General features: G+C 37.5%; 54 protein-coding genes (2 of these 54 cut by a window edge). 5 read left to right on the forward strand and 49 right to left on the reverse strand.

Annotation, left to right across the window (positions count from 1 at the left end):
- The 6 genes from EL171_RS05840 to EL171_RS05865 all read right to left on the reverse strand — a co-directional run.
- Positions 1 to 3269, reverse strand: partial view of a pyruvate carboxylase gene (locus EL171_RS05840; protein ID WP_005386902.1) — the 5' portion only. 178 nt of this gene lie to the left of the window's left edge; 3269 of the gene's 3447 nt are visible here — the first part of the coding sequence; its start codon is at positions 3267 to 3269; the stop codon falls past the left edge of the window.
- A 285-nt stretch (positions 3270 to 3554) separates the two neighbouring features.
- On the reverse strand, positions 3555 to 4901 hold the full coding sequence (locus EL171_RS05845; protein ID WP_005386903.1) for a M18 family aminopeptidase: 1347 nt from the start codon (positions 4899 to 4901) through the stop codon (positions 3555 to 3557).
- A 232-nt stretch (positions 4902 to 5133) separates the two neighbouring features.
- On the reverse strand, positions 5134 to 6534 hold the full coding sequence (locus EL171_RS05850) for an anion permease (protein WP_005386905.1): 1401 nt from the start codon (positions 6532 to 6534) through the stop codon (positions 5134 to 5136).
- Positions 6535 to 6779: 245 nt separating this feature from the next.
- The gene (locus EL171_RS05855; RefSeq protein ID WP_005386907.1) at positions 6780 to 7613 is read right to left on the reverse strand and encodes an Mrp/NBP35 family ATP-binding protein; all 834 of its coding nucleotides are present in this window, start codon (positions 7611 to 7613) and stop codon (positions 6780 to 6782) included.
- 123 nt (positions 7614 to 7736) lie between these two features.
- The gene (locus tag EL171_RS05860) at positions 7737 to 8930 is read right to left on the reverse strand and encodes an aminotransferase-like domain-containing protein (protein ID WP_005386909.1); all 1194 of its coding nucleotides are present in this window, start codon (positions 8928 to 8930) and stop codon (positions 7737 to 7739) included.
- 56 nt (positions 8931 to 8986) lie between these two features.
- Positions 8987 to 9724: a TVP38/TMEM64 family protein gene (locus EL171_RS05865; RefSeq protein WP_005386912.1), complete on the reverse strand. Its 738-nt coding sequence runs from the start codon at positions 9722 to 9724 to the stop codon at positions 8987 to 8989.
- A gap of 225 nt (positions 9725 to 9949) precedes the next feature.
- On the opposite strand from EL171_RS05865, the gene EL171_RS05870 reads away from it, so the two are divergent.
- The gene (locus EL171_RS05870) at positions 9950 to 10342 is read left to right on the forward strand and encodes a thioesterase family protein (protein ID WP_005386914.1); all 393 of its coding nucleotides are present in this window, start codon (positions 9950 to 9952) and stop codon (positions 10340 to 10342) included.
- A 156-nt stretch (positions 10343 to 10498) separates the two neighbouring features.
- On the opposite strand, the gene EL171_RS05875 is transcribed toward EL171_RS05870, so the two are convergent.
- Positions 10499 to 11521, reverse strand: coding sequence for a branched-chain amino acid aminotransferase (locus tag EL171_RS05875; RefSeq protein WP_039969240.1), 1023 nt, complete (start codon positions 11519 to 11521; stop codon positions 10499 to 10501).
- 329 nt (positions 11522 to 11850) lie between these two features.
- Here EL171_RS05875 and EL171_RS05880 point away from each other — a divergent pair, with 329 nt between their 5' ends.
- Positions 11851 to 12516, forward strand: coding sequence for a fumarylacetoacetate hydrolase family protein (locus tag EL171_RS05880; RefSeq protein ID WP_005386918.1), 666 nt, complete (start codon positions 11851 to 11853; stop codon positions 12514 to 12516).
- A gap of 114 nt (positions 12517 to 12630) precedes the next feature.
- Here EL171_RS05880 and EL171_RS05885 read toward each other — a convergent pair whose 3' ends face one another.
- From EL171_RS05885 to EL171_RS05980, 21 genes are all read right to left on the reverse strand, one after another.
- The gene (locus tag EL171_RS05885; RefSeq protein ID WP_005386920.1) at positions 12631 to 13128 is read right to left on the reverse strand and encodes a methylated-DNA--[protein]-cysteine S-methyltransferase; all 498 of its coding nucleotides are present in this window, start codon (positions 13126 to 13128) and stop codon (positions 12631 to 12633) included.
- A gap of 102 nt (positions 13129 to 13230) precedes the next feature.
- The gene (locus tag EL171_RS05890) at positions 13231 to 14010 is read right to left on the reverse strand and encodes a protein-ADP-ribose hydrolase (RefSeq protein ID WP_005386922.1); all 780 of its coding nucleotides are present in this window, start codon (positions 14008 to 14010) and stop codon (positions 13231 to 13233) included.
- A 121-nt stretch (positions 14011 to 14131) separates the two neighbouring features.
- Positions 14132 to 14899 (reverse strand): antibiotic biosynthesis monooxygenase, encoded by a 768-nt coding sequence (locus EL171_RS05895; RefSeq protein WP_039969244.1) that lies wholly within the window; start codon positions 14897 to 14899, stop codon positions 14132 to 14134.
- Positions 14900 to 14909: 10 nt separating this feature from the next.
- Positions 14910 to 16250 carry a B12-binding domain-containing radical SAM protein gene (locus EL171_RS05900; protein WP_005386925.1) on the reverse strand — a complete coding sequence of 447 codons (1341 nt, stop codon included), beginning with the start codon at positions 16248 to 16250 and terminating at the stop codon, positions 14910 to 14912.
- Positions 16251 to 16379: 129 nt separating this feature from the next.
- Positions 16380 to 16865, reverse strand: coding sequence for a prolyl-tRNA synthetase associated domain-containing protein (locus EL171_RS05905; protein WP_005386926.1), 486 nt, complete (start codon positions 16863 to 16865; stop codon positions 16380 to 16382).
- 87 nt (positions 16866 to 16952) lie between these two features.
- On the reverse strand, positions 16953 to 17975 hold the full coding sequence (locus tag EL171_RS05910) for a DMP19 family protein (RefSeq protein WP_005386927.1): 1023 nt from the start codon (positions 17973 to 17975) through the stop codon (positions 16953 to 16955).
- Between the two features lie 125 nt (positions 17976 to 18100).
- A complete protein-coding gene (locus EL171_RS05915; RefSeq protein ID WP_005386928.1) occupies positions 18101 to 18679 on the reverse strand; it encodes a hypothetical protein in 579 nt (192 codons plus the stop codon).
- 115 nt (positions 18680 to 18794) lie between these two features.
- The gene (locus EL171_RS05920; protein ID WP_039969399.1) at positions 18795 to 19160 is read right to left on the reverse strand and encodes a hypothetical protein; all 366 of its coding nucleotides are present in this window, start codon (positions 19158 to 19160) and stop codon (positions 18795 to 18797) included.
- Positions 19161 to 19337: 177 nt separating this feature from the next.
- On the reverse strand, positions 19338 to 20864 hold the full coding sequence (locus EL171_RS05925; RefSeq protein ID WP_005386931.1) for an SMI1/KNR4 family protein: 1527 nt from the start codon (positions 20862 to 20864) through the stop codon (positions 19338 to 19340).
- A gap of 30 nt (positions 20865 to 20894) precedes the next feature.
- Positions 20895 to 21365 carry a hypothetical protein gene (locus tag EL171_RS05930; RefSeq protein WP_039969246.1) on the reverse strand — a complete coding sequence of 157 codons (471 nt, stop codon included), beginning with the start codon at positions 21363 to 21365 and terminating at the stop codon, positions 20895 to 20897.
- A gap of 109 nt (positions 21366 to 21474) precedes the next feature.
- Positions 21475 to 21894, reverse strand: coding sequence for a hypothetical protein (locus tag EL171_RS05935; RefSeq protein ID WP_005386940.1), 420 nt, complete (start codon positions 21892 to 21894; stop codon positions 21475 to 21477).
- Positions 21895 to 21922: 28 nt separating this feature from the next.
- Entirely contained in the window at positions 21923 to 22984 is a 1062-nt protein-coding gene (locus EL171_RS05940; protein ID WP_005386941.1) for an ankyrin repeat domain-containing protein, read from the reverse strand.
- Between the two features lie 112 nt (positions 22985 to 23096).
- Positions 23097 to 23576: a pyridoxamine 5'-phosphate oxidase family protein gene (locus EL171_RS05945; protein ID WP_005386942.1), complete on the reverse strand. Its 480-nt coding sequence runs from the start codon at positions 23574 to 23576 to the stop codon at positions 23097 to 23099.
- Between the two features lie 16 nt (positions 23577 to 23592).
- The gene (locus EL171_RS05950) at positions 23593 to 24231 is read right to left on the reverse strand and encodes a hypothetical protein (RefSeq protein ID WP_039969249.1); all 639 of its coding nucleotides are present in this window, start codon (positions 24229 to 24231) and stop codon (positions 23593 to 23595) included.
- 136 nt (positions 24232 to 24367) lie between these two features.
- On the reverse strand, positions 24368 to 24793 hold the full coding sequence (locus EL171_RS05955) for a hypothetical protein (protein WP_005386944.1): 426 nt from the start codon (positions 24791 to 24793) through the stop codon (positions 24368 to 24370).
- A gap of 76 nt (positions 24794 to 24869) precedes the next feature.
- Positions 24870 to 25625, reverse strand: a complete 756-nt coding sequence (locus tag EL171_RS05960; RefSeq protein ID WP_005386945.1) for a hypothetical protein — start codon at positions 25623 to 25625, stop codon at positions 24870 to 24872.
- Positions 25626 to 26012: 387 nt separating this feature from the next.
- Positions 26013 to 26540 (reverse strand): hypothetical protein, encoded by a 528-nt coding sequence (locus EL171_RS05965; RefSeq protein ID WP_005386946.1) that lies wholly within the window; start codon positions 26538 to 26540, stop codon positions 26013 to 26015.
- Position 26541: 1 nt separating this feature from the next.
- On the reverse strand, positions 26542 to 26721 hold the full coding sequence (locus EL171_RS09995) for a hypothetical protein (protein ID WP_005386947.1): 180 nt from the start codon (positions 26719 to 26721) through the stop codon (positions 26542 to 26544).
- Between the two features lie 146 nt (positions 26722 to 26867).
- A complete protein-coding gene (rlmD, locus tag EL171_RS05970; RefSeq protein ID WP_005386948.1) occupies positions 26868 to 28355 on the reverse strand; it encodes a 23S rRNA (uracil(1939)-C(5))-methyltransferase RlmD in 1488 nt (495 codons plus the stop codon).
- On the reverse strand, positions 28355 to 29023 hold the full coding sequence (locus tag EL171_RS05975) for a TerC family protein (protein WP_005386950.1): 669 nt from the start codon (positions 29021 to 29023) through the stop codon (positions 28355 to 28357). The genes rlmD and EL171_RS05975 overlap by 1 nt, the downstream gene beginning before the upstream one ends.
- Before the next feature lie 146 nt (positions 29024 to 29169).
- A complete protein-coding gene (locus EL171_RS05980) occupies positions 29170 to 29829 on the reverse strand; it encodes a TerC family protein (protein WP_024066711.1) in 660 nt (219 codons plus the stop codon).
- 290 nt (positions 29830 to 30119) lie between these two features.
- On the opposite strand from EL171_RS05980, the gene EL171_RS05985 reads away from it, so the two are divergent.
- Complete coding sequence (locus EL171_RS05985) at positions 30120 to 31463, forward strand: MATE family efflux transporter (RefSeq protein ID WP_005386954.1); 1344 nt, start codon at positions 30120 to 30122, stop codon at positions 31461 to 31463.
- A 47-nt stretch (positions 31464 to 31510) separates the two neighbouring features.
- Here EL171_RS05985 and uvrC read toward each other — a convergent pair whose 3' ends face one another.
- From uvrC to EL171_RS06085, 20 genes are all read right to left on the reverse strand, one after another.
- Positions 31511 to 33337 carry an excinuclease ABC subunit UvrC gene (gene uvrC, locus EL171_RS05990; RefSeq protein ID WP_039969252.1) on the reverse strand — a complete coding sequence of 609 codons (1827 nt, stop codon included), beginning with the start codon at positions 33335 to 33337 and terminating at the stop codon, positions 31511 to 31513.
- Positions 33338 to 33470: 133 nt separating this feature from the next.
- A complete protein-coding gene (gene uvrA / locus EL171_RS05995) occupies positions 33471 to 36323 on the reverse strand; it encodes an excinuclease ABC subunit UvrA (protein ID WP_005386957.1) in 2853 nt (950 codons plus the stop codon).
- A gap of 119 nt (positions 36324 to 36442) precedes the next feature.
- Positions 36443 to 38617 (reverse strand): excinuclease ABC subunit UvrB, encoded by a 2175-nt coding sequence (gene uvrB, locus EL171_RS06000; protein ID WP_005386959.1) that lies wholly within the window; start codon positions 38615 to 38617, stop codon positions 36443 to 36445.
- The gene (locus EL171_RS06005) at positions 38617 to 38913 is read right to left on the reverse strand and encodes a hypothetical protein (RefSeq protein WP_232013606.1); all 297 of its coding nucleotides are present in this window, start codon (positions 38911 to 38913) and stop codon (positions 38617 to 38619) included. Before EL171_RS06005 ends, uvrB begins: the two co-directional genes overlap by 1 nt.
- 76 nt (positions 38914 to 38989) lie before the next feature.
- Entirely contained in the window at positions 38990 to 39925 is a 936-nt protein-coding gene (gene ftsY / locus EL171_RS06010) for a signal recognition particle-docking protein FtsY (RefSeq protein ID WP_005386963.1), read from the reverse strand.
- The gene (smc, locus tag EL171_RS06015) at positions 39925 to 43479 is read right to left on the reverse strand and encodes a chromosome segregation protein SMC (protein WP_005386965.1); all 3555 of its coding nucleotides are present in this window, start codon (positions 43477 to 43479) and stop codon (positions 39925 to 39927) included. The genes ftsY and smc overlap by 1 nt, the downstream gene beginning before the upstream one ends.
- 45 nt (positions 43480 to 43524) lie before the next feature.
- Positions 43525 to 44667 carry an elongator complex protein 3 gene (locus EL171_RS06020; RefSeq protein ID WP_005386967.1) on the reverse strand — a complete coding sequence of 381 codons (1143 nt, stop codon included), beginning with the start codon at positions 44665 to 44667 and terminating at the stop codon, positions 43525 to 43527.
- 195 nt (positions 44668 to 44862) lie between these two features.
- On the reverse strand, positions 44863 to 45600 hold the full coding sequence (gene rnc / locus EL171_RS06025) for a ribonuclease III (RefSeq protein ID WP_005386968.1): 738 nt from the start codon (positions 45598 to 45600) through the stop codon (positions 44863 to 44865).
- The gene (fabF, locus tag EL171_RS06030) at positions 45600 to 46844 is read right to left on the reverse strand and encodes a beta-ketoacyl-ACP synthase II (protein ID WP_005386970.1); all 1245 of its coding nucleotides are present in this window, start codon (positions 46842 to 46844) and stop codon (positions 45600 to 45602) included. The genes rnc and fabF overlap by 1 nt, the downstream gene beginning before the upstream one ends.
- A gap of 36 nt (positions 46845 to 46880) precedes the next feature.
- Positions 46881 to 47837 (reverse strand): NAD(P)H-dependent flavin oxidoreductase, encoded by a 957-nt coding sequence (locus EL171_RS06035; protein ID WP_005386972.1) that lies wholly within the window; start codon positions 47835 to 47837, stop codon positions 46881 to 46883.
- Positions 47838 to 47914: 77 nt separating this feature from the next.
- The gene (locus EL171_RS06040) at positions 47915 to 48145 is read right to left on the reverse strand and encodes an acyl carrier protein (protein WP_004693441.1); all 231 of its coding nucleotides are present in this window, start codon (positions 48143 to 48145) and stop codon (positions 47915 to 47917) included.
- A gap of 51 nt (positions 48146 to 48196) precedes the next feature.
- Complete coding sequence (gene fabG / locus EL171_RS06045; protein ID WP_005386974.1) at positions 48197 to 48940, reverse strand: 3-oxoacyl-[acyl-carrier-protein] reductase; 744 nt, start codon at positions 48938 to 48940, stop codon at positions 48197 to 48199.
- Position 48941: 1 nt separating this feature from the next.
- Complete coding sequence (gene fabD, locus EL171_RS06050) at positions 48942 to 49883, reverse strand: ACP S-malonyltransferase (RefSeq protein ID WP_039969254.1); 942 nt, start codon at positions 49881 to 49883, stop codon at positions 48942 to 48944.
- Positions 49884 to 49893: 10 nt separating this feature from the next.
- Positions 49894 to 50838 carry an enoyl-[acyl-carrier-protein] reductase FabK gene (fabK, locus tag EL171_RS06055; protein WP_005386977.1) on the reverse strand — a complete coding sequence of 315 codons (945 nt, stop codon included), beginning with the start codon at positions 50836 to 50838 and terminating at the stop codon, positions 49894 to 49896.
- A gap of 15 nt (positions 50839 to 50853) precedes the next feature.
- The gene (locus tag EL171_RS06060; RefSeq protein ID WP_005386978.1) at positions 50854 to 51849 is read right to left on the reverse strand and encodes a beta-ketoacyl-ACP synthase III; all 996 of its coding nucleotides are present in this window, start codon (positions 51847 to 51849) and stop codon (positions 50854 to 50856) included.
- Positions 51833 to 52861, reverse strand: coding sequence for a phosphate acyltransferase PlsX (plsX, locus tag EL171_RS06065; RefSeq protein WP_005386979.1), 1029 nt, complete (start codon positions 52859 to 52861; stop codon positions 51833 to 51835). Before plsX ends, EL171_RS06060 begins: the two co-directional genes overlap by 17 nt.
- A gap of 3 nt (positions 52862 to 52864) precedes the next feature.
- A complete protein-coding gene (gene fapR / locus EL171_RS06070; protein WP_005386980.1) occupies positions 52865 to 53425 on the reverse strand; it encodes a transcription factor FapR in 561 nt (186 codons plus the stop codon).
- 319 nt (positions 53426 to 53744) lie between these two features.
- A complete protein-coding gene (gene rpmF / locus EL171_RS06075; RefSeq protein ID WP_004693428.1) occupies positions 53745 to 53921 on the reverse strand; it encodes a 50S ribosomal protein L32 in 177 nt (58 codons plus the stop codon).
- Between the two features lie 25 nt (positions 53922 to 53946).
- Complete coding sequence (locus EL171_RS06080) at positions 53947 to 54459, reverse strand: YceD family protein (RefSeq protein WP_039969256.1); 513 nt, start codon at positions 54457 to 54459, stop codon at positions 53947 to 53949.
- 101 nt (positions 54460 to 54560) lie between these two features.
- Complete coding sequence (locus EL171_RS06085) at positions 54561 to 54695, reverse strand: rubredoxin (protein WP_004693422.1); 135 nt, start codon at positions 54693 to 54695, stop codon at positions 54561 to 54563.
- Between the two features lie 548 nt (positions 54696 to 55243).
- On the opposite strand from EL171_RS06085, the gene EL171_RS06090 reads away from it, so the two are divergent.
- Both EL171_RS06090 and EL171_RS06095 read left to right on the forward strand, forming a co-directional pair.
- Positions 55244 to 56197: a nitronate monooxygenase gene (locus tag EL171_RS06090; RefSeq protein WP_005386983.1), complete on the forward strand. Its 954-nt coding sequence runs from the start codon at positions 55244 to 55246 to the stop codon at positions 56195 to 56197.
- A gap of 17 nt (positions 56198 to 56214) precedes the next feature.
- Entirely contained in the window at positions 56215 to 56763 is a 549-nt protein-coding gene (locus EL171_RS06095; RefSeq protein ID WP_005386984.1) for a gamma carbonic anhydrase family protein, read from the forward strand.
- 165 nt (positions 56764 to 56928) lie between these two features.
- Here EL171_RS06095 and EL171_RS06100 read toward each other — a convergent pair whose 3' ends face one another.
- Positions 56929 to 57671: the 3' portion of a chloride channel protein gene (locus EL171_RS06100; protein ID WP_005386986.1), read on the reverse strand. Its footprint extends 496 nt past the window's final position; 743 of the gene's 1239 nt are visible here — the last part of the coding sequence; the start codon falls outside the window, past its right edge — the gene reads right to left on this strand; its stop codon occupies positions 56929 to 56931.

The raw sequence follows: 57671 nt of genomic DNA on the forward strand, positions 1-57671 counted from the left end.
ACGAGGATCTTAACAACAGAACCAGACAATGTAGCACCGATTTCGCCAGGGTTGGATTCGTCTGCTTTACGACGAACAACACCAGTAGTCTTAGCATGTTTATCATGAACTTTAATGCCACGAGGTTGACCGTTGAACTCGAACAATACGATACGGTTACCATCTTCATCAGGATCAGATACACCATTCATCTTAATGATCAATGTTTTACCTTTTTCGATAGTTACTTGGATTTCTTCGCCCCGTTTCATACCGAAGAAGAATGTTGGAGTATCAAGTACAGATACATCACCAAAATCTTTTACAAATTTATTGTAATCTTGGTACACCTTAGGATATAAGCAGTATGCACTAATATCTTCATCAGTTGTATTAGCACCCATTTCACTTAATTCATGACGAACATGTTCGAAGTCTGTTGGAGGTAATACTGCACCAGGACGAACTGTAATAGGTTTAGCTCCTTTTAAGATGATTTTTTGTAACTCTTCAGGGAAACCTTGGTATGGAGTGCCAAGACGACCTTCAAAGAATTCTACTACAGATTGAGGGAAGTCTAATACATCGCCTTTTTCGTAAATATCTTTTTCAGTCAAGTTGTTTTGTACCATGTACAATGTCATGTCACCTACAACTTTAGAGGATGGTGTTACTTTAATGATATCGCCAAACATCATATTTACTTGATGATATACTTTCTTGATATCATTCCAACGATCACCAAGGCCTACCATCTTAGCTTGTTGTTGCAAGTTGGAGTATTGGCCACCTGGCATTTCATGTTGATATACTTCAGTATTAGGATATGCTTCTGCTTTATCCACACCTTTGTAGTATGGACGAATGCTGCCAAAGTAATGAGACATTTCTTCCATGTAGTCAATGTTCATGTCAGGTTGACGGTCATGGCCACTCAAAGCATAGTACATAGAGTTCATGCTAGGTTGAGATGTGCCATTAGCAAATGCAGAGTATGCCAAGTCGATAACGTCTACACCAGCATCTACAGCGCGACCATATGAATAGATAGCATTACCAGAACCTTCATGAGTGTGCAAATGAATTGGTACTGTAACAGCATCTTTTAATGCAGATACAAGGTTATAAGCTGCTTGAGGTTTTAAAAGGCCAGCCATATCTTTAATAGCAATGATATTAGCACCCGCTTTTTCAAGCTCTTTAGCCATATTTACATAGTAACCTAAATTGTATTTAGGACGGCTACTATCAAGAATATCCCCTGTATAGCACAATGCTACTTCAGCAATTTTGTTTTGTGCACGTACTTCATCAATAGCTACATGCATATTATCAAGGCTATTTAAGCTATCAAATACACGGAATACATCAATGCCATTTGTAGCAGCTCGTTGGATAAATTGACGAACCACATTATCTGGATAGGATGTGTAACCAACTGCATTGGCACCGCGAATCAACATTTGAAGCAATGTATTTGGTACTTCGCGACGGAACATGCGTAAGCGTTCCCATGGATCTTCATGTAAGAAACGATAGGATACGTCGAATGTAGCACCGCCCCAGCACTCTAAGGAGAATAAGTTAGGAACACCTTTCGCAGCATGACCAGCTACGCGTGCCATATCAATTGTACGTAGACGTGTAGCAAACAAGGATTGATGAGCATCACGCCATGTAGTATCTGTAAAGAATACTTGTTTTTGGTCAGATAACCATTTACTGAAGCCTTCTGGACCTAATTCATCAAATTTTTGTTTTGTACCAGCTGCAGGAGATACATCTAAATTAGATGGCATTTGAATTGGTTCAAAATCAGGTACTTCTTGAGGGCCCGCACCAGAGTAACCATTGATTGTTACGTCTGCAATGTAACGCAATAATTTAGTACCGCGGTCACGGTCAGGTTTCAATTCGAATAATTCTGGATGATCTTCGATGAAGTTAACAGTGTAGTTACCGCTTTGGAATTCAGGATGTTCAAGAACGTTAATCAAGAAGTGAATATTTGTTTTAACGCCACGAATACGGAATTCTTTCAAGCAACGAAGCATTTTACGAATAGTTTCTTCATTGTTAGGACCAAATGCAGTTGCTTTTACAAGTAAGGAATCATAGTAAGGTGTTACTACGGCACCTGTGAAAGCATTACCAGAGTCTAAGCGGATACCAAAGCCACCGGAGCTACGATATGCCAAGATTTTACCTGTATCAGGCATGAAGTTATTTTTAGGATTTTCTGTAGTGATACGACATTGAATTGCAGTACCTTTACAAGGAACTTCATCTTGTGCAGGAATGCCTACTTCTGGGCTATGTAAGTCATAACCTTCAGCAATACGGATTTGAGAATGAACAATATCAATATCTGTAATCATTTCTGTTACAGTATGTTCTACTTGGATACGAGGGTTAACTTCGATGAAATAGAAGGAACCATCAGCAGTTACCAAGAACTCTACAGTACCAGCATTAACGTAGCCTACATTTTTCATGATTTTAACGGCTGCATCACATACGGCTTTACGAGTTTCTAATGGCAATGCAAAAGCTGGCGCCATTTCAACAACTTTTTGGTGACGACGTTGTACAGAGCAATCACGTTCATGTAAATGAACTACATTACCATGTTCATCACCAAGGATTTGTACTTCAATATGTTTAGGTTCAACGATAAGTTTTTCTACATATACATCATCATCGCCAAAAGCAGCTTTTGCTTCAGATTTAGCGCGATCATATGCATCACGAAGATCTTCTTTGCGATGAACCTCACGCATACCACGGCCGCCACCGCCATTTACGGCTTTAATCATCAATGGGAAACCATGAGTATTTGCAAATTCTTCTAATTGTTCAAAATCACGCAAAGCCCCATCTGAACCAGGGATCATTGGGATATCTGCCAATTTAGCTTGTGCACGAGCATTAACCTTATCACCGAACATATTCAAATGTTCTACATGAGGTCCAATGAAAATGATACCTTCTTCACCACAACGACGAGCGAACTCTTCGTTTTCAGATAAGAACCCATAACCTGGATGGATAGCATCAATATCATGTTCTTTTGCAATACGGATAATATCTTCAATATCAAGATATGCTTCAACTGGTTTTTTACCTTCCCCTACGAGATAGGCTTCGTCAGCTTGGTTACGGTGCAAGGATAATGTATCCTCTTTGGAATAAATGGCTACAGTTTTAATACCCATTTCATTACATGCACGGAACACGCGGATCGCAATTTCACCACGGTTGGCAACCAATACGGATTTAATTTTTCTCATGTATTGCCTCCTACTAGCTTCCACTAATGTGAACTATCAGCTTTCATTTTTATTAATATATGAATATTTCCTATACTTATAGTCAAAACAATATATTTGGAAAACTCATCAAAATTTATGATGAGTATAATATTCATAATTACATATAACTATTATACAATATTTTCCACATATTTAAAGGATTATATTAATTACGAAATCATAAAATACATTATCCGCTGTTCATGAGTAAAACTCATATGTCTTTTATCGATGTACATCGAACTAGTTCTATATACTATATAATTAATCACCTAAGAAATGATTCATTAATCGGTTGAGTTGTTCTTGGTCATTGGCCCCCATCAACTCACGTGCAGAATGCATTGCCAACAATGGTAAGCCTACATCCATGGTTCTCATCGGCAACATAGCAGATGAAATAGATCCAACTGTAGACCCTCCTGGTATATCAGAACGATTTACATAAATTTGGTAGTTTGCCTCAGCTTCATCACACAAACCTTTAACAATGGCAATTGCTCTGGCATCACCTGCATAAGATTGGCTACATGCGATTTTTAGGGCTACCCCTTTATTAAGTGTAGGAATATTAGTGATATCATTTTTCTCAGGATAATTTGGATGTAAACCATGGGCTACATCAGAGGAAATCATAAATCCTTTTGAAATGAAACTTTCCATTTCTTGATTAGAATATCCCAATGCATCATATACACGTTTAATAAGGTTTGGTAAAAGCATACCTGCCCCACCCTGTTTTGTACGACTCCCTACCTCTTCATTATCAAAGAGAATGGCACAGCGTACACCATTAGCATTATGTTTACGAGCTTGAATAATCCCTGAAAGTACACCAAAGCAAGATGTTAGATTATCAAGGCGAGGTGCGCTAATGAAATCACCTTCTGTGCCAAGTACACAGCCTTGTTCTGTTGGGTATAATGTCATTTCATAGGACAAAATTTCAGATGGATCACAATTGACTTCATCAGCTAAGAACATAGTCCACTCATCATATTGAGTATCAGACTCTGGAAATAAACTTGGATTATTACTATCATGTAAAGATTTTGTTGATTGTTCCTTATCTTTACGATCCATCATTAATATAGGAAGCATTTCCTTTTGGCGATTTAATTTAACGCCATCATTAACGGTGCGATTCATATGTATAGCTAAGTTTGGAACGATTGCAATAGGACGTTTTGTATCAACCAATACAGAATCAACATCAAAGGCATTATCACCTTTTAATACTACGGTACCAGCCGCTCCTAGAGGACGATCAAGCCATGTATTTTCAATGAGACCACCATACATTTCTACATTCAGTTTTGTGTACCCTTTTACAGAGGTAATAGGATTAGGTTTAACACGGATCGCAGGAAAATCCGTATGCGCCGAAGCAATACGTAATGTATCTTCTGGTTTTTTCCCTATATGAAAGGCAAACAATGTAGTACCAAATACATTAACAACATAAGAACCAGAGTCTAATTGCCACTCATCATCTAAATTAAGTTCTGTAAATCCTGAGTCCAATAACATTTGCAAGCTTGTATCAACCGTATGGTATGGAGATGTGCAAGCACCAATATATTTCAATAACTGTTCATTATCAAATTTCATAGTTTCCTCCTATGTAAAATAATGATGCAATTCTTTTATTCACTAGGAATAGTTCATATATGTATAATATTACAACATATACATTAATAATATATTAACTACACTTATTTTATCACAAAAAAGCCGTCCCAAACGGGACGGCTTTCCGTATATTTTGTAACTACATATCAAAACAACTCTAAAATCTAAAGTTTTATGTATTACAAGTATATTATTTTATCATTTTCAGTTTTTACCACATACCGATTGCTTTCATCCATACGGAACCAAGTCCCATAAAGATAATCAAGTTGATTACGGATGCGAAGAAACCAAGTTTCCACCATGTATTTTGAGGAACATAACCAGTATTGAAGATTACTGGAGATGGACCTGCTGCATAGTGAGTTAAAGACATACACAAGTTAGATGTGAATGCAATCATCAACAATGTTAACATTGGTGGTGCACCTGCAGAAATAGCAATTGCAGAGAATGCTACGAACATTGCAGAAATATGTGCAGTTAAAGATGCGAATACATAGTGGGAATATGTATTAATAAGTACAGCTATAACGAAGGCAATAATCCAAGATCCTTCTGGAATATAACCGCCTACAAGTACTGTTGCCCATTTAATGAAGTCCAATTTGGACAAGAAACCGGCAAAGCCCATTAATGTACCCATCCAAACTAATGTATCCCAAGCGCCTTTTTCGCTTTTAACATCGTCCCATACAAGAACGCTAGTAGCAAGCAAAATAGAAATACCTAAGAATGCAACAGTTGTAGCATCAATTTTTGTGAATTGAGAGGTAGCCCATAACACTAAAGCTAAAACGAATACGCCTAGCATAACCCATTCTTGGAAAGACATTTTACCAAGGCCTTTTAACTCTTCTTTAATCATTTGTTGTGCTTCGCGAGCATCTGTAATTTCAGGTGGATATACTTTGTAAATAAAGTACGGCATAATGATCAATGCAATAATTCCTGGCACGATAGCAGCCATAGCCCAATCACCCCATGTGATACCAATACCAAAAGATTGAAGCGCCAATGCTGCAACCAATGTGTTACCAGCCATGGATGTTTGGAACATAGCAGATGTAATTGTATTAACTTGATAAATAGATTGCATCAAGAAGGAACCAATTTTACGAGGACCATCTTGAGGTTCAGAACCGAACGCTTTTGCCAAGCTTGTAGTAATTGGCATGATAACACCACCTACACGAGCTGTATTAGATGGAGTTGCTGGAGCCAAAATTAAATCAGATAATGCTAATGCATAAGCCAAACGTAAGGAGCTACTACCAAAAGCAGCAATCAAATTATAAGCAATACGTTTCCCCAAACCAGTTTTAATAAAGCCACGAGAGAATAAGAACGCACCTACGATTAACCAAATAGCAGAGTTAGCAAAACCAGAGATAGCTTCGCCGATTTTCAAAGTACCAGTCAAAGCCGCCACAGTAATTACAATGATAGATACGCCACCAATCGGTAATGGCTGAGTAATAAAGCCTACGATAGTAGCAACAAAGATGGCGAATAAATGCCAAGATTGAGGTGTTAAACCCTCAGGCGTTGGAATAAACCATAGGCCTATACCAAAGACCGCTGGAATAATCCAGTTTAACAGTTTTTTCATACACATACCTCCTACATAGGAAAAAACTAAAATATATAACCGCTGAAATACCAAGGCATCGCAAGGTGACTATAAACACACAGTAGCCCCCTATCCTACGGTGTCTTCAGTATATATCAGTAGTATGTGAAGTGAGATATATAATTATTTCTTCTTATAATAAATATAATATATTACATCATAAAAAGAAATGAAAAAAAGCTGTGCATCACGAGGTATGCACAGCTTTCATTAACATATAAATCCTATTCTGGTAAAGATACGTTTTCTAAGTTTGTTTTCTCGATAGCTTCAATATCACCTTTATCACAAAGATTTGCAATAGTTGGATCAATTGGCAAACGATTCAACAATAATAGACCGTATTTTTGAAGGATTTCTTCAATGTGGCTTTCACCAAAGATTTGATAATCCTTACCATTATCTGGGCAATGGAAGTAAGAGTAGTTTTCCACTACACCAATAATAGGCACTTGCATTAAATCAGCCATCTTAACTGCTTTTTCAACAATCATGGATACCAAGTCTTGAGGAGATGTAACAATGATGATACCATCCAATTTCAAAGATTGATATACAGTAATTGCTACGTCACCTGTTCCTGGCGGCATATCAACGAATAAATAATCGATGTCTTTCCAAATAACATCACTATAGAATTGTTTTACCACATTGCCTAAAATAGGACCACGCCATAAAACAGGATCTGTATCGTTTTCCAAAAGGAGGTTAACAGACATAACGTCAATGCCGCCTTTAGATTTTACAGGATACATACCAATTTCGTCAGCATATGCTTTTTCCTTGATACCAAACATTTTAGGAATAGAAGGACCTGTAATATCTGCATCGAGGATACCAACTTTGTAACCTTTACGCGCCATAGTAATAGCCATTAAGCTTGTAACGGAGGATTTACCTACGCCACCTTTACCGGATACTACGCCAATTACATGTTTAACAGAACTAAGCTCGTGTAAAGGAGCTGTAAGGTCTTGAGGTTGTTGAGGAGCGCCGCCACCGCAACCAGAAGATTTAGATGGGCATCCGCCACAATCACTGCTGCTACCGCAACCCATAGTAAACACCTACTTTCTTTGAGGAACTACCTCACATCTATATGTAAAACTTTTTCTCTATATGGTAGATACAATGTATCTACTGTTACATTGTATCATGTCATATCAAACTTTATCAATATATTACTCGCCACAGAACTCTTTAGTTAAGGCACCGAGAATTTCCATGCCCTTTGTGATTTCTTCTACTGTTGGTACTGTATAGCTTAAGCGGAATGCATCTCCTTCCCCTGCACCATCAGCAGCAAAAGCACCACACTTAATGATCCCTACATTGCGATTCATACACGTTTCGAAGAATTCGTCACAATCTACATCCTCAGGCATCGTCATCCATGCGAACATACCACCTGTAGGCTGAGTTAACTTAACCTTAGAACTTGCATACTTATTAAATGCATCAAGCAAAGCATCACATTTAGTCTTATATACTTTACGTACATTTTCTAAATGTGCATCATAATCGATTGTATCAAGAACTTTAGCTACCACCTTTTGTGTAACTAATGGCATTTGACCAGCTGTATTATTCTTTAAAGCTTGGATAGCTTCGATTACCTTCTCTGGGCCAAATAGGAAACCTACACGTAAACCTGCAGATAATGTCTTCGAATAAGAACCAGCATAGAGAACACGATTTTCGGTATCAAAGGATTTAAATGTTGGAATGTACTCACCAGCAAAGCGAATCTCACCGTATGGATCATCTTCATATATAAACAAATCATATTTAGAGGCAATAGCATAAATTTCTTTACGGCGTTCCAACGGCATTGTAATACCTGTTGGATTTTGGAAGTTAGGAATGAGATAAATATATTTACCTTTACCAGATTGAGCAGCTTTTTCTAATTCACTAGGAATCATGCCATACTCATCAGTCTGAATACCTAATGCTTTACCACCCATATTGCGTACAGAATTGATAGCACTAGTAAAAGTAAATTCATCCATGTATACTTCATCGCCAGGTTCCAATACAGTAATTGGTACAAGGCCTAATAGCTGACCAGCACCATTGGAGATTATAAGACCTTGTCCTTCTGGATTCATCTTATGTGTTTTTACAAGACGCTCTAATGTCAATTCTGCTAAACGTGCATCCCCTTGCATTGGTCCATATTGTAAAAGACTCATTGGATTAGAGTGAACCACTTCATCAAAAGCCTTTTCGATGATTTCCACAGGAATCGCTTCTGGTGCAGGATTGCCAATACCAAAGCTAATAAAACCTTCTACCCCTACACCACGTTCAAATACTTCACGAATAAAATTAGGACCTTTTAGGGTCACCCGTTCAGGAAGAGAAAAGCTCATACTATCGCCTCTTTCATATATACTAAATTGAATAACATTTAATTAATTAGAGATTGTTAAGCATTAGGATCGTGCTCTTGTTCAGCATTTTTCTTATTGATGTAGTTCTTATATACCTTCCAAAGAATGAAGTATACAATACCTGCAACAACTACGATGATTCCTAATCGCCCCATATTCTCTTGGAAATTTACAATATCTGTACCGATAGCTACTTCAAGAGCTGTAGATGGGAATTTCCCGATTAAATTCGCTAAGATATAGTCTCTCGGTTTGATTTTACTGATGGCGCCAAGTGCTGTGATAACACCAGACGGAAAATATGGTAAGGATCTGGCAAATAACATGACCACAAAACCATTTTTACCGGAAAAATCATCTACTTTCATCAATACTGTACTCTTAGCAATGAGCTTATCTGCTGTATCACGTAAAAAGTAACGCATAATATAAAAGCTAATGACTACGCCAATCGTTTCTGCAAGCCAGGAAATTATTATGCCTGGCCACATACCAAATACTAGGCCGTTTGCAGTAGATATAAAGATGGACGGTAAGAAACCAACAGCATTAACAAAAATATCAAGAAGCATACTAACGACCATGGCCATAGGACCAAAGCCTTGAATATACTCTGCTATCTCATCCATAGATCCACTCGTCGCTAAATGCCACATAGTAGGATAAAATGTAGGATCTACTATATTGATGGCAATTAATAGAATGACAAAACCAATGCCTGCTATTAACTGTACCCAACCTTCACCAGAAGGCTTTAATTTTTTTGTACTCATATATACCTCGTTTTATAAAAAACTAGTTCTATTATATCACGGATTCTATAGAACTGTTATATGTAAGAACTTAAACATTCTATTTATCTAATTACTACCAGTTAAAAATAATTACTTTTAACTGGTAGTATCTATAAAATATGTATAATAGCATTAGCATAAAAATTATCGAAAGATGTATAATACTATTATAACGAGAATATTCTTAATGAAAGAAGGTATATTATGGTATCAGCAGGTCAAACAGCTACGGCGACTGTAACAGTTACAGAATCTAATATTGCTAAAACAATGAAATCCGGTTCTTTAGAAGTCTTTGCCACACCAGCTATGTGTGCTTTAATGGAAGAAGCAGCTCAAGCAGCAGTACAGCCATATTTAGAAGATGGCGAAGGTACTGTAGGTATCGCTCTATCCATTACTCATGAGGCCCCTACTCCACTTGGTGCAACAGTAACTGCTAAAGCTACAGTTAGTGCTGTAGAGGGACGTAAAATAACCTTTGATATTGAAGCATCTGACGGCGTTGGTATCATTGGTCGAGGAACTCATGAACGATTTGTTATTAATAACGAAAAATTCATGGCTAAAGTTACAAGTCGTGCAAAATCTAACTAATAACTAGTTTTACTAATAGTCTATAACTAATTGTATAATAGCCTAAGTGCGAATTTAACATAACAAAATAATACAAAATGGCATCTATCCAACGATAGATGCCATTTCTATTTACGTGTTAAATTATATAATCTACTAGATTAATCTATTAAAAGATTAGCAAATTTTAACTACCCAGCCTTCAGGAGCTTCAATTTCACCATGTTGAATGCCAAGTAATGTGTCATATAATTTTTTAGTGATAGGCCCCATATCATCCATACCAGCTGGTACATTAATAGTACCTTCTGGAGTATCGATTTGACCTACTGGAGAAATAACAGCTGCTGTACCACAAAGACCAATTTCAGCAAAGTCTTTTAATTCATCTTTATGAACAGGGCGATTTTCTACAGTCATACCAAGGTAGTGTTCTGCTACATACATCAAAGAACGACGTGTAATGGATGGCAAAATACTATCGGATTTAGGTGTAACTAATTTACCATCTTTGGTGATGAAGATAAAGTTCGCACCACCAGTTTCTTCTACATATGTACGAGTAGCCGCATCAAGGTACATGTTTTCTGCATAACCTTTTTCATGTGCATCAGTAATAGCATACAAACTCATAGCATAATTCAAACCAGCTTTAATATGGCCAGTACCATGAGGAGCTGCACGATCAAAATCAGTGATACGAATTTTGATTGGTTTAGCGCCACCTTTGAAGTAAGGGCCTACTGGTGTAGTAAATACACGGAATTGATATTCATCCGCAGGTTTTACACCGATAACGGAGTTTGTACCCATCATGTATGGACGAATATAAAGACTTGCACCATGACCATAAGGAGGAACAAAGTCTTTGTTGGCTTTTACAACTTCTTTTACAGCTTCAAGGAAACGACCTTCAGGTAATGTAGGCATTACAAGGCGTTCACAAGATTGATTCAAACGAACTGCATTCAAATCTGGACGGAAGCATACGATGTGACCATCTTTAGTGTAGTATGCTTTCAAACCTTCAAAGACAGTTTGAGCGTATTGGAATACACCAGCACATTCATTAAGAACAACGTTAGCATCAGTAATTAATCCGCCTTCGTCCCATTTACCATCTTTATATGTAGTTAAATAACGGTAGTCGGTTTCTACATAACCAAAACCGAGATTATCCCAATCGATATTCTTGCTCATAACAATAACCTCCATGCTTATTAATATACTTATAATCTTAACACTATGAGCAAGTTATTTCAACATATTCTATAGAGAACAGAAATTAGACATGTAATAAGTTAAGTATACTTAAGTACAAAATATAGAATACCACTTATTTTGATGCCTTATAAATCATATGGATCATCATATCTATAACGATTAGTATCATAAATAATCTCTATGTCTTTATCTATAATAAATTTAGTTCGTTTCAAATCATAAGGATAAAATTATTCTTTACATACCGATTTATATTATAATTAACTTACCATATATGTATCTCATCTCTTAAGGAGGTATCTCTCATGAAAGAATCTACTAACCGTACCCTAATTACTAATCCAAAAAACATAATCTGTATCGGTTTAAACTATGCAGACCATATAGAGGAAACTAGTCTTGCTACACATGATTTTCCAGAAATCTTTATGAAAACATCTAATGCATTGGCGTCTCATCAAGATATAGTTCCCATTCAAGATGAAAACCTTCATTATGATTACGAAGGAGAACTGGTTATCGTCATTGGTAAGGCTGGTAAAAATATATCTCGCGACCAAGCTAAAGAACATATCTTAGGATATACCATAGGTAATGATGTATCAGCTCGAGCCTTACAATTTAGAGGCTCTCAATGGATTCTCGGCAAATCACTAGATAACTTTGCCCCTATCGGTCCTACTATTGTCTCTCCAGATGATTTTGATTTTGACAATGCCACTATTACTACAACAGTAAATGGTGAAGTGCGTCAACAAGCTAAATTAGAACAAATGTTATTTAAACCAGATGCAATCATAGAGTTTGTATCTCAGTATATTACACTACAAGAGGGTGATATTATCTTTACCGGTACACCTAGTGGTGTTGTACTTGGTAAAAATGAAAGCAAATATGGTTGGTTAAAATCAGGAGATACCGTATCTATATCGATTAGTGGCATTGGTACCTTAGTAAATCAATTTAAATAGTCCCACCTATATATACCAAAAGAGATTACCTATGATGTGTCTATCCATCATGAGTAATCTCTTTCTTCTTTTTCTATAAGTCTATTTAAATATGATTTTACAATCTAATATGTACTATTTATGTTTCGCTTCAAGATCAAGCATGTATTTCTTGCGTTCAATACCGCCAGCATAGCCAGTTAATTTTCCATTACTACCAATCACACGATGACATGGAATGATAATAGAAATAGGATTATGACCTACCGCACCTCCTACTGCTTGGGCAGACATCCTATCTTTTCCTTGCTGTTTTGCAATCTCTTTACCTATATCTCCATATGTTGTAGTTTTACCGTAAGGTATGGTTTGTAATATGGACCATACAGACTTACGGAACTCTGTCCCCTCTAACTGAATCGGTGGTGTAATAAAAGGCTTTTTACCATTAAAGTATTGGTCTAGCCACATAATAGTTACTTCAAATGGACCTGTTAGTTGCTCTATATACTCCGCATCATCATAACTTGGTGCATAATCTTCATCGATAAAAAACAAATCTGTTAAGTATGATAATGTACCAAGCATAATCATAGTTCCTAATGGGCTTTCATAGGTGTATTTATAATTCATAGTACATTATCTCCTTCTTAAACTAACAAATCATTCATAACCTTTTTTATGTCATTATTAAATGATACAGTATTTTTATGAATTTCAAAAGGAGTATATTATTTATCCCAATAATTTGTTGTAGATGTCATAATCTATATCCTTTAATACATTAAATACCACTTGTATTTTACTATTTGTTTCTTTTAAATATGTTCGTACCGTATCTATGGCAATCTGTGCTGCTTCTTCATTAGGGAATCTAAATTCACCAGTAGAAATACAACAGAATGCAATAGATCGTAAGTTATAAGCATTGGCTAACTTTAAACAGGATTGATAGCAAGAAGCTAATTCAATTCTTTCCTTATCTGTTACACTTTCATAAATAATAGGACCTACCGTATGAAGTACATGCTTTGCGGGCAAATTATACCCATAGGTCATACGAGCCACACCCGTTTTTTCAGGCATTTCCATATACTCAGTCATTCTAGCACATTCCATGCGAAGCTCTATACCAGCAAAGGTATGGATTTCATTATCGATACACTTATGATTTGGAGCAAAACATCCGAGTAATTTATTATTGGCTGCATTTACAATAGCATCTACAGATAATCGAGTAATATCTCCTTGCCACAAATAAATCTGAGGCTCTCGCTCTTCCATATCACTAATCGTTACGATTCCCTTTTCATGGGCCAATATATTTAAATATTCAGACTCTATCTTCATCCATTCAAGAGACATGCCACCAGCAGGACGAATATTACATAAAGATCTAAAGAGAGTAAATTGCTCTTCTTCATTCATAGGGATCTCTATATGTTCGTTATGTCTCTCATTGTATTCTGCTACTAAGCCTTCAACCAAATAGCGTAACCGTTCTTGCTGTGTCATATGTAACTCCTTTTTGTATAGACTATACGTTCACCTAATATATAACAAAAAACTGCTAGCACATATGTATATGCTAGCAGTAACTTTACTGTGATTATATTATACTATATTATATTCAGTTTTAAGGTCTTACAAATGCTTGACCCCCATGGTTGACGAGGACATCCCCATCTAAAACCTTTGTGGTAACATTTTGTAGACTACCTTGAATTTGGCTCATCATGAATCGATAACCAGGACTATTTAAATGTTTTGTTAAGGCCTCTTGATCACTATAAATTTGGATAACATACCAATGATTTTTTACATTTCTTTCACGAAGCACATAACCAGCCTTATAACCCGCATCATCGCGTACGGCCCGTTCAATATCGAGTTGGTATTGACGTTGTACTGTGTCGATATCATTGCTATTAACAGTAAACTCTGTCAGAGTCACTATTGCTTTACCATCATTGACAATAGATAAAGCATCTTTTTTCTCAAACAATAGTACAGACTGTACGTCGTACATTTTACGATTTGTTAATTTAGAACCTACTTCATTAACAAAGGCCTGATAATGATCAGATTTGCGATGTGTTTCAATAGCAGCTAAATCTTTATAAACCTCTACTACATAAGACTCAGATGGATTTCCTTTTACATGCGCTACATTCATAGATAATGTATTAGGTTCTTTCTCCATAGATGCTGTTAGATTGGCAACACCTGCACTGTTATATGTGCCCTGTAACTCTGCTGGTACTTCGAATCGATACATATTGACACTAGGTGCTGTATCTACAGATTGATCTCGTTCCATAACAAGAGCCGCAAAGGATGTACTAACACCTAATACAGCAATCGTAGAGGTTACTAAAATACGTTTAAATAATTTTTTAGTCATAAATACTCCTTTACATATATCTTGATAGCTTTTCAGCAAACAAGCCAATACGCTTATAAGTTAACAGATTACATACTTTTGCTGTAAAGTGTCCAAATCTACGATAAAAGAAATTAAATGTTAAATATGCTGGTATTGTGCCCATAGTTTTAGGCATGCGACGAAATATATTTTTTATGGAATATAGCTCTTTATAGATCCAAAGATACCCTTTTTCTAATTCTTCTTTAGACATACCTAACGGTGATACAACTACATGAGACGTATTATATTTTGATAAATCATAATCAAAAATTCTATTTTGCTCTTCCATTCTCTTGTAGAATTCAGTACCTGGATATGGTGTGACAATATGTGATGTAATCGTATCAATTTTCTGGCTAATAATCCAATTTAACGTATTTTTAAAAGTCTCTGGTGTATCTCCATCTAATCCAAATACAAAGCTAGCATTAACCATAATACCACGCTTATGTAATTCGTTAATAAGTCGTTCAAACTCTTCACGATTATTTTGCATTTTATGAACACTAGATAAAGATTGAGAACTAATACTTTCAAAACCAATAAATAAACTCTGGCAACCAGTTTCTTTCATTAAATCCATTAATTCAGGGTGTTGCCCTATTTTCATAGTAACTGCTGCATTCCAGTTTAACTTCAAAGGTTTAATACGTTCTAAAAACTGTTTAGTCCAAGAAATATTGCCAATAAAGTTATCATCTATAAACATAATATGTTTTGTACCTAATTTTTTGATATCTTCCAACACATCTTCTATATTGCGATTAATATATTGGTGTGTTCCAGAACTATTATAGCAAAAATCACATCTATGAGGGCAACTTCGACTAGTAGAAACAACATTGTACCATAAGTAATCGGTCTTATCTATTAAGTCATATGCAGGTGATGCAATATCGTCTCCAGACTCTAAAGGAGCAGATACGTATTGAGATTGTAATCGACCATGTTTAGCATCTTCTATAATTTGAGGCCATGTATTTTCTGCAAAACCTATACAAAGACTATCAAATGCCTCCTTAGGTATGGTATTGGATGCTGTCGTAATATGTATACCACCAGCAATCACCTTAACACCTTTTTCTTTATATATAGATGCAATTTCAATAGCTCTAGGTAAAATATCTACTGTAACTGCTATCCCTACCAAGTCAGGCACATCATCAAAATCAATAGCTCTAATATTTTCATTTTCAATTGTGACCTCACACTCATAACGAATAATATTAGCCACCGTTAACAAACCTAAATGTGGTGACATACGTATTTTTAAATCTGTATCCATAGGACGCTTCAACATACGCGGCTGAATTAATTTAACTTTCATGTACAACCTCTTATATAACAAATACTCTTATATTATTATAAAAGATTATTATTCTTTTTGCATATAAAAACATCCTATCTGTAGAAACAATATTAATTAATATTATTTCCCACAAATAGGATGTTGAGCTTATATTGTTATATATTCAATAGTTGTACCATGTTCTTCAATTAAGTTAACTAAGTCTTTTCCCTGTAGCCATACGGTAGCATCATTTTGATTAGGATGTATACCGATTAGATTATCTTTATAATCCGCATCAATATAGTAATGAACTTTCCGTGCTTCATCGTGAAGTAAACAGAATGGAGATACGTGACCTGGTTTAATCTTCAAAATATCCCATAGCTCTTCTTCAGAGCCAAAAGAAATCTTTTTTAGCTTATGGTCCTTACGAAACTGTTTTAAATCCACACGCTTAGAACCACGAACAGTAATCAAATAATAGTGTTCCCGCTTGTGGTCTCGAATGAATAAATTTTTCGCATCCCACTCAGGATATGGTAACTCTACATTGGGCTTGTCGTCCATACTAAATAGCGGTGCGTGATCCGTAACTTCAAAATCGATATGATGGTCACGTAAACAATCATATACGCCTTGTTTATCTAACATGTAATACCTCTAATATATAGTTTACGCTTGGTGAAAGTAATATTTATAGTTATATTACTATTATATGACCTAATTAACCCACCAAGTCTATTCTCGAACTTTATAGGTACCATCAAATACAAATAATTCAGGATGTTCATGTACGAATGTGTCTTCATAGATTCCATCATATTCATATACTACATCATCTTTTTTATCGAGGAAATCGAACAACTCCTCTTCATTCTCCCAGTCTTGTAAAATAGTCCATCGCTCAGCTCGATCAAATGAAATAGAACCGCCAAAGTAATCGATTACGGATTGTAAATTATCTGCTAATGTATCCATCTTAAAGAGGCGTAATCCAGCAAGAGCATCCTCCCATACAATGCCTGTAGAGTTATAGAAGAACTGATGATGTCCACCATTATTAACCTCTGCGAAGTACCAGGATATAGCATTGAGATAGCGTTGCTCTACAGTAAAAGGTTTTGCAGATTCTAAATAATCATCATATGAGCCATATATATTGATAGTCCAGTACATTGGCTCATTAATGGTCCACATATCGTCTGTAGCTTGTATCTCTTCAACAGTGATAGTACGATGACGAGGTACACCTTCTCTTTTCTTCTTTTTAGCTGCTACATACTCATTATAGGCAGTACATAAATCAGGATAATCAGCTTCACATTTTTCAAAGTCCATTTGCATATAGCACATATCCATGACTTCAAAACAATACGATTTTATATCATCTAGTTCCGATTCCGTAGCTAACCGTACACCCTGATCCACTAACCTTAGCATCTGTTGCATAGTATCAGATATGTACGCTTCATTATTATCTAAAACAATAGATCCATACGCATAGGCACAGCGATAATACCACACCGCATCACGATGCTCTTCATCAATAGCCTCTAATACCTTAATTGCCTCTTTTTCATTGCCATTATTGTTATAAGCTCTACCAAGCTCACCTAACAGAGGTATAGATAAATTTTCTATGCCCACACTAGTTAACACATCAATAATAGTTTTTACGTTTCCACTATCATTAAGATCTTTAATAGTTTGTAACTGTTCAGCATCAGACAAAGATAAAAACTGTTCAACACTTAAAGACATACAATACACGTCCCCTCATAGCACAAATATGTATATGAAATCATCTTAAGATAATTATAACAAACAACACAACACTATGGGTTACAGATTTTAAAATAATAGTTTACGACAAAACAGCTATTTAACTAGCTACCAAGCCATACCACAAATACAGGAGTACCTTCATCATCATCGTCGACATCTTCGGCATCGTCTGCTTCAAACTCGTGATCATCATAGGCTAGATTTTCAAAGAATACATGATCACCGAGCTCTTTATTGGCCATTAAATTATGTAGCTTGAAAAGAAGCTCTTCAGTAGTAAAATACTGGCCATTATCTGCTTTAAGTCGAGCATAAATTTCTACTTGCCACATACCGTCTTCTTTATCGTATTCTTCTAATTCATCGTCTTCGTATAAGTATTCATTAGGGTGAAGCTGACTTTTACTTTCAATCCAAGCTTCGTAGCTCACCAAAATTTCAGGCTCTACTAATGGCGGTAAATTATCACGATTAACATTATGCTCTTCTAAGCATTTATAAAACTCCTTAAGAAACTCTTCTCTAGTATAAGTAGTTTTATTGAAAACCCAAGGAATTCCCTTAAATTCATGATAGTAACCTTCATATATTTTATTACCATCTTTATCAGTACCGAGATATTCAATCTGCTCAGTATTCTCATCCTTGTTAAAAAGTTTTTTTATGGCATCAAAAATCATAGGATAATCCTCCTTGTAATCCTTTGAGCTAATAGAGATTAATAAATACTCTACTACTTCACAACACTAATCTATTTATCTAAAGTAGCTCTTTTTCCATTTTGATGGCAATATATCAGCCATCAATAGCAAAGTAATTTAAATCTTCAAACTCATCGTCCCAAAATTCAAAGCAAAATATATGCGTATAATCAAAGGTTTGTTCACAATAGGTTACAGTACCTAGCTCTGGATCAATTTGAGGGATACCGATCCGTTCTTTCACATCATCTATAGTAATAGATTCATCATACAGTTCTCGAATGTCTTCAAGCATAAAAGCAGCAATCTTATCAATATTTTTATGGTAATTTTCGGCAAGAACTTTTACAGTATCTAAATAATCACCTGATGGTTTCTCATCCCAACAGAATTCTAAGCCTTCATAAAGAAGTCTATAATCACAATATCTCTCATTATATACGAGTTCATTTTCACTCATAGGCATTCTCTCTCCTTATTAATGCTTCGATTTCAAAATTACTAAAATTCTTTCTCAATATTTTACACGAAGCCCATATAAAATAACGTAGCCCAAAGCACAGAAGTATATACTTTCTAAGTATATAGTAAAAGCCCCTCGCATAAGCGAAGGGCTAATCTATTATATATCTATTAGTTAGCTACCACAGCATGTATAGAATACAGGTATACCATCTTCGTTATCTATAAGCCCGTAACCTTCACATTCATGGCCTTCGTATTCAATACCTTCAAAGAATACGTGATCACCTAGTTCTTTATTAGCCATTAGATTATGCAATTTAAAGAGCAACTCTTCTCTTGTAAAATATGTACCATTATCAGCTACAAGATGAGCCATGATTTCTACTTGCCACATACCATCTTCTTTATCCTCTTCAAATAGTTCTTCATCGGTTACACGTTCATTATCAAAAAGTTGGTCTGTACTTTCAATCCAAGCTTCATAGGTTACTAGAATTTCCGGTTCTTCTAATCTATCGTCGTCTGCTTCATCATCTACATATTTCTCTACTTCTTTATGGTATTCTTTAGAAAACTCTTCTCTGCTATATGTTTGCTTATTAAATACCCAATGTACTACATCATATGTAGGATACTTATCTTCTTCGCATTCATTAATATCTCCAGTAACTTTACCTTCTGTAGTAACTTTATCTTCTATAGTATCTTTGCTATTTTTCTTATCAAAGACATTCTTAATAGTTTCATATACCAAAGGATAATCCACCTTGTACTCTTTTGGCTTAATTTTAAATAGGTGATATTTTACCACTTCACAGCACCAAACAAGCTGTTTATCTAAATGGGCTTCTTTCGTCATTTTTATGCCTGTTTCTATTAATTGTAATGCCTTCTGTACATGTTCAGATTCATAGCTTTTACCATACCCTAGCATCCCATGAGCATAGCCACAACGATAATACCAAGACCAATCGCGATGTGCCTCATCGATACGTTCAAATAAATCAATAGCCTCTGCTGCGCGGCCACTATTGTTATACATACGTCCTAAGGAGCTTAACAATATAGGCGACAAATTATCAATGCCTATGTTAGTTAATAACTCCATCGCACGCTTGAAATCGATGCCCTCTTGTTCATTAAGGAGCTTAACCTTTTCTGTATCACTTAATTCTTGAAACTCTTCATCCGTAATTTCTTCTATATTGAAATATAAGTTCTTAATAAAGTCACCAAAATTATCTGCTAACGGCGTAATTGAATAATCACATTCTTGGTCTACACGGACTACCTTAGGTTCACCGGTTGGACCGCACTCACGATAATCGAGGAAAACCATGTCGTGACCGCCGGAAATTGTATCGGCTACAACGATACCAATAGGGGGATATTTTACTTTGGAAATCCAAAATTCATTACCCATCTCACCTAAAAGAGAGTATTTTTTATCTCTATCGATGCCATATATTCCTGTTATATATACACAATCGTCATCATCGTTAATAAAACAATTCTTATTTACTACACCACCATTATGGTTTTTAAGTAGCTCTATATATGCTGTAGGCAATGTATAGCCTAGTTTAGCTTCAGCATTCTTAATATCCTCATCGGTAACCTCTCTACCTATATAGGACTCAAATGCATAATCGGTGTCTTTCCAAAATCCAGTCCAATTGAAATCTTTTAGATGACTCATAATACTCTCTCCTAAACAAATAGATATAATCTAACCACATTTTATTTGATCAATGGAATATTTTTTTATTAAAGCTTTCACCTCACGCCGTATCAAAATGGTATCTATAATATAGGAAAAAATGATATAAGGACATACATTTATAATCCCGATAGGGGCCAATATAAGGGCTGCCCACAATAAATTCAGTGAATACGCATACCACTTAAAATCAATGGTATTTAAAAATGGTATAACATAGTCAATAACTCTTACTTCCCATTGCATTAATGGGTTCAATTCCTCACTTGTGCCTAATAGCCAAGTGAAAGTAAGGGCAAATATCAAACCATATACTATGCCAACAGGAATCAATATCTTCGCTCTCTTTTTTAACAGATTACGGCAAATCTCATCTTCTTCCTCTGGTGTTACATCGTATACCATATTACATTCTATCTGAATCCGTCTAAATCGATAGCGAATATACTTATACAAAAGGTTATTCGGTGAATATAACATAATGGGCTCCGTATACTATTTGTAGTAACTTAATTTTAGAAAATATATCATCCATCTATGGCAAAGTAATGTAAATCTTTGAATTCATTATCCAAAATATATTGCAGGATCAGTCATCGTTTGTCCCCTTTACATAGCTTTCCATCTTCGGTCTTAAATCTAACACGATTTCCCAACTATCTAATGTAGGAACCTTACGATGTGCAATAAAATCTTCTATTATCTGTAATACCTCTTGATGGCCCAGCTCATTCTTACCATATATGATAGCGCCGCGGTCGCCATCATTAGTTACACTAAGCTCTATATGTAATAAATCGGTATCTTGATCACTACAAACCTGTACAAAGTTATATAGTTTATTATCTATGGAGATTGCCTTTGATGGAGAAATAACTACAAAGTCTTGCTCTTGGTCTTCAATAGCATACAGATTTTGTTCAACTTCATTCAGTGTAATACCTTCATATTTATAGGTGCCTACATCAATGGACCAATCCGTATATGTTTTCTCAAATGTATCTGTCATATGTATTGCCTCTCCTTTACGATATACATTAAAATAAGGTTTCTAATTGACCTGCCATATCGGACATAAACTCATCAAATTTACAAAGCTCTCGTAGTTCTTGATGTTCTACATCATAACAAGAAATCTTTTTAGTTTTAGGGTCCCATACAATTTGCCACTCGTTATACTCGCCCAGTTCTTTAGATAAACGCAATAGATTACGACGACCTAATTTAAATGGAATCGTATCAATAAGTGGGAAGAACTCTATAGATATAAAATCGGAGTCTGGCAATTCAAAGTAAAGTTGTTCGCCCGCTAAAAAATTCACTAATGCTTTTGGTAATTTAAATGGCTTTAACTGATCCATTTTATTTTGTATATCATGAAACTCAGCAGGCTCTAAGGATTTAAAATACTCTGCCATTTCCATATCGCCTTTTTCAATAGCAATGCTATAGGCGCGCATACCATCCTTTTCCGTGATGGTCACGTCAGCGCCATGTTCTACCAAGTATTTACACATCTTTAAATCTACATACCGTGCTGCTACGCACAATGGCGTTGGCTTAAAGGGATATACAGAATCAGGCTTATTGTAGTTAATATCTACACCATTATGAATAAAGAAATCTAGAACCTCATAATTTCTATCTGTAATGGCATTTCTGAAAGCTTTACCGCCATACTTCTGTACCGTATGGCCTAAGTCATGAATAATCTGTAAATGATTATATTTCTTGCCATATAAGGCAGCTCGAAAGGCATCTACTTTTACACGGTTCAAGGCGTGAAAATTAGCACCATGAGTCACAACATAGTCGATAATCTCTTTATTACCATACCGTACAGCTAATAAGAAACTTGGATTTTCTTCATCATTAAGATTAGCGCCATTCTCCACTAACCATTGAATACTTGGCAAGCAACACATAACAAGAGCTAATTCTAAAGGTGTATGCTCACTATACTCACCAATTTCTATAGGTATATTAATATCCCAACCATTGGCTAATGCATTTTCTAAAGCGCTAATATTTCCTGTTACAATATCTGTTACGATATGAGGCACAGATTCAAATGTACCTAAATCTTTTAACTGTATCATGTCACTCTCCCATGAACTATATATTTAAAATGATTATCACTAATTACATTATATTACATTTATAAGTATGAGTGTATAGTAAAAGCCCTCCGCATAGCGAAGGGCTAATCTATTATTTCTCTTGTACTTGTTTACCACTCATATGTTCAATGGTAATTTCAAACATTTGTGTTGCTCGCCCATTACGAGCAATTTGTTCATCAGCTAACGCTTCATCAGGATAATATTTCATAGCAAATTCTTTTAATCGATCTATAGATTCTGAACCGGCCTCTAACAAACGACATCTTCCAAATACGACTACACTTTGCACATACGGCGCCCATGGTTCAGATTTATCAATACGCTCATCACCATATACGGTAAAACATACCTTATCTGAAGTTTTCAATGCCTCTACCTTATGACCAGCTTTAGCTCCATGAAAATAAATTTTCTTCTTATCACAATCATAAAAATAATTAATAGGAATAGCATAAGGGTAACCATTATCGCCGTTCATGGCTAAAATACCTCGACGATTAGATTGTAATAAAGCTTCTGCAGCACTATGGTCTATTTCATTTATCTTTTTACGAATAGATTTAAACATAATCTATCTCCTAATTTTATTTACTTATCCTATTTACAAGATACATAAAAGTACCACTATTAGTATCATCAACTTTAGAATATTCTTTCCAATTTATAGGATATATCCCAGTTAATACTATAGGTGCTTCCATTCCACGCATTGTTCCTTTTCCCGTATTAGAGGACCAATTCATACATCCAGTTTTTATAGAACCCTCCTCAATAGAGAATTCAGCGTATGTACAACTTACTTTTGTCGGAGGCTTTAGATAAGATATCTCACTAGTTATCTTAATCGTATAACCTTCAATAAAGTTATTACTCTTATCCCTAAATTCCTCTATACGCATTATATCTTTTAAGTAGTTATAGCAGCCTTGATCCTTAGCACCTTGCTCCTTCAACACATACACTTCCCCATTTATAGTTTTAATGCATTTTTTTGTCGTATATTTAAGCTCAATAGGAATCCATTTACCATCTAATATAACAAGAATATCAAGATGTAAATTAGAATTAAATTCAGGTACAAACTCTAGTCTAATATCACAATTTGGATATTGCTCTTTAATCATCCAGGCTAAGCTAAACTGAAAGTCTGCTTCCGAATGAAATATTGGTCGCCAAATACTCAATTGGTGCATTACCTCATAAATATCTAAAATTAATCCCATAACAAATACCTCATCGAATACAATACATATATCTATTTTAATTATATTACATTTATAAGTATGAGTGTACAGTAAAAGCCCTTTGCATAAGCGAAGGGCTTTTAGTCTAGACAACAAAATATCATTATTGATTATTTTAATATTCACGATATTCATGCAATAAGTAAGATAATTTATTATTCAACTCTATAAAATTTATCAAATAATGCTCATCTATATAAAATTGTTGATTGGTAATTCTATCTTTTGTAGCTAAAATTTGCTCATTTTTAGATGAAGTGATTCTAAAACTATGAATGATACGATTGCGCCTATAAACAATATCTGAAAATAACTCAGCTATTTCTCCACCAGCATTTTTCGTAATTGTTTGAGCAATAGGCGATTTAAGTTGGCCTAATTCTTTATCAATCAAGTCATACCAAGAATAATCACTATCTGTATTAATAATGTTCTCTATAATAAAACCATTATTAGAGATAAATACTGAAATAGCCATCCCCAACAAGTAAACATATTCGTCCTTAGGTAAAGATATCCTAGCAAGTGATCGAAGCTCCATTGTCTTACTCCTTTAAAAGATACGGCTTATATTATTTATCCACCAAAAAAATAATCTCATAATAGTTTATAAAATATCAATTTAAAATAGATATTTGTCTATCACTATATATTTTTGTTTCAAAGTAACCATAGCCTAAATTTGAAGGTTTCCAGTCTCCAGCAACTATAATAATTTTATCTTTATTTTCAAATACCATATTTCTTATCTTGTTATAAAGGTTTATATCAGAAATAGATAATATAAAATGATAATTAGGATTTGCTACAGGAGCTACTAAATAAATCTCATTTTTATCACTATCGTAAAAGCGACCTTTTACACAAGACTCAATTATTTTAAAGCCGAAAACACCTTTAGGATACCAGTATGCAGTTCTATCATCTAAAATCATTCTTCCAATTTTCTCATTTCCATATGAGTAATTAGGATGGAATCGTTTACATATAGAATATATCTGCTTTATTGTACTGAGTGTGAGATTATAATGTTCACCATATGAAGATTTTTTAGAATTCCCACTTGAATTTTTCGGATTCTTCTTAACTAAAAGATTTTGCATTGCATTTTCAAAAGAAAAATTTAACTCATTAAATTTATTGTCATCAAAAGCGACTGAACTATTTGCATAAGGACAATTAGCAATATGTTTATACGCAGATTTAGTTGCTCTAAAATATGCTTTCCGAGAGCCATCACCAGCACATACAAATAATTTACTATTACATAGCGGATATGGACAATAAAAAGACTTATCCCTATTTTCTTCAAGAGCCTCACTTGCTAGTATTATATCTCGTCTTTCTTTATCTCTATATGCATGGTTAGCCAAAGAATCATCTCCATTTATAAAGTAACCAACTTACCAACTCCATTATAATCTCCCTTATAAAGTATACGCTCGGTTTACTTTATCACACGTAAAATGCTATAGCCCAATCTATGTGATGTCAACCAATCGTTGTTGATATACTACCTTCTTACCTCTGAACTAATTATCCCCATTACATACTGTACTAATATTTATAACCTTATTATATAAAAAATCAGACATTCTGAAAATTATTTACTAAATAAACCTTTGGAAATAGTCTTAATGTAAAAAAGGTGTAAAAGAATGCGGTTTTACTGCATTCTTTTACACCCTTTTATTATATTAGAAGTAAGCCATAAAAGTTTTGGATTTATAAAAATGTAAAATAACATTCTTAATAAAACATTATTTCTTATCAATAAAAACTGCATCACCTCTATAAAGTGAATATGAGTCATCCAAAATATATTTATTAGACGTATTTAATGCTGGAAACTGAATTACCGCATCTCCAACTTTAACTGCATCAGACTTAATATGAACTTCAAAAGAGCTATTAGTATCGATATTAGATAAATCAAATAATGATTGATAACCTACTGTTACCCACATACCAGGACCTTCAAATTGATCATCGCCACGTACGGTCTCTGTTGGATAATATGTATTTCCATTTTGTACTATAGATATAACGACATTATTAGTATCATTATAAATCTTACTTTCCGGCATATAAAGGAAAGATCTAACCCGTAATATATTATTAGCATTTCTTGTTGAATAATTACTTGCTACACCTCTAGCATCCTCCAATGCCGTATTGGCATAAATTGCAAATGGAGTTTGAACATATACGATACCTTGCAATTCATTTCTTGGGAAAATTCCACCATAACGCCTTTTAATAAACTTCTTCTTAGCAGTAGATATCATTTTAATATTTTTTCTTTTCTACTAAAGACTGTCCATAAGATGTTGCTGCTGCAATATCTGCATTTGTTATTTGGTGTTTCTCAATAACTTGAGGATTATAAGTACTAATATCTTCTGCAGATACTGCCATAACAGACATAGCTAAAATTGAAAATAAAATAATTTGTTTCTTAAAATTCATAGTCTCACCTACAAAACATATACTTATAAAAATCAGCAAAAAAAATTTTTAGACATCTATAATCTGATCAGTGGTTCGGCGTTTCCAATCACACTTCGTCTTCGTCTCGTGTTCTTGGACGCCTATCACATGGGCAGTGCTAATGCTTACTGCGTCACTTCGTTCCTAGTAAGCAAAGCCACCGCTTCGACATGCGCAGTCATTGGAAACATGTCTACAGGTTGGACTTCTTGTAGTTCATAGCCGTAGTGTGTAAGGATTTCAATGTCTCGAGCCATGGTGGCTGGGTTACAGGATACGTAAACAATGCGTTTTGGTTCCATGCCAGCTGCAGAGGTTAGTACTTCTTCTTTACAGCCTGCTCGAATTGGATCGAATACGATTACGTCTGGTCGTACGCCAGCCTTGTAAAGTTTTGGCATTTCTACAGCCGCATCAGCGACGATGAATTCTGTATTATCATAGCCATTGCGTTGGGCATTTTCACGAGCATTAATAATGGCTGGTTCTACGATTTCAATACCGATAACATGTTTTGCCTTATGTGCTAAAAATAGTGAAATGGTCCCCGTACCACAATACGCATCGATAACGGTTTCATCCCCTTTAAGGTCTGCATAGGCTAATGCTTGATCGTACAGTACTGTAGTTTGTTCCGGATTGACTTGGAAGAATGAATGTGGAGATAAGGTAAACCTTAAATCCTTAATGTGATCTGTAATCGTCCCATCACCATAGAGGATATTATTTTTAGGTCCTAAAATAACATTAGTTCGCTTACCATTTACGTTATGAACAATAGTTTCTACTTGAGGAATTCGTTCTATTAATTTTTCTACCCACTTCTCTTTATGCGGCAATTGTTCTGTTGCCGTTACAAGTATAATCATCCATCCAGATTGCCCAATGCGTCCAATAATATGGCGCAGTACACCCTTTCCTGTATGTTCATCATACGGTTCAATATCAAACGCTTTAGCGATTTGGTAACAAGCTTGAGCGATGATATTATTCCCTTCATCTTGAATAGGACAGTTTGTGCCTTGCACGATATCGTGAGATCCCATCGCATAGAATCCCATTTGAATATCGCCTTTAGTACCGCCTACAGGCATTTGCATTTTATTGCGATATGCCCAAGGTTCTTTAGGTCCTAATGTAGGCTTAACAAGGTCTGGATTTTGATGACCAATACGTTCGATAACGTCCTTTACCTTTTGTGTTTTTAGTGAAAGCTGACCTTCATAGGTAATGTGTTGCAGTTGGCAGCCTCCACATAAGCCATAAAGATCACAACTTGCATCGATACGATTGGAAGCCATCGTAACAATTTCTAAGAGACGCCCTGTAGCATAGGTTTTTTTAACCATATCAATAGCTACTTTCACAGTTTCTCCAGGTAAGGCAAAAGGCACAAAGACAGTAAAGTCATCTACACGACCTACCCCTTCACCGCTGCTACCAATGCCATGAATTGTTACCATTACTTCATCACCAAACTTAACAGGCGCATTTAAAATAGCCTGTTGTTTTTTAGATAATTGGCCGTTTATAGCTTGCTGTGAATTAGAGCGATTACTCCTTCTATGTTGTTTAGATTGTTTTTTACGAGATGTACGATTAGTACCGTTCATTACGCGTCTCTTTTCTTCCAAATTTTAATCATACCAGTCACAATGAGTACGAAGAATACAGTACCAAATTTCACAAGTAATTCTTCGCCTTGAATATACGGCATGAGAAGTGGATCTTCCACGATCATTTCGCCTGCAACCCAGCCAAGGAGTGCACCACCAGCCCAAAGAATAGCAGGGAATTTATTAATAATTCGAGCAAATAATGTAGAGCAAAATACGATAATTGGAACAGTAATTAACATACCTGCAATAACAAGCTCTAAATGACCTCTAGCGGCCCCTACTACACCGATGACATTATCAATACTCATCATAGCATCAGCTACAATAATCGTCCAAATGGCACCCATTAATGAATTCTTAGCTTCGATATGTGCATCTTCATCGCCACCTTTTAATAATTGAATGGCAATCCATACAAGTACAAGGCCACCACCTAAGTGGATAAGAGGAATTAAAGTAAGAGCCTCTACTAAAAGAGTGGCAAATACAAGGCGCATTACAATGGCACCTACTGTACCCCAGATAACAGCTTTCTTTTGTAGTTCTGGAGCTAGCTTACCTGCTGCCATACCAATTACTACAGCATTATCGCCAGCTAATAAAATATCAATCAAAATTATTTTACCAATGGTTACCCACGTGGCAACTTCTAAAAATTCCATTCTGTACGTACCTCAATTCAGTCTACTAATTCAATAACTATCCCTTAACTATACCATAATTTTTCTATTTTCTCACCTAAAAAGAGAGGTATGAGTTTACATAAAAAAATCTCTCCTCCTATGATTAGGAGAAGAGATATATTCTATTATTTCTTGAGCTTTTTAGCTACCAAAGATGCCCCTACTACGAGTATTACTGCAGCAATTTTGATGAATAGTGCATATGGTTCAACACTATGAGCAATCAATGTATCCTCTACTGCCATACCAGCACCTACCCAGCCAAGGATACCGCCGCCAACGTATAGGATAATTGGGAAGCGTTCGATGACTTTCACAAATAAAGTACTGCCATAAATGATGATTGGTACAGTTATGAGCATACCAATAGCTACCATTGTCATATGACCACCTGCAGCACCAACTACACCGATAACATTATCGATACCCATGATACCGTCAGCAATAACAATAGTTGTAATGGCTGCGCGTAAATTATCCTTAGCTTCGATATTATGCTCGCTTTCATCATCAGCAACGAGCTTGTATCCGATCCATAATAGGAGGATACCACCTACTAAACGAAGTGCAGGAATATTGTTCAATGCCTCTACAAATAGGAATGCCATAACAAGGCGTAAAATAATGGCACCGGCTGTGCCCCAGAAGATGGCTTTCTTCTGTAAATGTGCTGGCAAGTTACGAGCTGCCATACCAATTACAATGGCATTGTCGCCAGCAAGTAAGATATCGATAACGATGATCTGAAGCATCGCTAATAAACCTTGTACAGATAAGATGTCCAATGTATCCTCCTTAGAATATAACTATAGTATATATATTATAATCGATATAGTTCAGTAGTGTAAAATTCAATTTGTAAAATATATATTCATTTTTAGCATACTCCATTCATATTAATATGAGAATCATAACACTACAAATGGAAGTTCTAGGATATAAAAAATCATTAATTATAGATTCATAATAGACTAATCAATAATATATATTTAATTCCCAATTCTCAAGGAATTTATCTATTAAATTAGGCTACTTTATGATATCGTATAATATATCATTAATAAGGGAGGTAAATATGTATCAAACATATTCTATATTACAAAAGTTATGGTTGTTCATTAAGCTATTTACTCCTATGTGCATAACGCAATTTTCCCTTATAGGTGGTACATTTATAGCCATCTTTTTAACGGGACAATATAGTACAATAGATTTAGCTGGGGTTGCTACAGGGTATAATTTATGGCTCCTCTTCTATATCTTTGCACAAGGAACGTTGTTAGGTATTACTCCAATTATTTCTCAGCTATTGGGAGCTAAGAAAACCGATGATATTTCAACAATCTTTTATCAAGGTCTTTATATCGGTACAGGCCTAGCATGTATCATTTTAATAATTGGTCTCTTAGGTCTACGTCCTCTTCTGACAGCATTAAATCTGGAACCGGCAGCAGCTGAGGTATGTATTAGTTACCTGAAAGCATTTGCTATAGGTCTATTCCCTCTACTTTGGGTTAATACATTACGCAATACAGTCGACAGTCATGGATTAACACATTATTCTATGGCCATCGTATTTACAAGCTTTATTGTGAACGTATTCTTGAACTATTCGCTCATCTTTGGCCATTTCGGATTTCCTGAAATCGGTGGTGTCGGTGCTGGCTATGGTATAGCAGGTGCTTGCTGGACTAACTTTATTCTCTTCAGCTTAGTATTACTATTACATCCGAAGTTAAAGGGATATCGTATCTTTAAAGACTTCAGTAAACCAAGTTTTCACTACATTCGCGAACAGCTACATATAGGTATTCCTATTGGCTTTTCCATCTTCTTAGAAGCTAGTATCTTTAGTATTGCTGGCCTCTTGATGGTTCACTTTGGATCCGCCGTCGTAGCTGCTCATCAATCTGTTATTTCCTTTACCAATGTATTCTACTGTTTACCTCTTAGTATCGCTATGGCCTCTACCATTGCAGTTGCATATGAACTTGGGGCAGGTCGTAAACAAGAGGCTATCCAGTACTCTTATATTTCTCGCATCTTAGCCATTGTATTGGCTATCATGATTTGTACATTTACGTTTACTAATATGGATGCTATTGCAGATCTCTTTACAAATGATGATGAAGTATACAAGCTTATCTACAGCTTCCTTGGATACGGTGTATTCTTCTCTGCTATCGATGCCATAGGTACCCCATTGCAAGGTATATTGAGGGCTTATAAGGATGTAAAAGTAGTTCTTTACATTTCCCTCGTTTCCTATTGGGGTGTATGCTTCCCTACGGCCTATATTCTCGCTAAAAATCCTAATTATGGACCATTTGGCGTATGGATTGGCTTACTCTCTAGCGTACTAGTAGCGGGTATATTATTTACTTGGCGTACATGGTACATTCAATGTAAACAAAAGTAAATAACAATTAATACAGTAAAAGAGCATCTTATGTAAGATGCTCTTTTTTATTTCAATATATCTTGTTTTTCTACTTTGGACATACGAAAGAAATTATATAATGCTTCTGCCGTTTTATAGTTCATAGATTCCACCTTTGAAAGCTCATCAATGGATGCCTCTTTCATGGCCTCTAAACTATTAAAATGCGCCCATAATGCTTTGCGGCGTTTAGGACCAATCCCTTCAATATGATCTAAAATAGATTCTAAGTTACGTTTACCCCGCAATTTGCGATGGTAAGTAATAGCAAATCGATGGGCTTCATCACGTATTTGTTGCAGTAATTGAAGCTCTGGCGTGTGATGGCTCAAAATGATACTTTCAGATTGCCCTTCTACAAAGACCTCTTCAATACGTTTAGCCAAGGAGATAACAGGCACATCGGTAACACCTACAGCACGAATTAACGGCAAGGCTGCGTTGAGCTGCCCTTTACCACCATCGATGATGATAAGGTCAGGCATAGGCCAATCTGTTTCATTACCGTAACGACGTTCCATGATTTCTGCCATGGATTTGAAGTCATCTGGCTTACCTTGCGTAGTCTTCAATTTAAAGCGACGATATTCCTTCTTCGCCGGCTTACCACCTTCAAAGACAACCATTGACGCCACAGTTTCAGCCCCTTGAGTATGGGAAATATCGAAACACTCCATACGTTCTGGTAAGCGCGGCAAGTCTAAGACTTCCGCTAATTTCTTAACGGCCCCACCAGTCTTATCGATTTGGTACTGCCATTGACGACGGCGCTCTTCAAGGAAGGTTTCTGCATTCTCATGAGCCATCTTGATCATATCCATCTTATAGCCACGCTGAGGCACAGATACCTCTACATTCTGACCTTTGAGCTGTGTAAACCATTCACTTAATAAGTCTCTATCAGAACTATCCATAGGTAATAATAATTCCTTCGGAATGAAGTTCGTATCCCCATAGTATTGCTTGATAAAGTCCGTCATAATCGTTTCTGGACTATCTCCATCGTGTTGAACAAAGTAGTTCTCACGACCTAATAGTCGGCCACCACGGATGAATAATAGCTGTACACAGGCCATAGATGTATCAACAGCAATCCCTAACACATCTAAGTCACCACGCTGCGTCACCATCCGTTGCTTTTCTTGTATTTTTTCAATACTGCTCAACTGATCTCGATACCGTGCTGCATCTTCAAATTGCAAGTCTTCTGCAGCTAGTTCCATCTTCTCTTTGATTTCCTTCAACAATGGTATAGGCTTACCTTCAAAGAGCTCTATGATTTCATCGATGTATTTCCGATAGTCAGGTATAGATATTTTATTAAAGCACGGCGCCTCACAATAATGCATATGATATTGCAAGCATGGACGCTCTACCTTCATAGACTTACATGTGCGCAGTGGGTAGTACTGGCGTATCAATTTCAATACTACATGGACCGATGTTACATCTGTGAAAGGACCAAAGTACTTAGCCCCATCACGTTCAAGGCGACGTGTCATATATACGCGAGGATAGTCCTCTTGAACAGAGATTTTCACATACGGATAGGTCTTATCATCGCGGAGCCGAATATTGTATTTAGGCTCATGCTCTTTGATAAGCGTATTCTCTAATATGAGAGCTTCCATCTCTGTCTTTGTTTGGATGATCTCTACATCGACGGCACGCTTCATCATAGCCGTAACCTTAGGCGCTCGGTTCGCATCGTTACGCACATAAGAACGCACGCGATTACGTAAGTTAATAGCTTTACCTACATAGATGATGCGGTTGTACTGATCACGCCATAAATACACACCGGGCGTAGTTGGCAAATGACTGACCTTCTCTAGTAATTCTTCAGATGGCATATGTCCTCCTTTCCTTATAGATTTCATGGAAATAGAATACATTCTTATCTAAGATATGTTCATGGTAAATGCTTAGAAAATGTATTCTATTTCCCTTATGATTTTTTATAGAAACTAAATGTAATACTCTATTTTAGTTCTTATTTTTAGCTGCTTTCATAAATTTCTTAGTCTGTTCTAATACAGGGCCTAAGAATTTACCGGTATAGCTTTCTTTTACCTTGGCGATTTGCTCAGGCGTACCTGTTGCTACAATGGTACCACCGCGATTACCACCTTCTGGACCTAAATCGATAATATGATCCGCCATCTTAATAACATCTAAGTTATGTTCAATAACGACCACTGTATCTCCACCATCAACGAGTTTTTGTAGTACATCTAAGAGCTTACGAATATCTTCAGCATGTAAGCCTGTAGTAGGTTCATCAAGGATATAAAGGGTTTTGCCTGTACTACGACGAGCCAATTCAGTAGCTAATTTAACGCGTTGAGCCTCACCACCAGATAATGTTGTGGCAGCTTGACCTAAACGGATATAGCCAAGACCTACCTCTTGTAAGGTAATCATCTTACGATGAATTTTAGGGATAGCACTAAAGAATTCTACTGCATCATCTACCGTCATATCTAATACATCAGCAATGGATTTGCCTTTGTATTTAACCTCTAAGGTTTCGCGATTATAACGAGCGCCTTTACATATTTCGCAAGGTACGTATACATCTGGCAAGAAGTGCATTTCAATTTTAATAATACCATCTCCACGACAAGCTTCACAGCGACCGCCTTTTACGTTAAAGCTAAAGCGTCCTTGTTTATAGCCGCGCATCTTAGCCTCTGGTGTTTGGCTATAAAGCTCGCGTATAGCATCAAATACGCCGGTATAGGTAGCTGGATTAGAGCGAGGTGTACGACCAATAGGGCTTTGGTCAATATTAATGATTTTATCAATATGTTCTAAGCCGCGGATTTCTTTATGGTCCCCTACCTTATGGAAGGAACGGTACAACTGATTCGCTAAACCTTTATAAAGAATTTCATTGATTAAGGTAGACTTACCAGAACCACTGACACCAGTAACCACATTAAATAGGCCGATAGGGAATTTTATATTTACATTTTGTAAATTATTTTCCTTCGCACCGCGAATTTCGATGCAATTCTTACCTGGCTTACGTCGCTCTTCAGGGAGCGCTATAAACTTACGTCCACTCAAGTACTGACCAGTAATGGAGTTTTCTACCTTCATCACTTCGTCTACAGTACCAGCTGCAATAATTTGACCCCCATGCTCACCTGCACCTGGACCGATATCTACGAGATAGTCTGCAGCACGCATCGTATCTTCGTCGTGTTCTACAACGAGCAATGTATTGCCTAAGTCACGTAAACCTTTCAAGGTATCGATAAGACGATCATTATCTCGTTGGTGTAAACCGATAGATGGTTCATCTAGAATATACAACACACCAACAAGGCCAGAGCCAATTTGTGTAGCCAAGCGAATACGTTGTGCTTCACCACCAGAAAGGGTCCCTGCACTACGGTTCATGGTAAGGTAATCGAGGCCTACATTGTTGAGGAACCCAAGACGAGCATTGATTTCCTTCAAAATTTGAGCACCAATCACTTGTTCCCGCGCAGTTAACTGTAAATTACCAAAGAAATCCAGTGCTTCTTTAATGGTCAATTGGGTCACTTCATTGATATTCTTATCCCCTACGGTAATGGCTAATACTTCAGGTTTAAGACGAGCACCATGACAAGTAGTACATGGCTTAATGGACATAAATTTTTCAAACTCTTCACGCATGGAATCGGTAGATGCTTCACTATGACGGCGTTTTACCATCGGCAAAATACCTTCGTACTCCGTAAAGAATTCCTTTACTTCACCTCTCATATTTTCATAGGTGAAAGCTACCTTATCCGTCGTGCCATACATAACCTTCTTCTGTAATGCTTTTGGCAATTCATCATAGGTAGAGTCTAAAGAATATCCATTAGCTTTTAATAGGCCTTCTACTTGACGCATAAACCATGCATTAGGATTAGAACTCAATGCTTGCACACAACCATCGGCAAAACTAATAGAGCCATCCGGAATAACGCGCTCTTCGTCTACTTCCATAGTGGATCCAATACCCAAACATGCTGGGCAAGCACCAAATGGGCTGTTAAAGGAGAACATACGCGGTTCAATTTTCGGCAAAGAAATATGACAATCTGGACATGCAAAGTGTTGGCTATACATGTGTTCAGGTCCATCTACCTCTTGGATAACTACAATGCCTTCTGCCCATTTTGATGCGGTCTCCATAGAGTCTGCTAAGCGAGATTCAATACCTTCTTTTACAACGAGACGGTCTACTACGATATCGATGGAATGTTTTTTATTTTTCTCTAATACAATATCTTCATCTAATGTACGTACAACACCATCTACACGGGCACGAACAAAGCCTTCTTTTCGAAGTTGTTCAAAGACAGATTTATGCTCCCCTTTTTTCCCTTGAATCATAGGGGCTAATACTAAAATCTTAGTACCTTCTGGGAAGCTCATTACGTCATCTGTCATTTGTTGTATTGTTTGCTGTGTAATAGGCTTACCACATTCAGGACAATGAGCATGACCTACGCGAGCAAATAATAGACGCAAGTAATCGTAAATCTCCGTTACAGTACCAACTGTAGAACGAGGATTACGGCTTGTGGTCTTTTGGTCGATAGAAATAGCTGGAGATAAACCTTCAATATAGTCTACATCGGGTTTATCCATTTGTCCCAAGAATTGACGTGCATAAGCAGATAAAGACTCTACATAGCGTCGTTGCCCTTCTGCGTAAATTGTATCAAATGCCAAGGACGATTTGCCAGAACCACTGAGGCCTGTCAACACAATAAACTGGTCCCGTGGTAAGGATATATCTATATTTTTAAGGTTATGCTGACGCGCACCTTTTACTATCAATTGATCTTTCATTATGTTCCCTATTTAAAGAGATGATACCAAACGGCATCATCTCTCCGATTACTAACATGAAATAATATATGTATATTATCGCACATATAGTCTATATAATCTATGTGTTTTATTACAATCTAATTACTCTTTGAGCTAGTCCGCTTGCTACCTTTAGTTGATGCAGGTTTTTTTAACTTGCTTTCACCTGCACTATGCATATCGGACCATTGTTGACGTAGTTCCCCTAATTGGTCGCGAAGTTTTGCAGCCTTTTCAAATTCAAGCTGCTTTGCAGCGGCCTTCATTTGACGATCAAGCTCTTCAATTTTATTGAATAACTCTTCCGGTGTTATATCTGCCACCTTAGGCGTAGATATATCTTGTACATATGGTTCGTGTCCATGGTCCATACCCGTTGTAGAGGATTTCTTTTTCCCTTTCTTCGATGAAAAGTCCTTTCCATCGGTGACCATATCTTCTTCAATTTTCGTCAACTCAATAAGCTCTTTTACATCTTTAGAGACAGACTTAGGCGTAATATTATGTTCAATATTATAAGCCTCTTGCTCGGCACGACGACGATCTGTTTCATCGATGGCGCGCTGCATAGAACCTGTTACACGATCAGCGTACATGATAACGTGACCATTCACATTACGAGCGGCACGCCCGATAGTTTGAATCATGGCTGTATCGGAGCGTAAGAAACCTTCTTTATCCGCATCTAAGATAGCCACTAAAGAAACCTCTGGCATATCAAGACCTTCACGAAGCAAGTTGATACCAACTAGTACATCGAATACACCAGCTCGTAAATCCCGAATAATTTCAGCACGCTCGATGGTAACAATATCCGAATGGAGGTATCGAACGCGGACGCCCATTTCCTTCAAGAACTCTGTTAAATCCTCTGCCATTTTCTTTGTTAAGGTCGTAACGAGGACACGCTCATTCTTGGCAGCACGCTTATGAATTTCACCGAGCAAGTCATCCATTTGTCCCTTAATAGGACGAATTTCAATGGATGGATCAAGTAGACCGGTAGGACGAATGATTTGTTCAGCAATATTCGTTTGTACTTCCATTTCATAAGGACCAGGCGTAGCCGATACGTAAACGATTTGATTGATACGCTCCACAAATTCATCAAATTGAAGTGGTCTATTATCGAGTGCAGATGGCAGACGGAAGCCATATTCGATTAGTGATTCTTTACGTGCACGGTCACCATTGTACATGGCCCGTACTTGAGGAATGGTTACATGAGACTCGTCCACCATGATGAGGAAATCATCTGGGAAATAGTCTATCAATGTATGTGGTGCCTCCCCGGCCTTACGTTCAGACATATGACGAGAATAGTTTTCGATGCCTGAACAATAGCCCATTTCTTGCATCATTTCTATATCGTAACGGGTACGCTGTTCAAGACGTTGCGCCTCAAGCAGACGGTCTGCAGCTTTTAACTTAGCTAACTGTTCATCTAATTCGGCTTCAATTCGCTCTACTGCAACTTTCATCTTTTCTTTCGTTGTGACATAGTGAGATGCTGGGTATACTGCAACGTGCTTACGCTCGACAATTACTTCACCCGTCAAGGCATCTACCTCTACAAGGCGATCAATTTCATCACCGAAGAGTTCTACCCGAATGGCTCTTTCACTATAGGCGGCAGGGAAAATCTCGATGGTATCACCTTGCACACGGAAGGTACCGCGGATAAAGTTCATATCATTTCTCGTATACTGAATATCTACGAGTTTAGACAGAATTTCATCACGAGATTTCGTCTGACCTAATCGTAAGGACAACACAAGCTCAGAGTAGTCCTCAGGGTCACCTAAGCCATAAATACAGCTAACAGAGGCAACGATGATTACATCGCGGCGCTCAAAGAGACTCATCGTAGCGCTATGTCGCAATTTATCGATTTCATCATTGATAGACGCATCCTTCTCGATATACGTATCACTAGAAGGAATATACGCTTCTGGTTGGTAGAAATCGTAGTAAGACACAAAGTATTCTACCGCATTATTAGGGAAGAAGCTTTTAAACTCACTACATAGCTGGGCAGCTAAGGTTTTATTATGGGCAATAATCAGAGTTGGCTTTTGAACGGCCTCGATAACCTTAGCCATTGTAAAGGTTTTGCCAGTACCAGTGGCACCGAGCAAAACTTGGGCCCATTCACCACGTTCAATGCCGTCTGTTAAGGATTGAATCGCAGTTGGTTGGTCCCCAGTAGGCGTAAAGGGCGCCTCCACTTTAAATGGTTGGCCCCCTTCATAATTATATGTATTATGTTTCATTACTGTTCATCCTGATATTTACGGATAGCCTTAAGTTCTTCCTCTGATAGGCGACGTCCTGCATTTTCTGCTTGATTTAATGTATCTTCACCTTCAAGAACTTCGATAAGCATAGCAATAGAAAAGCGATCTAATGTAGGCGTTGTCTTTTGGATTTCATCGGCCATCATCCAATCTAATTCAGTATAGTTATTAATACGTTCAGTAATCTCTTCCCAGTTTGAAAGTAGCAATCTTGTAATAGGACGATATAACTCAATGCCAAAATACTCGATTAAACTAACAATCTTTTCCATATTTTCTAGGCTAACATTACATTCATTTTTTTTATTTTCAGATTCTACATATTCAAGTAAGAATTCCCGGTTATATTTATTTGTCACCTTGAATCATTCCTTTATTAAATAGTGCATTAGCAAATTCTTTCGCATTAAATGGACGCAAGTCATCCATGCCTTCGCCAACGCCAATCCAGCGAACAGGTACACCTAGTTCCTCTTTAATAGAGATAACTACGCCACCTTTTGCTGTGCCATCAAGCTTAGTCACAACAATACCATTTACTGGTACTGCTTGACCAAATAATTTAGCTTGGCTTACTGCATTTTGACCTGTAGTACCGTCTAACACGAGCAATGTTTGATGTGGTGCCCCTTCTACGTGGTTATTCGCTACGCGGCCCATCTTTTTAAGTTCTTCCATAAGATTAACTTTAGTGTGTAAACGACCTGCAGTATCTACAATAACGAGGTCTGCATTACGAGCTTTAGCTGCTTCCATTGCATCGTATACGACAGCTGCAGGGTCAGCCCCTTCTTTATGTTTAACGATAGGTACACCTACGCGATCTGCCCAGATAGACAATTGATCAGCCGCAGCGGCACGGAATGTATCACCTGCAGCAATAATTACCTTTTTGCCTTCTTTAGTGTAATAGTTAGCTAACTTAGCGATAGTCGTAGTTTTACCAACACCATTTACCCCAACAACAAGGATAACCTCTGGATGATGTAGTGTAATTTCATCTTCTTGGTCAACTAACATTTCTGTGATGCGGTCTTCCATGAATGGCATTACATCACCAGTATTGTTAATAACACCTTCTGTTACACCACGACGAATTTCTTTCATCAAATATTCTGTCGTTTTAGGACCTAAGTCACTAGTGAGCATAACTGCTTCTAAATCATCTAAGAAATCATCATCAATTTGTGCATAACCGATAACGATACTTTCAACGTTTTTTACAAAGGACTTACGAGTTTTCTCTAAGCCGTCTTTAATTCTATCAAAGAATCCAAATGCCATTATGCTAGATCCTCCTTCACATCTTCAAATGCTACTGTTAATAATCGCGATACGCCTCGTTCAACCATGGTCACCCCTTGTAATACTTCGGCAGCTTCCATCGTCTTTTTACGGTGCGATACTACGATAAATTGTGTTTCTTTATTTACCCGATTTAAGTAAGAACTAAATCGTTCTACATTGGCTTCATCAAGAGCTGCGTCAACTTCGTCAAGCACGCAGAACGGCGCTGGACGATAATCTAGGAACGAGAACAATAAAGCAATAACCGTAAGGGCACGCTCACCACCGGATAACAAGGTCAATTGTTGACGTTTCTTCCCTGGCGGCTGAATATAGAAATCGATACCACCAGTTAAGATATTATCTGGATCAGTCAATACAATTTGCGCCGTACCACCGCCAAATAGTTGGCTAAATACCTCTTGGAATCTACGACCTACTACATCTAATACATCGTATAGCTGTGTACTCATAGCCTTGTCCATTTCAGCAATAACCGCTTGCAATTGCTCCTTCGCTGTATCTAAATCTGCTAACTGTGTAGTTAAGAAATCATAACGTTCTTTAGTTTCTTCATATTCTTCAACAGCGTTCGGATTGACTGGGCCTAGTTCGGCAATTTCTGCCATCAAGCGAGCCTGCTCATCCTTCCAATCGTTTACAGAACCTTCAATGCGAAGAGCCTGCGCATCTTCTATGGTAAAGCCTAACTCTTGTAGTTCTTCTACAAAACGCTCACAATCCATGCGATGACGTGTAATCTTACCTTCCATATCAACGAGGCGCCCTTGCACCACTTTATATCGTTGGTTCAAACGGTCTTGTTCGCTGAGTATGGCTTCTAATTCCTCACGACCTGTAGAGGTCTTATCATAGGCTTCGTCACGAAGAGTACGCAAACGTTCAACCTCTGCTGTAGCCGTAGCTAGCTCTCGTTCTGCTAATTCTTTAGCCTTCGGTAATTCCTCTTCACATCGCTGTGTAGTACTGATGAGTAAATTACGTAATGGCGTTAGACGCTCTACAATGCTAGCAATAGATTGATTACGTTGTTCTCGCTGAGCTTCACGTTCCTTAATGGTTTGTCGCAACGTATCACAGGTGAGGCGTGCCTCTGTGAAAGCTTCATACGCCTCTTGCTGTACATTTTGTAATACAGTTAACCGCTCCATTAAGGCCCCTTGATTGCCATCTACACCGTGGTCTTCTTGCAAAGAAGCCAATGCTGTTTCTTGGTCTTTCAAGTTAGCCGTTGTACTGGCTAAATCAATATCGATTTGTAATAAACGTTGCTCTTCTTCAGAAAGGACACGTTTCTTACGATCCATTTGATTTTGAATATTTTGTACCTTTGTTTCACTAGCCACATAGAGTAAGTTCGTATGTTGGTAGCTTTCATCAAGGGTAGCTCGTTCTTTTTCAGCTTCCTCAACCCGTTTTTCAAGGTTTTCCAAGCTAGCTGTTAAGGAACGAATTTGTTCTTCAATTTGCAATAGCTCTTGTTCAAGGCTAGCCGCCTCTTCCTTACGGCTCAATACAGAGGCACGCTTACGCTTTGTAGTACCACCCGTTAAAGAGCCACCAGGTTGGAATTGTTCCCCTGTAAGCGTAACAATACGCAATTGTTGATTATATTTTTTTTGCAGACCAATAGCATCATCCATGGAGGATACTACCAAGGTGCGCCCCAATAAGTATTGGAAAATATGAGCGTATGTATTATCAAAGGAAATACAATCAACAGCAGTGCCGATTACACAACTTTCATGTAAAGCCGGTGTCTCATAGAGTTTTCCTTTTACAGAATCCATCGGCAAGAAGGTTACGCGGCCACCTTGGATAGATTTCAAATAATTGACACCCTCCGCAGCAGCGCGAGCAGTAGTGGTCACAACGTGGTTAACACTACCACCTAATGCCGTTTCGATAGCCGTAGTATATTTATCTTCTACCGTAAAGAGATCACCAATAGCACCCGTAATCTGTTCGCGCCAAGATCCTTTACCATTTAGGATATTCTTAGTACCTTCTAAATAGCCTTCATGTTGTTCTTCCCATTGGGCTAATAGTTCGATACGACCTTTAACACGTTGCTCTTGGGTACGCAATTTTTGTAATTCTTTGCGTTCTTCACGAGCTTGTAAGGCTGCTTCTTTACCGCCATCAACGAGGGCTTGTCGTTGTGCAGAAATAGCATTAAACTGTTGGCCTAATGTGTCAAATTCACCGCGAGCTGCTTGTAATTCACTATCTACTTGACCTATTTCAGCCTTTAAAACCTCACATTGTTTTGTAGACTCTTCCTTACGAGCTTCTAAGCTACGAATACTAGCCTTTGCTGTTTCAATAGCGCTCACAAGTTCTAATTGATGTTGCTCAAAGGCTTCTCGATTAGACTGCAAGGACTGGAACTTAGCTTGCTCGGCGCTAACATCTTCAACAGCTTTTTTATAATTCGCCTCTAATTTTTCTAGTTTAGATTCTTTCTCTACTAGTTGAGCACGTTCATCTTGAATCAACTGATTTAAAATGCGCAATTGTTGTTCTTCGCCCTTTTGCGTAGCTTCTAATTCGCTAATACGCATAGATGTTTCATCTAATTCACGACGAGCTGTCTTCAACTGCTCGTCTAACAGACGTAAATGACCTGCTAAACGTTCTTCATCACGTTGCTTTTCCGTATACTGAGCTTCCCACAACTTGAGTTGTTCTTGCTCTTTTGTTGATGCGGATTGCAAGGTATGACGGCGCACTTCCAATTTAGACAATTCAGTTTGAAGCTCAATCTCTTCATCCTTAAATGCAATATTATCATTTTCAAAACGCGTTAATAAACGATCAGAGGTCTTATAATTGTGAAAGCCTAATGCCCCATCATAGTCGCGCTTTGTACGACTTAAGGTCATATATTTTTTAGTCTTTTCCGCCTTTTCAGACAAAGGTCCTAGTTGCTCTTCGATAGTAGCCATTACGTCGCGTACGCGTTCCATGTTTCGGTCTGTGCTAGCAATACGACGCAATGCATCTTCTTTATTGATTTTAAAACGAGAAATACCTGCTACATCTTCAAAGATCAAACGACGTTCTTCAGGCTTTGAATTCAAAATAGCATCAATGCGGTTCTGACCGATAATAGCCATTGAGTCTTTCCCCAGACCTGTATCAGCTAATAAAAGATGAATATCCTTTAAACGACAAGAGCGTTTATTGATAAGGAACTCGCTTTCACCAGTACGATAAATACGGCGTGTAATAGCAACCTCAGCCATATCTACATCTAATTGATGGTCACTATTGTCAAATACAAGTGTAACCTCAGCTGCACTCATTGGTTTACGTTTTTCCGTACCAGAGAAGATAATATCCTCTGCTTTTTGACCACGTAAGTTACGGACATTGGATTCCCCTAAAACCCATTTCATAGCATCCGTAATATTACTTTTACCACTTCCGTTAGGTCCAATAACGGCAGTCATTCCTGGTGAGAATTTTACAACCGTTTTATCTGCAAACGATTTAAAGCCCTTTAATTCTAACCGAAGTAATTGCATGACTGCCTCCTTTCTACTAACAACCCCGAATAATCATATCTTTTATTATAACATATATTGTAGGCCATCAATACAGCAACGAACAGTATTTCTCGTATTATCTTCACACCAATCTATGCTAAATTGAGGATACATTTCTTGAAAATATAAAATATTGCGATTTTTGAGACCTCGCACCTTTGATGTACTGCTTCTAGGATAAGAAATTACAATCCTATGTTTCATCAAAATATCACCACTATCCGAATAAAATCTACATCCTACCTTATGGGTATTGTAACAATCAAAATGAGAAAAATTGTAATCATTTTGCTTTCCTAATAAATTTTCTGAAGAAAGATGTTCATCAATACATCTTTCAATACGTTGTTTATATTGTTCATTTACAACGAGCTCACCCATAGCAGGTTCATAGGGACCTGCTACCAAACTATTGCCTGAATCGAGCTCTTCCGTGCTTTGTAATCCTGTACGTATAACTTCAATATTATGCTGTTCAAACCATTCCTTTAAGAATGCACAATATTTAATAGCTTGCTCAGTACTTAATGGCTCATATTCACCAGATCTATATTGATCTGCTAGTTCCGTATTTTCTATAACAAGAACAGGATAGATTCGTACAAAATCTGGTTCTAGTTTAACTACAGCAATAGCGGTTTCTAGAATGGTTTCCCAAGTTTCACCTTTTAATCCTGGTAAAAGCTGAACACCTACAGTCATGCCACGTTGCTTTAATCGTGCAACAGCATCTACTACCTCTTGTGCGGTATGACCGCGCTTAGCATCGACTAAAATACCATCATTCATAGACTGTACGCCAAGCTCTACTGTTTTTACCCCGTAAGACTGTAATAAGGTAATTGCTTTGTCACCTACAGCATCAGGCCGTGTAGAGCAACGTATGCCATCGATTATGTCCTGTTGTAACATCTCATAAGCTGGCTCTAATAAGGTATGTTGCAAATCGCGATGAATGGCTGTAAAAGAGCCTCCATAAAAGGCGACCTCCCAAAACTTATCATTTCGTTTTTTACCCACATAATCTGTAATCGTTTTTTTTATATAATCCGGTGTTAGGTGACTAATACCAGATTGGCCTGTAATACGGGACTGATTACAAAATGTACATACATAAGGACACCCTACATGAGGTATAAAAAAAGGTATCATACCAAATGGTTTCATAGTCACTCTCCTTTCTTATATAAAATAAACTCAGCCAAAACCTTTTATATTAATATATTAATATCCATGTATTTATTCCTTATGATATGTAATTAATATATTAAGATATAAGGCTTTCGATACAACGATTATAAGATAAATATATTTACTATTCTATATACTATTATACAGAAAAAAGCGCCATTAGGCGCTTTTCTATTTGGCCATTAACTTTTCTAACGTTAATTGAGCCGCATGTTGTTCTGCAATTTTTTTACTTTTACCAGAGCCTGCCTCGTAAGTAACACCATTGATTTCGACCACCATATGGAAGGTCTTAGCATGGTCGGGACCACTTTCACTGAGCAAACGATAGACGGTATGTTTATCACCATCCCGTTGCACATATTCTTGTAACAAGGTTTTATAATCCTTGCCCCGTTTACCTTCTAAAGCTTGCTTGATATACGTAATGAGATGTTTTAAAACGAAGTTCATCGCCGTTTGGTAATCTGTAGAAATATAGATAGCACCAATGAGAGACTCAAAGGTATCCGCTAAAATAGAATTACGATTATTACCACCAGAAGCACGTTCACCATGACCGAGCAATAAATATTGCCCCAATTGTAAAGAACGACTTACAGATGCTAAAGAATCTTCACACACTGTAGCGGCCTTAATTTTTGTCAAATCACCTTCGGCCATGTCTGGATAAGTCTTAAATAGGTATTCCCCAATAATAAGATCCAAAACAGCATCGCCTAAAAACTCTAATCGCTGATTGTGATTAATATGCTTTGATTTATGTTCATTCGCATAAGATGTATGTGTAAAAGCACAATCTAAAATGGATATATCTGACACAGGTATGTCTAAACGAGCAACAAGCCCATGAAGAGATTCTTCACGAGCTTGTGTCATCTTACTCTTATGCGCTTCAACAGCTACCATTAGCCTTCATAACGGCGTACGCAAAGTGTACCGTTATGACCACCAAAACCGAAAGAGTTGGAAAGAGCACATTTAACTTGAAGGTCACGTGCACCTTCGCGAACATAGTCAAGATCCAAACCTTCATCAGGGTTGTCACAGTTGATTGTAGGATGAACTTTGCCAGTTTCGATAGCCATCGCCATAACGATAGTTTCGATAGCACCAGCAGCACCTAACAAGTGACCTGTCATGGATTTTGTAGAGTTAACAGCGATGTCTTTAGCATGATCGCCGAACAATTCTTTAATAGCCAATGTTTCATTTTTGTCATTAAGGCCAGTAGATGTACCATGAGCATTGATGTAGTTAACGTCTTTAGGATCGATACCTGCATCTTTAATTGCTAATTCCATACATTTACGAGCTTGTACACCACCTGGAGCTGGTGCAGTAATATGGTAAGCATCACCATTAGTACCATAACCTACAACTTCAGCGTAGATATGAGCACCACGAGCTTTTGCATGTTCTAATTCTTCAAGAACAACGATACCAGAACCTTCACCCATTACGAAACCATCGCGATCGCGGTCAAATGGACGAGATGCTTTTGTTGGTTCGTCATTGCGTGTAGACATAGCTTTCATAGCTGCGAAACCAGCTACAGCTGCAGGAGATACAGCTGCTTCAGTACCACCGGCAAACATGATATCAGCATCACCACGTTGGATGATACGGAAAGCATCGCCAATAGCATTTGTACCAGAAGTACAAGCTGTTACGTCTGTAATAACAGGACCTTTAAGGCCAAGACGGATGGATACACGTGCAGATGTCATATTTGCAATCATCATAGGAACTGCAAATGGACTTACACGGCCAGGACCTTTTTCGAATAATGTTTCATATACTTCATGGATGGAGTCGATACCGCCAATACCAGTACCAACCACAGTACCACAACGATCTAAATCTTGTTTATCTAAATCAAGATCAGCATCTTCACAAGCAAGAACAGCAGCACCGATAGCCAATTCTACAGAACGGTCCATACGACGAGCTTCTTTCTTGTCTACGCCATAGTTTGTAACATCAAAATCTTTTACTTCGCCAGCAATACGCGTTGCATAGTCAGATGCATCAAAGCGTGTAATTGGCCCAATACCAGATTGACCTGCCAATAACGCATTGTAAAAGTTCTCTTTACCGATACCTACAGGAGTCACTGCCCCTAAGCCAGTAATTACTACACGTTTTTCCAATTATTCCACCTCTTATAGCTATACAGCCCTTTTAAATTAATCAATCTCTGCTACTTGCTGTTTGAGTTGCGCAAAGATATCTTTAACTGGCATAATCTTGTCGACTTTTCTCATATTATTGCCAGAGAACACCAAACCTGTTTCCACATCACCTTGTTGTGCACGAGAAAGAGCACGGATGATACAGAATTTATGGGAACAATGTTTTAAACAGTTATCACACACCGTTGGAGGTGCTACAGTACCGTCTAATACAGATTCAGCAAATTTATTTTTAATTGCTTGTCCAGGCAAACCTACAGGGCTTTGAATTAATACAATGTCCTCAGGGTTAGTAGCCCGTACATACATTTTTTTCAATTCGTCAGATGCATTACATTCATCAGAAGCAGCAAAACGGCTACCCATTTGAACGCCACTAGCACCTAATTTCAACATTTCTACAATGTCACGACCATCAAGAACACCACCAGCACCAATAACTGGAATGTTTTTAACAGCAGCTACAACTTCCGGAACGATTTCTCGAGCGGAACGATCCGTACCCAAGTGGCCACCAGCTTCGCAACCTTCTACGATGACTGCTGCCGCACCTAGACCTTCAGAAATGCGAGCTAATTTTGCGGACGAAACGATTGGTACGATTGGAGTACCAGACTCTTTGCCCATTGCGAACATATCTCTTGAAAAACCAGCACCTGCTACTACAAGATCAATGCCCTCTTCGATGGCAGTTTTTACTAAGCCAGCAAATTGTGTTGCTGCTACCATCGCATTTATACCAATAATACCCGTAGGTGATAATTTTCTAGCTAATTGTATTTCGTATCGTAATTCATCAAACGGCAAACCGGATGCTGCAATAAGGCCGATACCACCTTCATTTGCAACGGCTGCCGCCAAGCGAGCTGTAGACAATCTAATCGCCATACCACCTTGAATAATAGGTACTTTGGCCACTAGATTCCCAATGCGAAGTTCAGGGAGCTTCACTATCAAATCCTCCTGTAAATAAAACCGGTTGGGAGGCCACTCGGCCTCCCGTGCGGCTGAATTGTCAGCTTTACAGCTTATTTAGCAGAATCAATATATTCTACTGTATCCTTAACGGTTTTAATTTTTTCTGCAACATCGTCAGGGATTTCAACATTGAATTCTTCTTCGAATGCCATGATCAATTCAACGATATCTAAGGAGTCAGCGCCTAAGTCGTCGATGAATGTAGAATCAATGGTAACTTCAGCTTCATCAACACCTAATTGTTCCACAACGATTGCTTTTACTTTATCGAAAGTGTTCATTGGTGGTTCACCTCCTTTCAAAGTGTATTTATATATAGTCTAATTTTGAAACTACATCACCATACCGCCATCTACATTGATGACTTGGCCTGTAATATAGTTAGCAAAATCGCTAGCAAGGAATGTTGCTACTGTTGCTACTTCTTCAGCATCAGCCATACGGCCCAATGGAATTTCAGCAACCATAGCTTCTTTAACTTTTTCTGGCAATACATCAGTCATATCTGTATTGATAAAGCCTGGTGCAATAGCATTAACAGTAATGCCACGGCTCGCTAATTCTTTAGCACAGGATTTAGTGAAACCAATTACGCCAGCTTTAGAAGCTGCATAGTTAGTTTGACCCGCATTACCCATAACACCTACAACAGATGTCATGTTGATAATACGACCAGAACGTTGTTTCATCATGATTTTAGATACTGCTTTAGTTACTAGATATACACCTTTAAGATTGATATCAATAACAGCATCAAAATCTTCGTCTTTCATACGCATCAACAAACCGTCGCGCGTAATACCCGCATTATTTACGAGAATATCAATGTGACCAAACTCTTTATGAGCTTCTTCTACCATAGAAGCAACTTCATCAGCATTGGCTACATTGGCTTTAATTTTAATGGCTTTACGGCCTAAAGCTTGTACAGCTTCAACAGTTTCTTGAGCTGCACCTTCGCTACCGCTATAGTTAACTACAACATCAGCACCAGATTGTGCTAAATTGATAGCTACAGCGCGACCAATGCCACGGGATGCGCCAGTTACAATGGCTACTTTACCCTCTAAATGCATTTTATCGAACCCCTTTCAAAAATTCAAGCGTTTTCTCTAAGGATGCAATGTCTTCAACATTGGCTAATTCCATATCTTTATTGATCTTTTTAGTAAAGCCTGTAAGAACTTTACCAGGACCTACTTCAACGAAACGAGTTACGCCAAAGTTAACCATTTCAGCTACGCAGTCTTCCCACAATACAGGATTAGCAGCTTGTGTAACTAAGGACTCTTTAATATCGTTTGCATTAGTCAAAATTTTACCTGTAACATTTGCTACTACAGGGATTTGAGCATCGCTCACTTGGATTTTATCCAACTCTTCTTTTAAACGAAGAGCTGCAGGTTCCATCAAACGGCTGTGGAATGGAGCACTTACAGGAAGCATAACAGCACGTTTTGCACCGGCTTCTTTCATCTTTTCTGCTGCAGTTTCTACCGCTGCTGTTTCACCAGCAATAACAATTTGACCTGGGCAGTTGAAGTTAACTGCTTGCACAGAACCAACAGAATCGTTAACCTCTTTACAAATTTCTACAACTTGTTCACGAGGTAAAGCTAGAATTGCTGCCATAGCACCTTTGCCCAATGGCACAGCTTCTTGCATATATTCACCGCGTTTATGAACAACATACACAGCATCTTTAAAATTCAATACACCTGCCGCTACAAGAGCACTGTATTCACCAAGACTATGACCACCTACGATATCAGGTGTAAAGCCTTGTTCTTTAAGAACTTCATAGCAAGCTACAGATGCAGTTAAAATAGCTGGTTGTGTATTAGCTGTTTTAACAAGTTCAGTATCAGGACCTTCAAAGCACAATTTGGAAATAGAGTAACCAAGTGCTTCATCAGCTTCTTCAAAACGTTGTTTCACAATAGGATATGCATTGTACAAATCTTGTAACATGCCTACTTTTTGGGAACCTTGACCAGGAAAAACAAATGCCGTTTTCATAAGGGCCTCCTTATTTACCAAGACCTTGAAGGTTTTTAATTACAGTTTCAGTTTCAGTCATAATATCTTTGATAATAGTTGCACATGGTTTAACATCTGTTAACATACCAGAGATTTGACCGATCATTACAGAACCTTCTTTTACATCACCTTCAATAGCAGCTTTACGAAGTGTACCTGCACCTAAATTTTCTAACTCTTCTTTGGAACCACCGCTAAATTCAAGGGATTTATATTTATGAGCTAATGCATTATCAATGATACGTACAGGATGACCTGTTGTTAAACCAGTCATAACAGTAGCACGATCTTTTGCTTTCAATACTGCAGTTTTATAGTTTTCATGAGCAATACATTCTTCGGATAATACGAATCGCGTACCCATTTGTACTGCTTGAGCGCCTAATGCAAATGCCGCAGCCATACCACGGCCATCCGCAATACCACCAGCAGCGATAACTGGGACATCTACAGCATCTACTACTTGTGGAATCAATGCCATAGTAGTAATATCGCCTACGTGACCACCAGATTCTGTACCTTCTGCGATAATTGCATCAATACCACCACGTAACAAGCGTTTTGCAAGTAATACGGAAGCAACTACAGGGATTACCTTTGTACCGATTTCTTTTAAAGCTGGAATGTACACGCCAGGATTACCAGCACCTGTTGTAATTACAGGAACGCGTTCTTCCACAACTACTTCCATAACTTCTTTAACAAATGGAGACATGAGCATGATATTACAACCAAATGGTTTATTTGTACGCTCTTTTAATTTGTGAATTTCATTACGGAAAATATCAGGAGGCATATGACCAGCCCCAATAATACCAAGGCCACCCGCTTCGGAAACAGCTGCCGCTAATTCTGCAGTACCGAGCCAAGCCATACCACCTTGTAAGATTGGGTACTCAATCTGTAATAAATCACAAATGTCAGTCTTAATCATCTTGATGTGTCCTCCTTAATACCATTTCAAGACAAGGCTAGCCCATGTAAGGCCTGCACCAAATCCTGCAAACGCAACATTATCGCCACGTTTGAAACGCCCTTCACGATTAGCTTCGTCCAAAGCTATCGCTACAGACGCGGCAGATGTATTACCATACTTATGTAAATTAACAAATACTTTTTCCATCGGCATATGTAAGCGTTTTGCAGCCGAATCAATAATACGAATATTTGCTTGATGTGGAATGAAGAAATCCAACTCATTAAGTTCCATTCCAGCTCGTTCTAAAGATTTTAAAACAGTACGTCCCATCGTTTTAACAGCAAATTTATATACTTCAGGGCCATCCATATGAATGAATGTTAATCCTTCTTCAACGCGTTGATCATTGGCAACTACTGCTGTACCACCTGCAGGAATGCATAAAGATGGACCACCAGTACCATCAGCCCCCATGTCAATACCTTTAATGCCATAACCTTCAGGGACCTCAGATACTACCGCGGCGCCAGCACCATCACCAAAGAGGATACATGTACCACGATCATTCCAATTTACCCGTCGAGATAGAATTTCAGCCCCTACAACAAGAACCTTTTTATATAAACCGGAGCTAATATAGCTAGCTGCAGTAATCAATCCATATACAAAGCCAGAGCATGCAGCTTGTAAATCATAGGCCGCTGCATTCTTAGCTCCTAAATTCGCTTGTAATACACAAGCGGCTGAAGGAATAATCATATCTGGTGTTAAGGTAGCAAAGATAATCATATCTATATCTTCGGCACTAACCTTAGCCATTTGCATAGCTTTTTTGGCTGCCTCAGTCGCCATATAGGATGTATTCATACCTTCCGGTGCAATGCGTCGTTCCTCGATACCAGTACGTTCTCTAATCCATTGGTCATTGGTATCAACCATTTTTTCTAGATCAAAGTTTGTTACTACATTGTCAGGAAGGAAGCTCCCAGTACCAATGATTCCTACCGGTTTACTCATCATAGTCATACTTCAAGGCTCCTTCAATATCCATTGTTTCTCTTATGTGTTGAATAATTTTACGCTCTACTAAATCACTGGCAATTTCAATAGCAGTTTTAATCTCTTTAGCTTTGGAGCTACCATGGGCAATCATAAACACCCCGTTAACCCCTAAGAGTGGAGCACCACCATTTTCCGTGTGATCTAAGCGTTTTGCCATCTTTTTTAAAGCTGGCTTTACAAGCATAGCACCAATTTTAGCAAAAATACTACCTGCCATAATGCTATCCTTTACTAATTGTGTAAGACCTGTTACCAAGCCTTCTGCAAATTTAAGTACCACATTACCGACAAAACCATCGCAAACAACAACATCTACGACCCCTTTTGGAATATCACGGCCTTCAATATTACCTTTGAAATTAATAGTTTTCATACGTTCCAAAATTGGATATGTGGCTAGAACGACATCGTTCCCCTTAGTGGCTTCTTCGCCAATATTTAATAACCCTACTGTAGGTTCTTCTTTACCTAATAAAAGTTTTGCATATTCAGAACCCATCAATGCACCTTGTACAAGATGTTTTGGTTTACTATTTGAGTTAGCACCAGAATCTAACATAACAGTAATGCCACTAACTGTTGGCATCGGAGTTGCAATAACCGGGCGATCAACCCCTTTAATACGACCAAGACCAAACAATGCAGCTGCTACAGCAGCACCTGTGCTACCTGGAGCAATCACGGCATCGCAGACATTATCACGAACTAAAGATGTTGCTACCACAACAGATGCGTCCTTTTTCTTACGCAATGCTTGTCCTGGATGTTCATCCATCCCGATGACTTGACTGGCATGATGTACAGAAATGCGTGGATTCTTAGCTTCATTATTAGCTTCTAATATATTAAAAATTTGCTGCTCATCGCCGACGAGCACCACTTCAATGTGTTCATTTGCTCGTACGGCTTCAATGGATCCTAGTACAGTCTCCAATGGAGCAAAGTCGCCACCCATGGCGTCTATTGCAATTTTCATAATCTACACCCTATTCTCTACGGATTCCATAATAAATTTTGCGCGAAATACTTCTTTTATTTTATCTCTTATAATGACCCAAATAAAGAACTTATTACCACGGCGACGCACAATTTCTGCTTTTGCCACCAAATTAGTACCAGCTCCTACTGGATTCTTATATTTTATATTTCCAACCTCCGCAGAACAAACAGTAGTCCCCATGACTACCTTTGCGAGGGAATTCGCTTGAGCATATAAATACTGTGGCTCTACATATCCAAATCGATCTTCCATGTCTGCAGTAGTACGCAACATCGATAATGCTTGTTGCCCTTCCGTGACATCAATCAATTCGCCAACCACTTCGTACGGTACATGTTCTACCGTTTCTTGTGATTGACCTGTAGCCATGACGCGTATGCGTTCACGCAATTCAGGAATCCCCAACTCTAGTCGATCAAGACGAATAGTTGGCACACTTACATTAAAGTGTGTTGCCAATTCTTCATCAGTAAGAAATGGCGTAATATTCAGTTTTTCTTGTAACTGCTTTTGGCGCTCTTGCTTCTTTAACCGACTCATGGGACCACCTTTTATGACCTAGTATTAATATTACATCCTAAGTATATACAATAATTCCCCTATTGGCAAGGCTTTTCATACATATAGTAACAGATTTTCCTCATATATACTAAATATAGATATTATTTTATATTTAAGTATCGTTTTGTTTATAAAAGTATAAAAAATGCCACTACTCTACAGTTTTATATTACTATAAAATAATGGCACTGACTAATGCATATGAAGTATATTAAGTTATATATATTACTAAAAGTATACAAAAGCATACAAAAAAGACGCCTACTACTACAGTAGGCGTCTTTTTTCCGCTCACATATTAAGCATTAGCTACTACTTGCTCACCTTTATAGTGACCACATGTAGGGCAAACACGATGAGGCATCTTAGGTTCGTGGCATTGTGGACATGCTACATAACCAGGAGCTTCTAATTTCCAATTAGCACGACGGCGATCGCGACGGCATTTAGACAATCTACGCTTAGGTACTGCCATTATCTGCACCTCCTTAGTACAATCATTAGGACAATCTATCATCTTTCTCATCAAGCAAAGCACGTAACTCTGCAAATCGAGGATCCACCACAAAGGATTCACAAGAACAAGGTGAAACATTTAAATTTGCTCCGCAATGAACGCACAATCCTTTGCAATCATCCTGACATAACACTTGAGAGGGCTCATTGATGATTAATGTATCCCTAATTAGTTCGGTTAAGTCAATTTCCTCTCCATCGAAAGGAATCACATCTTCAACAGCGTCTCTAGAATCACTAAAGATTTCCTCAAAGGAATCCTTACGATTATGCTCTGTTGTAGTTAAACAACGAGAACACTCGTAATCACCTTTAGACTCTATCGAACCTTGAACGATGTAATTTTGACCATCAAACCAAAACTCACCATTAATGGTTATATCATGACGGCTCCAAGGAAAAGCAGTTACGTCACCAAGCTCAGAGGTTGGTATCGTATAGCTATAAGGAAATTTCTTTCCTATATGTTCTTTTGCTTGCTCTACTTGCAGTTTCATAATCTTACCTCGACTCATAATATTATAAACATGACATAGTGCTTTGTCAAATAAAAAAGACTATCTTAAGCGGACTCAAGATAGTCTTTTTGGTAAGTCAATTACATTTTTTCGAATTGGTCTTTACCAACACCGCAAATTGGGCAAACATAATCAGCTGGTTGATCTTCGAATTTTACGCCTTCAACAGCTTCGTCATAAACCCAACCACATACTACGCATACGTATTTTTCCATGAGTATTTCCTCCTTCACTTGAAAATTATTGTTTAATGTTTATCTTTTATAATTCAGATACTCTATCTGTAATGTAGTATATCAAAGATATCGAAACTTTTCAATACTCATTTTCTTAATTTCTCATTTTTTCTAATATTTAAAAAGCATATATGATATGCGGATTTGTGCTACATTATAATTTGAAATGTATTATCATTTAGACTAATTATGACCTAAATTTACCTCAATTCCTTTCCCTATTGCTACTCATCTGTCAATATATCTATTAATATAAGTAATGGCCATTATTATACCGATAGTTTTTAAGGTATTAACTAAAATAAGACCTAAGGTGTACATAATTTATATATTATACTATTATATATAGAAGAGAATATTGTTATATTATTTATTCTAAAAGAACTTAATTAATAACTTATTATATAAGTATGTACTTATGAACTCTTACTTCTCTATGCAATATAATCATAATAAGAACTTCACGATCTTAATATGAAATATTGATCAGAGAAATCGTCATTTATATTGTTATCATAGGAGGATTTATGAGAACAGCTTTAACAGAACTTTTACAAATCGAATACCCTATTATCCAAGGCGCTATGGCTTGGGTATCTGAACACAAATTAGTATCTGCCGTTGCTAATGCTGGCGCAACAGGCGTTATCGCCCTCGGCGGTCGTGATGCAGAATGGACTCGCAATGAAATTCGTGCATGCAAAGAATTAACAGATAAACCATTCGGTGTTAACCTTATGTTGATGGCTCCTAATAAAGATGAGTTAGTAGATGTTATCATCCAAGAAAAACCTGCTTTTGTAACACTTGGTGCTGGTAATCCTGTACCATATATCAAACCTCTTCAAGAGGCTGGTATCAAGGTTATCCCTGTAGTTCCTTCCCTTAAATTAGCTAAACGTATCGAAGAAGCTGGCGCTGATGCGATGATCGTAGAAGGTATGGAAGCTGGTGGCCACATCGGTAGCCAAACAACAATGTCTTTAATGGAAAACATTTTACCTGAAATCTCTATTCCTGTAGTAGTAGCTGGCTCTATCGTTGATGGTCGCGGTCTTGCCGCTGCATTACTCATGGGTGCACAAGGTGTACAAATGGGCTCTCGCTTCTTACTTGCTGAGGAATGCCAAGCACACAAAAATATGAAAGAAGCCATTATCAAAGCTACAGATACTGATTCTGTTGTAACTGGTCTTCTCTCTGGCCACGGTGGTGTTCGTAGTTTAAAAAATGAATTTACTACTCGCTATTTGGCCGCAGAAACTGATGGCGTTACTACCCCTGAAGAACGGACAAAAATGTCTCAAGGCACTAATAAACGCGCTGCTATTGATGGCGATGTTGTAAATGGTGCTGTACAAGTCGGTCAAGCATTGAATCGTCTTGTAGCTATTGAGCCAGCTCATACAATCGTTCAATCTGTAATGAACGAAGCTATCATGTCTATTCGTAAGGCTCAACGCCTTCTTGAAATTGTTTAATGAATTAGGAGTACCATATGTTACCATTTCATGGAAAATATCCAAAATTAGATCCTAAAAGTTGCGTCATGCCCGGTGCAGAACTTGCTGGTGATGTAGAACTTAAAGAATATGCTTCTATTTGGCAAAACTGTGCACTTCGTGGTGACGTAAACAAGATTGTAGTAGGTCGTTACTCTAATGTACAAGACAACTCTGTACTACATGTAGACGACGATAAAGCATGTATTCTTGGCGATTACGTAACAATCGGCCATGGTGCCATCGTTCACGCTAGCACAATTGAAGATAATGTTTTAGTTGGCATGGGCGCCATTGTATTAAGTGGTTGTCATATCGGCTCTGGATCTATTATTGCAGCCGGTGCGGTAGTAAAAGAAAACACTGTCATCCCACCTAACTCTTTAGTAGTAGGCATTCCTGCTCGTATTGTTCGCACAGATGAAACTCAAATCGAACGTATTCACAATCAAGCTTTAAAATATAAACACTTATGGACTATTGAATACGGTATGCTTCCAGATGCAGGTGGCGAAGAATACGATAAAAACGCTAAAATCGTATAATTACATATAATAAAAGCGGATAGTTGATCACAACTATCCGCTTTTATTTTTTATTCACAAGCTTAATTTGCCTTTATACAACTAAATATCACATTATAACTTTATAGCATTTCAACGAAATAAAAATATATAGCCATACACATTTATAAATACTCTACTTAATAACTATTTACTGGTCTTTAATTTAGCCTGAACAATTTGTTCTACCATAAGTGCTGTTCCCATGGTCAATGCTATAGGGAACAACATCTCTACAGAAAACCTAGATAACTCAAGCATAAATACACAAGATGTCATCGGCATCTTTTGAGCAAGGCCAAGGAATGCTACGGCACCGATAAATGCTGCCATACCTAATGATATAGGGGCAACAGCAATAGACCAAATGGTACCAAATACTATAGCTAGCGTACTTCCCAACATCATAGATGGAGTAATACGGCCACCATACGCACCTGCTGCTAATGCGAGTAGTACTGCTACCCACTTAGAACCAAATAAACCTAATGCATAAGTCCATGTAATTTCATTGGTAAAAGTTAATTCATTTCCAGCTTTACCATTCCCAAGGATTTCAGGGAAATACATAGCTAATACACCGATAAGTGTAAATGCTACGATAGAAATGGGAATCATAACAGGACTGCTACGATGAATAGCCGGCAACCTACTTTGTGTAATATTAAATAAAACTACACCTAACGCAATAATAGCACCTAAGGCAATGGAGAATTCAACATAATGGCTACCCAAGCTAGGTTGAGCCATTGTATATTGAATAACATCCCCTACACCTGCCTGTCTCGTAACAAAGGTTGCTAATCCACAGCATATAAGAGCAGCACTCATAGCCCGTATATTCCATGTAAGAAGCAATGTTTCCAACGTAAAAATCGCTGCCGATAACG

The organism is Veillonella dispar, assembly GCF_900637515.1.
GTDB lineage: Bacteria > Bacillota > Negativicutes > Veillonellales > Veillonellaceae > Veillonella > Veillonella dispar.

Coding starts and splice junctions, on each gene's coding strand:
- EL171_RS05845 (WP_005386903.1), bottom strand. CDS start 4,901: ATGAAATTTGATAATGAACAGTTATTGAAATATATTGGTGCTTGCACA.
- EL171_RS05850 (WP_005386905.1), bottom strand. CDS start 6,534: ATGAAAAAACTGTTAAACTGGATTATTCCAGCGGTCTTTGGTATAGGC.
- EL171_RS05855 (WP_005386907.1), bottom strand. CDS start 7,613: ATGGGTTGCGGTAGCAGCAGTGATTGTGGCGGATGCCCATCTAAATCT.
- EL171_RS05860 (WP_005386909.1), bottom strand. CDS start 8,930: ATGAGCTTTTCTCTTCCTGAACGGGTGACCCTAAAAGGTCCTAATTTT.
- EL171_RS05865 (WP_005386912.1), bottom strand. CDS start 9,724: ATGAGTACAAAAAAATTAAAGCCTTCTGGTGAAGGTTGGGTACAGTTA.
- EL171_RS05870 (WP_005386914.1), top strand. CDS start 9,950: ATGGTATCAGCAGGTCAAACAGCTACGGCGACTGTAACAGTTACAGAA.
- EL171_RS05875 (WP_039969240.1), bottom strand. CDS start 11,521: ATGAGCAAGAATATCGATTGGGATAATCTCGGTTTTGGTTATGTAGAA.
- EL171_RS05880 (WP_005386918.1), top strand. CDS start 11,851: ATGAAAGAATCTACTAACCGTACCCTAATTACTAATCCAAAAAACATA.
- EL171_RS05885 (WP_005386920.1), bottom strand. CDS start 13,128: ATGAATTATAAATACACCTATGAAAGCCCATTAGGAACTATGATTATG.
- EL171_RS05890 (WP_005386922.1), bottom strand. CDS start 14,010: ATGACACAGCAAGAACGGTTACGCTATTTGGTTGAAGGCTTAGTAGCA.
- EL171_RS05895 (WP_039969244.1), bottom strand. CDS start 14,899: ATGACTAAAAAATTATTTAAACGTATTTTAGTAACCTCTACGATTGCT.
- EL171_RS05900 (WP_005386925.1), bottom strand. CDS start 16,250: ATGAAAGTTAAATTAATTCAGCCGCGTATGTTGAAGCGTCCTATGGAT.
- EL171_RS05905 (WP_005386926.1), bottom strand. CDS start 16,865: ATGTTAGATAAACAAGGCGTATATGATTGTTTACGTGACCATCATATC.
- EL171_RS05910 (WP_005386927.1), bottom strand. CDS start 17,975: ATGTCTTTAAGTGTTGAACAGTTTTTATCTTTGTCTGATGCTGAACAG.
- EL171_RS05915 (WP_005386928.1), bottom strand. CDS start 18,679: ATGATTTTTGATGCCATAAAAAAACTTTTTAACAAGGATGAGAATACT.
- EL171_RS05920 (WP_039969399.1), bottom strand. CDS start 19,160: ATGAGTGAAAATGAACTCGTATATAATGAGAGATATTGTGATTATAGA.
- EL171_RS05925 (WP_005386931.1), bottom strand. CDS start 20,864: ATGAGTCATCTAAAAGATTTCAATTGGACTGGATTTTGGAAAGACACC.
- EL171_RS05930 (WP_039969246.1), bottom strand. CDS start 21,365: ATGTTATATTCACCGAATAACCTTTTGTATAAGTATATTCGCTATCGA.
- EL171_RS05935 (WP_005386940.1), bottom strand. CDS start 21,894: ATGACAGATACATTTGAGAAAACATATACGGATTGGTCCATTGATGTA.
- EL171_RS05940 (WP_005386941.1), bottom strand. CDS start 22,984: ATGATACAGTTAAAAGATTTAGGTACATTTGAATCTGTGCCTCATATC.
- EL171_RS05945 (WP_005386942.1), bottom strand. CDS start 23,576: ATGTTTAAATCTATTCGTAAAAAGATAAATGAAATAGACCATAGTGCT.
- EL171_RS05950 (WP_039969249.1), bottom strand. CDS start 24,231: ATGGGATTAATTTTAGATATTTATGAGGTAATGCACCAATTGAGTATT.
- EL171_RS05955 (WP_005386944.1), bottom strand. CDS start 24,793: ATGGAGCTTCGATCACTTGCTAGGATATCTTTACCTAAGGACGAATAT.
- EL171_RS05965 (WP_005386946.1), bottom strand. CDS start 26,540: ATGATATCTACTGCTAAGAAGAAGTTTATTAAAAGGCGTTATGGTGGA.
- EL171_RS09995 (WP_005386947.1), bottom strand. CDS start 26,721: ATGAATTTTAAGAAACAAATTATTTTATTTTCAATTTTAGCTATGTCT.
- rlmD (WP_005386948.1), bottom strand. CDS start 28,355: ATGAACGGTACTAATCGTACATCTCGTAAAAAACAATCTAAACAACAT.
- EL171_RS05975 (WP_005386950.1), bottom strand. CDS start 29,023: ATGGAATTTTTAGAAGTTGCCACGTGGGTAACCATTGGTAAAATAATT.
- EL171_RS05985 (WP_005386954.1), top strand. CDS start 30,120: ATGTATCAAACATATTCTATATTACAAAAGTTATGGTTGTTCATTAAG.
- uvrC (WP_039969252.1), bottom strand. CDS start 33,337: ATGCCATCTGAAGAATTACTAGAGAAGGTCAGTCATTTGCCAACTACG.
- uvrA (WP_005386957.1), bottom strand. CDS start 36,323: ATGAAAGATCAATTGATAGTAAAAGGTGCGCGTCAGCATAACCTTAAA.
- uvrB (WP_005386959.1), bottom strand. CDS start 38,617: ATGAAACATAATACATATAATTATGAAGGGGGCCAACCATTTAAAGTG.
- EL171_RS06005 (WP_232013606.1), bottom strand. CDS start 38,913: ATGGAAAAGATTGTTAGTTTAATCGAGTATTTTGGCATTGAGTTATAT.
- ftsY (WP_005386963.1), bottom strand. CDS start 39,925: ATGGCATTTGGATTCTTTGATAGAATTAAAGACGGCTTAGAGAAAACT.
- smc (WP_005386965.1), bottom strand. CDS start 43,479: ATGCAATTACTTCGGTTAGAATTAAAGGGCTTTAAATCGTTTGCAGAT.
- EL171_RS06020 (WP_005386967.1), bottom strand. CDS start 44,667: ATGAAACCATTTGGTATGATACCTTTTTTTATACCTCATGTAGGGTGT.
- rnc (WP_005386968.1), bottom strand. CDS start 45,600: ATGGTAGCTGTTGAAGCGCATAAGAGTAAGATGACACAAGCTCGTGAA.
- EL171_RS06040 (WP_004693441.1), bottom strand. CDS start 48,145: ATGAACACTTTCGATAAAGTAAAAGCAATCGTTGTGGAACAATTAGGT.
- fabG (WP_005386974.1), bottom strand. CDS start 48,940: ATGCATTTAGAGGGTAAAGTAGCCATTGTAACTGGCGCATCCCGTGGC.
- fabD (WP_039969254.1), bottom strand. CDS start 49,883: ATGAAAACGGCATTTGTTTTTCCTGGTCAAGGTTCCCAAAAAGTAGGC.
- fabK (WP_005386977.1), bottom strand. CDS start 50,838: ATGATTAAGACTGACATTTGTGATTTATTACAGATTGAGTACCCAATC.
- EL171_RS06060 (WP_005386978.1), bottom strand. CDS start 51,849: ATGACTATGATGAGTAAACCGGTAGGAATCATTGGTACTGGGAGCTTC.
- plsX (WP_005386979.1), bottom strand. CDS start 52,861: ATGAAAATTGCAATAGACGCCATGGGTGGCGACTTTGCTCCATTGGAG.
- fapR (WP_005386980.1), bottom strand. CDS start 53,425: ATGAGTCGGTTAAAGAAGCAAGAGCGCCAAAAGCAGTTACAAGAAAAA.
- rpmF (WP_004693428.1), bottom strand. CDS start 53,921: ATGGCAGTACCTAAGCGTAGATTGTCTAAATGCCGTCGCGATCGCCGT.
- EL171_RS06080 (WP_039969256.1), bottom strand. CDS start 54,459: ATGAAACTGCAAGTAGAGCAAGCAAAAGAACATATAGGAAAGAAATTT.
- EL171_RS06085 (WP_004693422.1), bottom strand. CDS start 54,695: ATGGAAAAATACGTATGCGTAGTATGTGGTTGGGTTTATGACGAAGCT.
- EL171_RS06090 (WP_005386983.1), top strand. CDS start 55,244: ATGAGAACAGCTTTAACAGAACTTTTACAAATCGAATACCCTATTATC.
- EL171_RS06095 (WP_005386984.1), top strand. CDS start 56,215: ATGTTACCATTTCATGGAAAATATCCAAAATTAGATCCTAAAAGTTGC.